Origin of the sequence: Saccharothrix sp. ST-888, assembly GCF_000955975.1 — a bacterium.
Taxonomy (GTDB): domain Bacteria; phylum Actinomycetota; class Actinomycetes; order Streptomycetales; family Streptomycetaceae; genus Kitasatospora.
On sequence record NZ_JYJF01000017.1, the window covers coordinates 1 to 57,671 of the forward strand.

45 protein-coding genes, 1 tRNA gene and 3 pseudogenes (1 of these 49 running past the window's edge) are annotated in these 57,671 nt (G+C 71.2%); 17 read left to right on the plus strand and 32 right to left on the minus strand.

Annotated elements, in window-relative coordinates:
• Positions 1 to 119: 119 nt before the first annotated feature.
• A pseudogene (locus UK12_RS39520) lies at positions 120 to 198 on the minus strand.
• A gap of 707 nt (positions 199 to 905) precedes the next feature.
• Here UK12_RS39520 and UK12_RS09015 point away from each other — a divergent pair.
• Entirely contained in the window at positions 906 to 1,946 is a 1,041-nt protein-coding gene (locus UK12_RS09015) for a tyrosine-type recombinase/integrase (RefSeq protein ID WP_052681730.1), read from the plus strand.
• Positions 1,947 to 2,073: 127 nt separating this feature from the next.
• Here UK12_RS09015 and UK12_RS09020 read toward each other — a convergent pair whose 3' ends face one another.
• From UK12_RS09020 to gcvH, 10 genes are all read right to left on the minus strand, one after another.
• Positions 2,074 to 2,661 carry a hypothetical protein gene (locus UK12_RS09020; RefSeq protein WP_045301570.1) on the minus strand — a complete coding sequence of 196 codons (588 nt, stop codon included), beginning with the start codon at positions 2,659 to 2,661 and terminating at the stop codon, positions 2,074 to 2,076.
• Between the two features lie 623 nt (positions 2,662 to 3,284).
• On the minus strand, positions 3,285 to 3,923 hold the full coding sequence (locus UK12_RS09025) for a hypothetical protein (protein WP_156178613.1): 639 nt from the start codon (positions 3,921 to 3,923) through the stop codon (positions 3,285 to 3,287).
• Between the two features lie 359 nt (positions 3,924 to 4,282).
• Positions 4,283 to 5,227, minus strand: a complete 945-nt coding sequence (locus UK12_RS37680) for an actin-binding ADF family protein (RefSeq protein WP_197084686.1) — start codon at positions 5,225 to 5,227, stop codon at positions 4,283 to 4,285.
• Between the two features lie 549 nt (positions 5,228 to 5,776).
• The gene (locus UK12_RS09035) at positions 5,777 to 6,370 is read right to left on the minus strand and encodes an isochorismatase family protein (protein WP_045301574.1); all 594 of its coding nucleotides are present in this window, start codon (positions 6,368 to 6,370) and stop codon (positions 5,777 to 5,779) included.
• A gap of 690 nt (positions 6,371 to 7,060) precedes the next feature.
• Positions 7,061 to 7,675 carry a TniQ family protein gene (locus UK12_RS39525; protein ID WP_197084687.1) on the minus strand — a complete coding sequence of 205 codons (615 nt, stop codon included), beginning with the start codon at positions 7,673 to 7,675 and terminating at the stop codon, positions 7,061 to 7,063.
• Positions 7,672 to 8,721: an ATP-binding protein gene (locus UK12_RS09040; protein ID WP_082119445.1), complete on the minus strand. Its 1,050-nt coding sequence runs from the start codon at positions 8,719 to 8,721 to the stop codon at positions 7,672 to 7,674. Before UK12_RS09040 ends, UK12_RS39525 begins: the two co-directional genes overlap by 4 nt.
• Complete coding sequence (locus tag UK12_RS41060) at positions 8,718 to 9,332, minus strand: Mu transposase C-terminal domain-containing protein (protein WP_197084688.1); 615 nt, start codon at positions 9,330 to 9,332, stop codon at positions 8,718 to 8,720. Before UK12_RS41060 ends, UK12_RS09040 begins: the two co-directional genes overlap by 4 nt.
• A gap of 58 nt (positions 9,333 to 9,390) precedes the next feature.
• A complete protein-coding gene (locus tag UK12_RS41065) occupies positions 9,391 to 10,611 on the minus strand; it encodes a DDE-type integrase/transposase/recombinase (RefSeq protein ID WP_197084689.1) in 1,221 nt (406 codons plus the stop codon).
• Entirely contained in the window at positions 10,608 to 11,342 is a 735-nt protein-coding gene (locus UK12_RS09050) for a TnsA-like heteromeric transposase endonuclease subunit (RefSeq protein ID WP_045301576.1), read from the minus strand. Before UK12_RS09050 ends, UK12_RS41065 begins: the two co-directional genes overlap by 4 nt.
• A 369-nt stretch (positions 11,343 to 11,711) precedes the next feature.
• Positions 11,712 to 12,089: a glycine cleavage system protein GcvH gene (gene gcvH / locus UK12_RS09055; protein ID WP_045301578.1), complete on the minus strand. Its 378-nt coding sequence runs from the start codon at positions 12,087 to 12,089 to the stop codon at positions 11,712 to 11,714.
• 85 nt (positions 12,090 to 12,174) lie between these two features.
• On the opposite strand from gcvH, the pseudogene UK12_RS37690 reads away from it, so the two are divergent.
• Positions 12,175 to 13,001: pseudogene (locus UK12_RS37690) on the plus strand (IS5 family transposase).
• Positions 13,002 to 13,014: 13 nt separating this feature from the next.
• On the opposite strand, the gene UK12_RS09075 reads toward UK12_RS37690, so the two are convergent.
• On the minus strand, positions 13,015 to 13,707 hold the full coding sequence (locus tag UK12_RS09075) for a transporter substrate-binding domain-containing protein (protein ID WP_045301583.1): 693 nt from the start codon (positions 13,705 to 13,707) through the stop codon (positions 13,015 to 13,017).
• 139 nt (positions 13,708 to 13,846) lie between these two features.
• Between UK12_RS09075 and UK12_RS37695 the strand changes: the two are divergent.
• The 6 genes and pseudogenes from UK12_RS37695 to UK12_RS44335 form a co-directional block, all read left to right on the plus strand.
• Positions 13,847 to 14,108: pseudogene (locus UK12_RS37695) on the plus strand (transposase); the annotation flags it as partial.
• Between the two features lie 882 nt (positions 14,109 to 14,990).
• A complete protein-coding gene (locus tag UK12_RS44735) occupies positions 14,991 to 16,970 on the plus strand; it encodes a DUF6603 domain-containing protein (RefSeq protein ID WP_331386643.1) in 1,980 nt (659 codons plus the stop codon).
• Positions 16,971 to 17,066: 96 nt separating this feature from the next.
• Complete coding sequence (locus tag UK12_RS09085) at positions 17,067 to 19,325, plus strand: hypothetical protein (RefSeq protein ID WP_197084690.1); 2,259 nt, start codon at positions 17,067 to 17,069, stop codon at positions 19,323 to 19,325.
• 54 nt (positions 19,326 to 19,379) lie between these two features.
• Positions 19,380 to 22,847, plus strand: coding sequence for a hypothetical protein (locus tag UK12_RS41070; RefSeq protein WP_197084691.1), 3,468 nt, complete (start codon positions 19,380 to 19,382; stop codon positions 22,845 to 22,847).
• Positions 22,848 to 22,928: 81 nt separating this feature from the next.
• A complete protein-coding gene (locus tag UK12_RS36420; protein ID WP_052681732.1) occupies positions 22,929 to 24,296 on the plus strand; it encodes a hypothetical protein in 1,368 nt (455 codons plus the stop codon).
• A gap of 85 nt (positions 24,297 to 24,381) precedes the next feature.
• Positions 24,382 to 24,507: a hypothetical protein gene (locus tag UK12_RS44335; RefSeq protein ID WP_269432002.1), complete on the plus strand. Its 126-nt coding sequence runs from the start codon at positions 24,382 to 24,384 to the stop codon at positions 24,505 to 24,507.
• 31 nt (positions 24,508 to 24,538) lie between these two features.
• Here UK12_RS44335 and UK12_RS09100 read toward each other — a convergent pair whose 3' ends face one another.
• Positions 24,539 to 25,066 (minus strand): transposase, encoded by a 528-nt coding sequence (locus tag UK12_RS09100; protein ID WP_231591107.1) that lies wholly within the window; start codon positions 25,064 to 25,066, stop codon positions 24,539 to 24,541.
• On the minus strand, positions 25,063 to 25,578 hold the full coding sequence (locus UK12_RS09105; protein ID WP_197084692.1) for a winged helix-turn-helix domain-containing protein: 516 nt from the start codon (positions 25,576 to 25,578) through the stop codon (positions 25,063 to 25,065). Before UK12_RS09105 ends, UK12_RS09100 begins: the two co-directional genes overlap by 4 nt.
• A 293-nt stretch (positions 25,579 to 25,871) precedes the next feature.
• Between UK12_RS09105 and UK12_RS43110 the strand changes: the two genes are divergently transcribed.
• Positions 25,872 to 26,534: a helix-turn-helix domain-containing protein gene (locus tag UK12_RS43110; RefSeq protein ID WP_231591108.1), complete on the plus strand. Its 663-nt coding sequence runs from the start codon at positions 25,872 to 25,874 to the stop codon at positions 26,532 to 26,534.
• A 368-nt stretch (positions 26,535 to 26,902) separates the two neighbouring features.
• Positions 26,903 to 28,153, plus strand: coding sequence for a tyrosine-type recombinase/integrase (locus UK12_RS09115; protein ID WP_197084693.1), 1,251 nt, complete (start codon positions 26,903 to 26,905; stop codon positions 28,151 to 28,153).
• 388 nt (positions 28,154 to 28,541) lie between these two features.
• Here UK12_RS09115 and UK12_RS09120 read toward each other — a convergent pair.
• From UK12_RS09120 to UK12_RS09140, 5 genes are all read right to left on the minus strand, one after another.
• Positions 28,542 to 28,618 (minus strand) — tRNA-Pro (locus UK12_RS09120).
• Between the two features lie 163 nt (positions 28,619 to 28,781).
• Entirely contained in the window at positions 28,782 to 30,227 is a 1,446-nt protein-coding gene (locus UK12_RS09125) for an MFS transporter (protein ID WP_197084694.1), read from the minus strand.
• A gap of 151 nt (positions 30,228 to 30,378) precedes the next feature.
• Complete coding sequence (locus UK12_RS09130; protein ID WP_045301591.1) at positions 30,379 to 31,158, minus strand: DUF1684 domain-containing protein; 780 nt, start codon at positions 31,156 to 31,158, stop codon at positions 30,379 to 30,381.
• 177 nt (positions 31,159 to 31,335) lie between these two features.
• Positions 31,336 to 32,202, minus strand: a complete 867-nt coding sequence (locus UK12_RS09135; RefSeq protein WP_045301593.1) for an acyl-CoA thioesterase — start codon at positions 32,200 to 32,202, stop codon at positions 31,336 to 31,338.
• A gap of 138 nt (positions 32,203 to 32,340) precedes the next feature.
• Positions 32,341 to 33,087 (minus strand): alpha-ketoglutarate-dependent dioxygenase AlkB family protein, encoded by a 747-nt coding sequence (locus tag UK12_RS09140; RefSeq protein ID WP_045301595.1) that lies wholly within the window; start codon positions 33,085 to 33,087, stop codon positions 32,341 to 32,343.
• Between the two features lie 292 nt (positions 33,088 to 33,379).
• On the opposite strand from UK12_RS09140, the gene UK12_RS09145 reads away from it, so the two are divergent.
• A complete protein-coding gene (locus UK12_RS09145; RefSeq protein WP_045301597.1) occupies positions 33,380 to 34,183 on the plus strand; it encodes an MBL fold metallo-hydrolase in 804 nt (267 codons plus the stop codon).
• Positions 34,184 to 34,301: 118 nt separating this feature from the next.
• On the opposite strand, the gene UK12_RS09150 is transcribed toward UK12_RS09145, so the two are convergent.
• Positions 34,302 to 35,045, minus strand: coding sequence for a transglycosylase family protein (locus UK12_RS09150; protein ID WP_052681734.1), 744 nt, complete (start codon positions 35,043 to 35,045; stop codon positions 34,302 to 34,304).
• 553 nt (positions 35,046 to 35,598) lie between these two features.
• On the opposite strand from UK12_RS09150, the gene UK12_RS09155 reads away from it, so the two are divergent.
• Both UK12_RS09155 and UK12_RS09160 read left to right on the plus strand, forming a co-directional pair.
• Positions 35,599 to 36,450 carry a hypothetical protein gene (locus UK12_RS09155; protein WP_045301599.1) on the plus strand — a complete coding sequence of 284 codons (852 nt, stop codon included), beginning with the start codon at positions 35,599 to 35,601 and terminating at the stop codon, positions 36,448 to 36,450.
• Positions 36,451 to 36,714: 264 nt separating this feature from the next.
• Complete coding sequence (locus UK12_RS09160; RefSeq protein ID WP_045301601.1) at positions 36,715 to 37,479, plus strand: hypothetical protein; 765 nt, start codon at positions 36,715 to 36,717, stop codon at positions 37,477 to 37,479.
• A gap of 117 nt (positions 37,480 to 37,596) precedes the next feature.
• Here UK12_RS09160 and der read toward each other — a convergent pair whose 3' ends face one another.
• The 3 genes from der to UK12_RS09175 all read right to left on the minus strand — a co-directional run bounded on the left by der (position 37,597) and on the right by UK12_RS09175 (position 41,274).
• Positions 37,597 to 39,054, minus strand: a complete 1,458-nt coding sequence (gene der / locus UK12_RS09165; protein ID WP_045301603.1) for a ribosome biogenesis GTPase Der — start codon at positions 39,052 to 39,054, stop codon at positions 37,597 to 37,599.
• Between the two features lie 265 nt (positions 39,055 to 39,319).
• Entirely contained in the window at positions 39,320 to 40,033 is a 714-nt protein-coding gene (gene cmk / locus UK12_RS09170; RefSeq protein ID WP_045301605.1) for a (d)CMP kinase, read from the minus strand.
• A 155-nt stretch (positions 40,034 to 40,188) separates the two neighbouring features.
• Entirely contained in the window at positions 40,189 to 41,274 is a 1,086-nt protein-coding gene (locus tag UK12_RS09175; RefSeq protein WP_045301607.1) for a prephenate dehydrogenase, read from the minus strand.
• 220 nt (positions 41,275 to 41,494) lie between these two features.
• On the opposite strand from UK12_RS09175, the gene UK12_RS09180 reads away from it, so the two are divergent.
• From UK12_RS09180 to UK12_RS09195, 4 genes are all read left to right on the plus strand, one after another.
• On the plus strand, positions 41,495 to 42,118 hold the full coding sequence (locus UK12_RS09180) for a class I SAM-dependent methyltransferase (RefSeq protein WP_045301609.1): 624 nt from the start codon (positions 41,495 to 41,497) through the stop codon (positions 42,116 to 42,118).
• Positions 42,119 to 42,321: 203 nt separating this feature from the next.
• Positions 42,322 to 44,601: a DUF4139 domain-containing protein gene (locus UK12_RS09185; protein ID WP_197084695.1), complete on the plus strand. Its 2,280-nt coding sequence runs from the start codon at positions 42,322 to 42,324 to the stop codon at positions 44,599 to 44,601.
• A gap of 3 nt (positions 44,602 to 44,604) precedes the next feature.
• Positions 44,605 to 46,188, plus strand: coding sequence for a mucoidy inhibitor MuiA family protein (locus UK12_RS09190; protein WP_045301611.1), 1,584 nt, complete (start codon positions 44,605 to 44,607; stop codon positions 46,186 to 46,188).
• 62 nt (positions 46,189 to 46,250) lie between these two features.
• A complete protein-coding gene (locus tag UK12_RS09195; protein WP_045301613.1) occupies positions 46,251 to 46,613 on the plus strand; it encodes a DUF952 domain-containing protein in 363 nt (120 codons plus the stop codon).
• Between the two features lie 67 nt (positions 46,614 to 46,680).
• On the opposite strand, the gene UK12_RS09200 is transcribed toward UK12_RS09195, so the two are convergent.
• The 9 genes from UK12_RS09200 to UK12_RS09240 all read right to left on the minus strand — a co-directional run.
• Complete coding sequence (locus UK12_RS09200) at positions 46,681 to 47,661, minus strand: MarR family transcriptional regulator (protein WP_045301615.1); 981 nt, start codon at positions 47,659 to 47,661, stop codon at positions 46,681 to 46,683.
• A 221-nt stretch (positions 47,662 to 47,882) separates the two neighbouring features.
• Positions 47,883 to 49,235, minus strand: coding sequence for a pseudouridine synthase (locus UK12_RS44740; RefSeq protein ID WP_045301617.1), 1,353 nt, complete (start codon positions 49,233 to 49,235; stop codon positions 47,883 to 47,885).
• A 74-nt stretch (positions 49,236 to 49,309) separates the two neighbouring features.
• Positions 49,310 to 50,125, minus strand: a complete 816-nt coding sequence (gene scpB, locus UK12_RS09210; RefSeq protein WP_052681735.1) for an SMC-Scp complex subunit ScpB — start codon at positions 50,123 to 50,125, stop codon at positions 49,310 to 49,312.
• Positions 50,122 to 51,033 carry a segregation and condensation protein A gene (locus tag UK12_RS09215; protein ID WP_197084696.1) on the minus strand — a complete coding sequence of 304 codons (912 nt, stop codon included), beginning with the start codon at positions 51,031 to 51,033 and terminating at the stop codon, positions 50,122 to 50,124. The genes scpB and UK12_RS09215 overlap by 4 nt, the downstream gene beginning before the upstream one ends.
• 204 nt (positions 51,034 to 51,237) lie before the next feature.
• Positions 51,238 to 51,768: a hypothetical protein gene (locus UK12_RS44990; protein WP_045301619.1), complete on the minus strand. Its 531-nt coding sequence runs from the start codon at positions 51,766 to 51,768 to the stop codon at positions 51,238 to 51,240.
• The gene (locus UK12_RS09225) at positions 51,765 to 52,640 is read right to left on the minus strand and encodes a ParA family protein (protein WP_331386644.1); all 876 of its coding nucleotides are present in this window, start codon (positions 52,638 to 52,640) and stop codon (positions 51,765 to 51,767) included. The genes UK12_RS44990 and UK12_RS09225 overlap by 4 nt, the downstream gene beginning before the upstream one ends.
• 700 nt (positions 52,641 to 53,340) lie before the next feature.
• The gene (ald, locus tag UK12_RS09230) at positions 53,341 to 54,456 is read right to left on the minus strand and encodes an alanine dehydrogenase (RefSeq protein ID WP_045301623.1); all 1,116 of its coding nucleotides are present in this window, start codon (positions 54,454 to 54,456) and stop codon (positions 53,341 to 53,343) included.
• Between the two features lie 241 nt (positions 54,457 to 54,697).
• A complete protein-coding gene (locus tag UK12_RS36425; RefSeq protein ID WP_156178616.1) occupies positions 54,698 to 57,070 on the minus strand; it encodes a tetratricopeptide repeat protein in 2,373 nt (790 codons plus the stop codon).
• Positions 57,071 to 57,304: 234 nt separating this feature from the next.
• On the minus strand, positions 57,305 to 57,671 hold the 3' portion of the coding sequence (locus UK12_RS09240) for an NUDIX domain-containing protein (RefSeq protein WP_045301625.1). 275 nt of this gene lie beyond the right edge of the window; only the last 367 of its 642 coding nucleotides appear in the window; the start codon falls outside the window, past its right edge — the gene reads right to left on this strand; its stop codon occupies positions 57,305 to 57,307.

The following is a 57,671-nucleotide window of genomic DNA, read 5'->3' on the forward strand; positions in this document are numbered from 1 at the left end:
ACCATCAGGTGCTTGGCCGATGTGGCCCGGAGACCACCATGCGACCACCAGCTGACCGGACATCAAAAAGGCCGCTCCCGCCAGAAGCGGAAACGGCCTACGACCTGCAATTTAGCAAGTCGGGACGACAGGATTTGAACCTGCGACCCCTAGTCAAGTGCTTCAAGTAGTGTCGCCAGCCAGGACCTCAAGGTCCTGGCTTCTTTGCTTCTCAACTACCTTGTAGGCGCTGGATGTTGGAGTCATCGGCCATGCTCGCCCGACTGCAGAGACTCGTCCGGAGTGAGACACCGTCAGTGTTCACTTCGTGCACAAGCGCCCGTTTTCGCCCATGGCCGCTCATTGGCGCTCATCGCGTGCGGTCCCAAAGTGGTCCCCAAGTGGTCCCCAGGGTTCTGGCCCGACTCCAGTCACGGCGAGTAACAGCAATCTGGCGGTCCTTCAGCAGGCACCATCTGCGGCGCACAGCAGCCGGCTGCGCATTGCCGCTGACCGTCCGGGTCGCTGCGTGCAGATCAAGGTCGACTACCCACTGGCTACGGATTGTGATCTTCCGGGCGGTGTGTCGTCTTGAGCGTGTCTTCGCCGATTGGTTCTGACGTGCCTCGCGCACCGCCCCACGCGCTCTGCCGACACGCCCGACGGGACGGCGAGCCTTGGACCCGGGATCACCCGAGGTCTAGAAGGAGAAACTCATGGGACAGCGTGCGCAGCGTGGCCGGGTCTACCGGCGGTGTGGGTGCCAGGATGGGAACAAGAAGCAGCTGGGGCCGTGGTGCCCGCGGCTGGCTGGGGACATCAAGCACGGAACGTGGACGTATGCGGTCGATCTCGCGCGGGAGGAGGGTCGGCGGCGGGTCCGTCGCCGGGGTGGGTTCGCGAGCCGTGCCGAGGCGGCCCGGGAGATGGCGGCCGTGCTGGACGGTGAGCTGCGCGGGGTCTACGAGAACCGCCGCACGACGGTTGCGAGCTACCTGCGTGAGTGGCTGGGCACGAGGAAGCCGCACCTCGCGCCGAACACGTACGCCGGCTACGCGGCGTGCGTCGAGCGCGACCTGATCCCGGCGTTCGGCCGCATTCGGCTGCTTGATCTGCGGCCGAAGCACATCGACGAGTGGGTCACCGCCCAGGTTGAGGCCAAGCGGGGCAGGGTCACCGTCTACCGGGCCGTGTCCACCCTGCGCAACGCGCTGAACGCGGCGGTGCGCTCGTGGCGGCTGCGCTACAACCCGGCCAAGCACTCTGTTCCGCCCAAGCCGCGCGCCGAGGAGCGCATCTGCTGGACCCCGGAGCAGGCCGCAACGTTCCTGCGCCACGGAGCTGAGCAGTATGCCGATCAGCTGACCGATCTGTTCGAGGTCATGCTCGGGACCGGCATGCGCCGGGGCGAGGTCCTCGCTCTCCACTGGTCGGATGTCCACCTTATGGATCGAAAGCTCTTCGTCCGCTGGACCCTGGCCGCCGTGGACAACGGAACGCTCCATCTCGGCCAGCCCAAGACCGAGGCCAGCCGGGCCTGGATCAGCCTCTCCCCCAGAGTGATGGCGGCCCTGCACCGCCAGGCCGCGATCCAGATGGCTGCCCACCCGGAAGGCCGGCTGGAGGGCCTCGTCTTCGCCCGCCCGGGCGGTACACCGCTGCGGCCCCAGTGGGTCCTCGACCAGCTCCGCAAGCGCACCACCGAAATCGGCCTGCCCAGGATCGGGCTGCACGACCTGCGACACACCGCCGCCAGCATCATGATTGCCGAAGGCGTCCCCCTCGCTATCGTCTCCAAGACGCTGCGGCACGCCACGCTCGCCACCACCATCAACCTTTACGGCCACCTCTTCAAGGACTCCGCCGACCAAGCCGTCCGAGCGCTCGCCCGAGCGCTCGATCGCGCCGAGTCCAGTCGGCCGCGTGTCCTCCGGGAGGGTGACGACGGCATGTCGGTGGCGGCGTAGAGGCGGTAATCGGTTCTCGGGCTCCGGCCTCACCGCCCGGAAGGGGCCTTTCGCCGCGCGATCCTCCCGCGAAGAGCCGTGAGGACGTGAGGTGTGACGCGGCGCAGTGTCGGGGGGAGGGTGACGGTTACCGGGAGCGCCAGGCCGCGCTGCCGTCGGGCTCTGGGGCGAGTCGCTCGCACAGGGCGTCGGCGATGGGTGTCGGGTGCCCGTTGTCGGTGAGGAGGCGGCCGGCCAGGAAGGCGGTCATGTAGAGAACGCTTTCCCAGATGGCGCTCGTCATGGCCGGTGGGCCGAGGTCCGGCGCGGTGCGGACGAAGTGCCCGTGGAGGAGGTACGACTCGTACACCGCGAACGATGGGTGAATTCCGCGGGCGGACAGGCCACGGTACAGGTGGTACATCGGCGTGAGGTCCTCGTTGCTGAATCCCTTCTCGGGCCCGAGGTTCGTCAGCGCGTCAACGGTCTCGACGACGGTGAGCGCCTGTGGGGTCAGTGCGCCGAACTCCGCGATGGTTGCGCTCAGGTCGAGCCCGCTCGGCGCCAGCCGGGGAACGTACGGCTCGGGGTGGAGCGGCAGCGGCGCCTTGCTCGGCTGCTCGGCGTTCCGTCGGGCGATTCCCCCGTTCGCGGCCCGGATCTTGGCAAGACGCTTCCGAGCTGCCCGTCGGTGCCTGGCGAGGCGCTGGTTGGAGTCCTGGATGTTCTCGTGCATCTTGACGTGTTGTCGCCACGCCTACGCCGCAGGCCTTCAACGTGGCCTCCCTACCGGAACAGGAACCCGGCTTCGGAGTTGAGCCGCCCGTCCGAAGACGGCCGAGTCACGCACTGCACACCGGCCCGTATCCACCAGGTTTGAGCCGGCTCACTGCCTACGGAGCTTCAACCACTGGTTCGCTCTCGCTACACCTTCTGACCTCGCTAGACGGACCCGCACCGTCCGGTAGTCCCGGCACGTCCCGCCGTTGTCGGGGCTGCTTGCCGCCCTCCCCGGCGTTCCCCGGATCAGGCTGCCCCCAGCTTCACCAGACCGCTGCGACGGTCCGGCGGAGAAGGCTTTTCACCTCCACTCGATCGTGTGGTACTTCGTGGCGCACTCCTGTCTCAACGAAGGTTGAGTGATCTCATCGACCGTTGGTGGCTGGCCAGTTCGTCCCGTCAAAGGCTCACCGAGCGGTTCGACGGTGTCCTGTCTTCATCGAGGCTGGCTGAGTCTCACCTTGTCCTGCTCGGCAGGTGCGCTGCCGAGCAGGAGAGCCGGAGTGGGGCGTCGGCGGAAAGGCGGGTGTGGCCTGAGCTGTTCGTGGGGTAGATCGGTGACTCGGCCCCCGAGAGCTGTTACAGGCCGCCGCGCTGGGCCGGGAACGTGAGCAGCGTCCCCGCGACCTTCTCCGGGTGATCGGCCTCGACCAGTTCGACCGGCCTCTCCAGCGAGTACACGGTGCCCGTCGGCGGGTACTGGGTCAGATCCGCGCGCAGGATCATCGGGTTCTTCGACACGAGGACGTCCTGGCCTTCGGGTCCGTTGATGACCACGGTGAAGGAGGAGATGACATCGCGCTCCTCGTAGTTGGGCGGGTCGTTGCGGGTGAGCGTGAGCGTGCTCTTCGGGTCGGTGTCGACATCGGTCGGCTCGATCGTGACCTCGCTCGTCTCGCCGTCGTCGCCCAGGAAGGTCTTCCCCGCGACCTTGAAACCGATGGTCTCCAGCAGCACGCTCCGGTCCGGGTTCCTCGGATTTTCCTCGACCTGCTGCTTGATGCTGCCCCTGAAGTCCACAGGCGCCAGATGGCCGTGGTACTGGAGCTCGGCGTTGGTGGCGAGGATCGGGGTGACCACGTTCGCCCCGATGGGCGGCAGTGCGCCGGCGCGATGGGTGGGCGCGGCCTGGGCTCCGGTGCCGGCCAGCACCGGGCAGGCCGCCAGGGCGAGGGCGGACACACAGATGGCGAGCCTCGGGCGCAGACGTGGCGACACGTGGAATCTCCTGGTTCTCGACGAGATGCGACCGGGAGCGGCGTGACCCGACGGCCGCTCGGCAAGCCCCTGCGCGGGCTGCGGGTCTGCCCCTCCCGTGCCGGGGAACGAGCGAACCAGGCAAGGGTTACGGCCACCGAGGCAAGACCACTCGGACAACACACGACCCGGCGGCCTCCTCACCGATCGAACCCCGACACGTCCAGTACGGGCGCAGCCCGGCGTTGACGGCCCGCCTCGGCAACCTTCCGATCACCGGGGGCGCGGCCCGCGGGTTCGTTCGAGCCCCGGTCTGGAGGCGCCGAGCTCTCCGGTGCCGCCCACCCGAAAACCCGCGGCGGGCGGCACCGGAGACCCGGTCACCGCGTCCGGGGGAGAGTCTTAGCCCTCTCCAGGAGGGCCTCGTACGACAGCTCGGCGCGATCGAAGGCTCGAAGCGCGGTATCGCGAAGGCTCAGGGCCCTCTCGAACGTGCCCAGGGAGGAGGCATAGATCATCTTGCTCTTGCTATTGGCGGTATCCGGGGTCCAGAGGATGGACAAGGCCCTGGTGCCGTTTGCTCCGTCCTGCGGCTTGTACGGGACGTCGTACACCGCGTACCGGCACTCGTTCTCCGGGAGGGCATCGAGGAACTTGTCGTAGTCGGTCTCCGTACTGCTCTCCAAGGGGACGACCTCGCTGGAGTCGCCGTTCACCCCGAAGATCAGATACCTGTACTTCCCGCGCTCCAGGAGCTCGCGGAAAACCCTGCCGCACTCGACATTGACAGCCAGTTGGTCAGGCACGCCTGCTGCTCCTTCGTTCGCGACGACGATGCGGATCCGGCGGGCGCCCCTGGCCTGAGCCGGCAGCCAGGTGACGGTCATCGGGCCGCCATCGGCCAGGGTCCGCCGTCCCCGCCAGCCTGCCCGATCACGCCGCCTCCAGCCAGACGCCACACCCAATGTCGGCCCGGCCCGTTGGCTCGGGCGCGGCCGATCAAGAGATCCCGGCATCGCCAGGTATTGAGCGTTGTTGATCTTGGCGCGCAGGGTCGACTGCGCCCGCTTGCCCACACCGGCGAAGTACCGGTCGACCTCCCGGGACGAGAGCTGCCACGGCACCGTGCCGTAGAACTCGCAGACCTCGATCACCGGCTTGATCAGCCCGTCCAGGGTCTTCGGTGCCAGGCCGGCTGCGTCCCGCGCCCACTGGTACTCGGACAAGGTGTCGAGGAAGAAGCTTTCCTCGTCCTGCTGCGAGATTCGGGCCTGGCGCCGTCGCTGGAGGGTGACGACGTCCGCGAGGCCGGACTCGACCGACACCGCCACCGGATACGACCCGACCGGCCTCGAGGCCGACGGCTACTACCACACCCTCTTCCACCAGTCCCGACCCGCCACGCACGACTGGCGGCCGTGACCGCGGCGTCTGTCGCCATGGCGTCGTGGGCCATCGCGACGACGTGGGCGTCGTTGAGTGCGCTCAGCGCGCCCGGGTGTCGGCGTGGCTCGGCGAGCAGCGCGCGGCGTCGGGCTGCTGCGACGATGTGCTCGGGGATCGTGGCGGTAAAACCCCTTACCTCTGGGTGGGGCCCTATGCGGCACCGCAGGGTTGATCGTTCCCGGGCACATCAAGATCACTTCCCGCTGTGCTGGTCAGCGCATGTCGCTCTGCCTGGCTGACCAGCCACCTTCCCGCTGTTGCGCGCAAGGTCAGCGCCGTCACGGCAGCTGCGGTGCGGTGCGGGGGTGTCCGAAAGCGCCTCCCAGCGTCGTAATCGCCACGCAGGACCGCTCGCCATACCGATCCGGGGTCGGCCAGTGCCATCCGGTGCGGGAGCGGCCCCGCCTGGCCGTAGCCCAAGAAGGGGATCAACCGAGGACGACGGGTTCGCCGGTCAGTGCGACGCCCGCCTGGCGCAGTTCGTCGATGGCGTCGTCGGTGGTGTCGGCGGCGACGCCGGCGGTGTAGTCGAGCAGGACGCGGACGGCGAAGCCGGCCTTCGCGCCGTCCAGCGCGGTGGCCTTCACACAGTGGTCGGTGGCGATGCCGACGACGTCGAGATCACTGACGCCGCGTGCGCGAAGCCAGTCGGCCAGGGACGTGCCGTCCTCGGCCGAGCCCTCGAAGCCACTCTTCGAAGCGGAGTAGGCACCCTTGTAGAAGACCTCGTCGACGGCCCCGGAGGTGGCGGTCGGCGCGAAGTCGGGGTGGAAGTCGCCGCCCTCGCCGCCGACCACGCAGTGCACCGGGAAGGAGTTCTGGAAGTCCGGATGCTCGGAGAAATGGCCGCCCGGATCGATGTGGTGGTCGCGAGTGGCGACGATGTGCGCGTAGCCGTCGCCGGCCGAGCGCCGAATCAGGTCGGCGATGGCGCGGGCCCGGTCGGCGCCGCCCTTCACCGGGATACTGCCGCCCTCGCAGAAGTCCTTCTGCACATCGACGACGATCAGTGCTCGGCGCACAGCGCAATCCTCTCCTCGCGGGAATCCGTGCCCGGATGCCTACCCCCTTCCGCTGAGGTCGGGTGCATCACTGCCGGGTCGTTCACCCGTCCGGCCAGATCCGCCACGCGTGCTCAGCGGGGTGGCTGGTGCGGACGCTGGTCAACCTTCTCCAGCTCCGCCGCGAGCATTCCATCGATCCCTGGAACGAGGAGGTCCGCAAGACCGCGGACGCAGCACCGGTCCGGCTGCTGCCAGCCGCCCGGCGGACCACGATCCGGCGCCCCGGGGGCCTGTGACCCGGGTCCGTGACCGCCCGCAAACCGAGCAACCCTCGGCCGCATGGTCACCGCCCTCTCCGCCGCGCTGCCCGGTCACGACCGGGCGGAGGTTCTTCAGGCTGTTAGCGCTCCCGCAGCCTGCCGGGTCAGCCGGTGCTCTTGATGCCCAGCCGCAGGCCCTTCGTTCCCAGTCCTGTCGGACCGTAGGGGTGGCTCTGTTCACCAGAACGGGTTCTGGCACAGGTTGTGTGGAGCCGCCTCGCAGTCCCGCAAGGCCACGGCTGGGTAGGGCCGTTGACCTGCCGCCTCGCTGAGCGCAGCGCCTTGGTTCCCGGCCGCCGGACCGGTCCACCACACATGTCCTTGGACAGCGAAGTTAGTCGGCTGCGAGCTGGTGACCTGGGCGGACTTGATTGGTTGTCACGGAGGATCACTGGCGTGGGCTGGATGCGCGGTCCTGGACGTAGCGTCTGATGACGCCGTAGGAGATCGAGGTCTCGTGCTCGTCCATGAGCTTCGCCCAGATCTCTGTGGGGCGGTGCCCCGCCTCGATCATGGAGTCGACGAGGTGCTGGACAGGATCGACGGCGGTTGGCCGACGAGGTAGCGGTTTGCGGGGGCGAGGTTCAGGTCCGTCCAGGGCGGCCCGGACGGTTCGCCAGGAGACGTTGTGGCGTCTTTCCAGAGCTCGCATCGAAAGGGCTTCCCGTTCAGCGTCGTGCCGGATGCGCCGGTAGAGCTCCTTCTTGTCGATCTTCTTGGACGGCACGGGGTTGGAGGCCGGCTTGCGCTGCCGACGGGGTGGTCGGGCATCTGCCAGGGTTCGTTCAAGGAGTTCGGAGGGGCGGCCGGCCAGCGCGGCAAGGCGTTCAAGGCGGGGCTGTCCGAACCAGTTCGGTGAGCCGGTGAGGAGGCCGTGTAGGTAGCTCGGCTTGAGGTGGTTGGCGTGGGCTAGTCGTCGAATATAGGAGTCCGTCGGTTCTCCGGGACGTGGCCGGACCTGGATCGGAAGCCGGTGCAGCAGCGGTTCCGGGGCCTGGGTCACCCGCCGACCGCCTTCCTCAGCGGAGAAGCCGCGGTCTCTGCGGCGTGATCCAGTGGGATTGCGTCGATTGCCTCCTTCGTCACGCGTTCGGTGCCGCAGAGGATGGCGTCGATCGCGGCTCCTCGGATGGCGTGGGACAGGGCTCCGATCATTCCGTCGGTCCGGTTGTGGAGATAGCGGTCGAGCTTGACCAGGCTGCCGGGCGGGTGATCGTGCAGCAGCAGGGTGTTCTCCAGGGTGGCCACCAGCCCCTTCCACTCGGCGCCGTAAGGGAACGGACGGGTGGGGACGAGCGTGAAGCGGCCCGCGATCTGGGCCCCGCGGGTGCCGGCCAGAAGTTCGCTGTCCTCGACGCCGATGCCTGCGTAGACGAATGTCGCGGGGATGCGCTCGGAGAAGTACTTCAAGGTGTCGGAGACTTCGGCGCCGGACCGGGTGGTCTGCGAGATGTTGTGGATCTCGTCGACCAGGACCAGGCCGGTGCGGGTGTCGGTGCAGACACCGACCACAGCCTCGATGATGTCGGTCATGTTCAGCCGGGACCGGATGGGCAGGCCCAGGAATCGGGCGAACTCTGCGGCGACCATGCGGGCGGTCGCTGCCGGCGGAACGGTGATGTAGAGCACCGGGATGCGGTCCGGGACATGGGGATGTCGGGCTCGGTCGAGGAGTTCGTGGGCTCTTCCGAGCTGGGTGATGGCGATGGTCTTGCCGGTGCCGGGCAGGCCGGAGACGATCAGGCCGCGGCGGGCGCTGATCGCGTGCCGGTTGAGCAGAACGAGACGACGGCCGCAGGTGACCGTCTTCTCGACGAAGGACGTGGCGACCACGAGCATCCGGGCGTGGTGGTCCATGCGGGCCTCGTCGTAGAGGTCCCGATCTGTCGCAGACAGCCGCTGCAACTCGTCGGGAGGCAGCAGGGCTGGGGGTTCGGGCGAGCCGTCGACGAATCTCCGCCATCCGTCCAGGGTGGTCAGCTGCCGGTTGGCCTCGACGTCGGCCTCCTGCGGCGCGATGTGCCGGACAACCGGCTCGGAGATGGTCACGGGCGCCTCCAGGGGTTGGCGAGCGGGTCGAACAGGCCCAGCGGGATGACCTCGGCGAGGTCGGTGTCCGCCTCGTCGTCGTGTGCCGGCTGGGCTGCAAGCGGGTCGGGGATCGGCCGGTCAATGTTGGTGGCCCGGGTGCGGGCGGCGACCCGGCGGTCCTGCCGTGACCGCTTGGACGGGCGGGCTTTCTCCTCGTCGGGGCCGTCGTAGGCGCGACTGAGCAGGGCCGCCGCCGCATCCGCGATCTGCTCCTCGGTTCCGCCGGGAACCTGCGCGCGGGCGTGGTCCCAGGCCATCTCGCCGAACGGGGCACCGACGCGGTGCAGGTGCTTCCAGAACACGGTGATCCACCCGTCTGCCCCGCCCCGCCGGTCGCGTACCCAGATCCGGGAGACGTCGTAGGGATCGTGGTGGATCTCCCACAAGCCCTTCTTCTCCGCGACCCCGGAGTGCTGACGGCGCAAAGGGTTCAACTCGTGGCTGTCGTAGGTGCGGTGCTTGATCCGGATGCCGTAGGCGTTGATCGCCTGCCAGCGTTCGGGCAGCAGCTCGACGTAGTCCTCGCCGTTCAGCGGGGCCGGGACGTAGCCGCACGACTCAAGCAGCATCGCGTACTTCTCGTTCGGCGAGAACGCCCGTTTCGGGGCATCCGGGTCCCGTAGCGCGTCATGAGGCCTGGTTTGCCAGACAGGTCCCGGTGATCCATTCGTCCAGGAGGTCCTGGAGTTCGGGCAGAGACCACAGCGGCCCGTTCTCCAGGCCCCGGCCGCGGCGTTCCCTCGAGCGTCCGGTGTAGCCCGCGACGTACTGCGCGAACAGCGTCGCCACCGAGCCCAGGGTCTTCTCGATCGTGCCCTTCTCGAAGGGCGAAGCCTTGTGTGTCGGCTGGAGCGTGATGCCCAGATAGCGGCAGGACGCACGGAAGTTGTTCGAGATGAAGACCTTTCCGTGGTCGCAGACGATCGTCTCCGGCACGATCACCGGCCTTGCTGCCGCGTGTGCCAGCCGCTCGTCCAGAGACAGCAACCGCCGGTGCGGCAGCACCGAACGGGACATCCGCAGAGCCTCCGACCAGCCCGGCCGCATCATCTCAGGCGTGATACTGCGAGCCAGGAGAGCGGAGGCATCAGCCGCCTTCGTCGAAGGCCGCAGCACCGCGGCGGTGATCGACCTGGTCGCGATATCGACCATCGCCGTCATCTCGACCTTCTCGGCGATCCCGTCGTCCAGCCGCACCAGGACATCCAGCGGGGTGGAGTCGATCTGCATCAACTCGCCCGGAGCACCGGCCGGCAACTCCCCGAACGGGCCGGACGGACGTGCATGGACCGACCGCCGTGTGGTCGCGGAACCAGTCGCGTGCGTCCCGGTGGCCAACTTGTCGAACAAGCGGTAGAGCGTGCGGTCGGACGGCACTTCGATCCGGTCCCCGTCCTCACGGGACACCAGAAGCTGCTTGGCCCGCCAGACGACGAAACCGATTGTCTTCGACGACGCGTCGGCTGTTTCGGTGATCGCCTGCTGCATCGCCTCGACCACCGCCGGGGCAACCCGGCCGAAGGCGGGCATCTGCTTGGCCGACCGGCCGTCCGCCAGCCCGACCAATCCGTCGCGCTGATATCGCTGGCGTCGCTGCTTGATGCCGCTGGCCGTCACCGTATGCCCGGCCGCCGTCAGCTCGGCCGCTTTGGCTCGCTCACGCTCCGCCAGTGAGTGTCGGCCCGGGTCGAACTCCGGTCGCGGCACCGACCCCCGGGGAGCATCCGGCGTCAGCCCGTGAAGCACCTCCAGAATGTGCTTCTCCCACCAAAGAGCCTGGTCAGCAGCACTCTTGGGAAACTCCGCGAGCCGCGACGTCGGTGGAACCCGCCGCCTGCCGTCCGTCATTCCGTACCTCCTCCGGGCAGGCCCACGACTGTGCGCGGCCCCAGAAGTTCCTCTTCCAGCCCTGCGGCGACCAGGTCCCGGCGCCAAAGCAGATGGAACAGCGAAGGAAGCGTCGCGAGCCGGTCTCCGGCGGCATCGGCCCCAGCCAGCAGCAGACCCGGCTCCGCGAAGACCTCCAGCAGCCGGTCCGCGGCAGGGCAGCGCAGGCAGCGAGGGTGCCGGTAACGCGAGAGCCACCGCACGTTCGCCAGCAACACGGGCTCCGGCACCCCCACCCGCTCGAACTCCCACCCAGCCTGGACGCAGGCCAGGCGCGTCACCGCGAACGCCTCAGCGTCCTGTGGCGCGATCCGGTCCTCGGCGCGGACGTCGACCACCACAGCCGAGCCGTCCGCACGGCGAACGAAGTAGTCCGGGGCGTGCCGCCGCTCACGCTCGCCGTCGTGCCAGTGCAGCCAAAACGGCTGAGAGCCGATCCCGACGACCGCCGGATCAAAGTCCATCAGCACGAGCCGGTCGCGCTCCAGCCACGACTCGAAGCCGACGTGCTGTCCGGTGGTCGCAGCCCAGTACCAGCCGGGAAAGTGACGCTCACCCCGCGACCAGCGGAACGGCCGCACAGGAGCGACATGCTCAAACCGAGACGTCACACAATCCAGCATCGGACGCCGCACCCGTCCGTGCACGGGGCTCATGTACGACAGCTCGACGTATGCCCCGCCGGACTCCACACCAGCCGGTATAGCCACCCAACACCCCCAGCACGTCTACCTCACACGACTAGGTTCGCTGGCAACGAGGCCCGAACGGCTGGATTCACTGTCAAACGCCTCGATTGGATGACAGCAGACAACACAACCTGTGCCAGAACCCCAGAACGGACAGCAAATGTTCACCACTTCGGGAGGCGCCTGAGCTGCCGCAGAAATCGAACTCCTTGCATGCTGGGGCGTAGCGGGGGGAGCCGCTCGAGCTCCTTTGTCTCAGCCCCGACAGCCGAGGGCCTTCGGGGCCTCGGCTGTCGGGGCTGCGATCCGATCAAGATCGTGACCAGACCGAGCCTGCGAGCGCGCTGCGACCGGCGCCTTACAGCAGGGTGATCACTGCCTGGCCAGGTATACGTCGGCGCTGATCAGGTGGTCGGTAGTGGCGCCCGCCGCCAGCTTGATCTTGAACAGCCAGGCGGCATACGCGTCGCTGTTTACTGACTCGGGAGAGCCGGCGGCGTCGGTGTTCGGCGCGATAATCTCGCCGGTACCCGGGCTGTAGAGGTCACAGGCGGCCTTGGTCGACTCCACGATGGCGATGGCCTCACCAGTCTTGACCTGCCTGCCCGCGTGGGGCAGTTCCAGGAACACGATGTCCCCGAGCTGCTCCTGGGCGAAGTCGGTGATGCCGACCGTCAGCGTTCCGTCGGCTTCGATACGGACCCACTCGTGCGTGTCGGTGTACTTGAGATCGGCAGGGGTGTTCGGCATGGCAGGGGGCTCCTCTAAAGCGTGTCTCTTTGATCGGCTCAGCAGTTGATCGGATGTGTCTGTCCGGTTGGTGATCAGTGATGCGATGTGGGACCGGATCGAGCCGTTGATGCCAGCCGATCCGGTCCGTGGGCGGCGGTGGGCGGACCACCGCCGCACCCTGGAGGCGATCGCATGGAAGTACGCACGTGCTCGCCGTGGCGGGACCTGCCGAACGAGCTGGGCCCGTTCCAGACCGCGCACAAGCGGCTGCTGCGCTGGGCGGTCGACGGCACATGGGAGAAGCTGTTCGCCGCCGTCCTGGCCGCGGCGGACACCGACGACGACATCGGCTGGACCGCCTCCGTCGACTCCACGGTCTGCCGGCCCCACCAGCACGCGGCCGGTGCCCGCAAAGGGTGACAGCCTCCGCGGCGAGCCCTCCGACCACGCGATCGGCAGGTCCCGTGGCGGGCTGAGCACCAAGATCCACCTGGCCAGTGACGCCCGCGCGCGGCCACTGGCGATCGTCCTGACGGCCGGGCAGGCCGGCGACGCGCCCGTCTTCGGCACGGTCATGGCCGCGATCCGCGTGCCCGCGCCGGGCCCGGGCGTCCACGCATCCGGCCCGACACGGTGATCGCGGATCGCGCGTACTCCGCCCGCGCGATCCGCTCCCACCTGCGGGAACGCCATATCCGTGCGGTCATCCCGCAGCCGGTGGACCAGATCCGCAACCGGCTGCGGCGCGGTTCACACGGCGGACGCCCACCCGGATTCGACCGTGAGGCGTACAAAGAGCGCAACACGGTCGAGCGGTGTATCAACCGGCTGAAGCAGTGGCGGGGCCTGGCCATGCGCACCGACAAACTCGCCATCGCCTACCAGGCCGCGCTGCACGTCGCAGCCATCCTCATCTGGCTCCGCAGATGACCAGGCGACAGACCTACAGCGGCGAGCTGAAGTACTTCTCGCCGATCTTGGCGAGCACGCCGTTGCTCTTGACCTTCTCCAGCGCCTCGTCGAGCTTCTGCCGTCGGTCATCACCCTTCCTGACCGCGATGGCCTTGGGGCCGAAGTAAGCGGCGTCGGTGATCGGTGAACCGGCGGCGAACCCCTTGCCCGCGTCGGTCCGGAGGAAGGCTTCCTCGATGACCCGGGGGTCAGCCAGGACTGCGTCCAGGCGCCCCGCCGTGAGGTCGAGCAGGATCGCGTCCACCGCCCCGTAGCGGAGGACAGTAGCCCCCTTGGGGGCGCACACTTGCATGGCGTACCGGTCGAACACCGATCCGCTCTGCACGCCGACCTTCTTGCCAGACAGGTTCTGCACTGTTGCCTCCGGCCCGTCACTACGCATGGCGAAGACGCCCGATGCGTCCGCAAGGTACGGCGCGGTGAAGTCGACCACCTTCTCCCGGTCTGCCGTTGCATCGAGGAACGCGATGATCGCGTCTACCTTGCGGAGCCTCAACGCGGGGAGCAGAGCATCGAACTCCTGCTCGATGATCGTGATCGGCTCGCCGAGTTCCTCGGCGAGCGCCTGCGCCACGTCGTAGTCGAAGCCGGCGACGTTGCCGTCGGGCTGCTTGAACGCAATCGGCGCAAGGGCCGCTTCGATCCCGAACTTGAAGCCAGCCATGCTTCCTCCTCTGTTGGATGGGCAAGACGGGCCGGGTGCGGCTTGGACGCTCGGCCCACTGCTGGCCCAGCCCACAGGGTCTCGCAACTCATCGTATCGCGCATGTCACTTCAGGTGATCGAGAGAGGGTTGGCGCTTCGAGAGGGAGGACGCCGCCGCGACCTGGAAGAGGATGTTCGGCCACCATCCGCTGTTTGCGTTCGTCGACCATGGCGCGAGCGGTGCCGGGGGAATCGGTGGCGGGCCTGCTTCGGCCCGGGAACGCGGGCGTCAACACCGCCGCCGACCACATCGAAGTCGCCGGGCCCGCGCTCGCCCAGCTGCCGCAGAAGCACCGGCGCGGGCGGCAGACCCTGATCCGCACCGATTCCGGTGGTGGCACTCACGAGTTCGTGGACTGGCTCGCCGCGTCCGGTTTTGGGGAGGCTCCCGAATTAGGCGCCGGGTGCGCGGGCGGGCGGCTGCGGGCGCCTTCTCGGTGTTGGCGGGCGCCTCGCTGCTGCGGCGGAAGGGGCGGATGGTGCCCTCTGAGCCGTTTGGCGGAAATTGGCTGGTCTGTCGGTCATGCCGGTCGTGCGCGGTTGTGCTGTGTGTCATATGCCGGTCACAGTGTGCGGGGTGCTTGCGCCGGGTTTGGGCAGTTCCTTCTACTAAGGCGAACATTCGATCGATTGCTCCCTTCTGTCGTGGTTCGGAGGCGGGTCTCTGTGTCAGTACGTGTGGGTGACATCCGGGAAGTCCTTGAGCGGGCGGCGCCGGGTGGAGTGGTCGAGATCCCGGTGTCCGTGCTGAACGGCCATGCGCCCGACGCGCGGCTGGTGTTCCGTGGTGGCCAGCTGCGGGTCGAGGGTGCGGTGTGCGATCTGAAGGAGTTGTGGATCACCGGGCAGGCCGCCACGACCGCTTCTGCGTCCCCGGTGCCGGTCCGCATCGCCTTCACGGGCGATGGTGAGCTGGTGACCGGGACGTTGGCCGCCGCCGATCTCGGCGAGGGCCGCGGGCTGGTCCTGATCGACGGTGCCGTGGACGGCGCCGAGCTACCCCCGGGGGCGTGGGCGGTGGTGGACGGCCGGGCTTTGCGGCTGACCGCGCGGGCCCCTGCGGCCCAGACCGATTCCGGGCGGCGGGACGGCCTGGGCCGGCCCCTGCCCCCGGTGCGCGTGCGGACGGCAGCCGAACGTGAACGGGACCGTAGGCCGCAGGCCCTGGTGACCGAGCAGGGCATCCTGGTGCCCCGGTCGCCGGTGTTCCGGCGGCGGGGGGCGCGGGTTCTTGAGTCGCCGATGGTGCGTGGGTGGTCGCCGATCGGTACACCGAGTGGTGACAACGGCATCAGCGTGAACTACGAGAATCCGCCGGTGCGGATCGCGGGGGCGCTGACGGCGCTGCCGATCTCCCGCGATGGCTACCACACGGTGGTCGGCGGGACGTTGCTGGTGGATACCGGCGCGTTCAACGGGACTCTGATGGGCGCGTACTACGAGGGAGACGATGTAGGCCCGTCGCTGTTCGCCTTTGGCTCGCTGGGCAGCGAGACCGGGTTCACGCCTCCTCCCTTGCAGGTGCGCGGCATCGCCGCCGGGTTCGGCTGGAACAGCCGGGTGCGGGTGCCGTCCGCGGAGACCCTGGGGGAGTTCCCGTTCCTGCGCGCGCTCGACGACCCGGGCGCGGGCAAGGACGAGGTCGATCCGCTGGAGGTGCTGAAAAATCTGATCGGCCCCGGCGGGTGGGTGAGTCCGCAGGAGGGTGATCTGTGGCTGGCCGCCGGTCTGGCGTTCGACTGCTTCGCGTCCTTCAAGGGCCGGATGATGGCCCTGGTCCAGACGGGTTCGGATCTGACGATCAGCCTGCTGGGGATCGGCGGGGCCGAGCTGCCCACGAAGGGCGACTGGAAGATCGCCCGGCTGGAGATCGGTATCGAGGCGACGCTGCGGCCGAAGGCCGGCGAGCTGAGCCTGAGCGCCGGGTTCACCGAGAAGACCTTCATCATCGACCCGAACTGCAAGCTGCACGGCGGCGTCGGGATGAAGTTCTGGTTCGGCAACCATCCCAAGGCCGGGGATTTCGCGCTGATCCTCGGCGCCATCCCGCCGGACCGCCAGGTGCCCGCCCACTACCCCAAGCAGCAGCCCGCCGGCCTGACCTGGGGCATCGGCTCCACGGTCAGTATCAAAGGCAGTGCCTATGCCGCGCTGACGCCCAAGTCGCTGATGGCCGGCGGCTCGCTGGAGGTCACCTTCCACGCCGGGATGCTGCGGGCCTGGCTGATCGCCAAGGTGGACGCCCTCGTTGAGTGGAACCCCTTCTACTTCGATGTGGGCATCGGCGTCCGGGTCGGTGTCTCGGCCACCATCAAGGTGTGGTTCGTGCGCATCACGATCTCCATCGAGATCGGGGTCGACGTGCGGGTGTGGGGGCCGTCGGTGGGTGGTGAGGCCACCGTCCACCTGTGGTTCATCTCCTTCACCATCGGGTTCGGCGCGGACCGCCGCGATGACGAACCCGCGTTGGGCTGGGGCGGTTTCCAGGGCATGCTGCCCCCGCCCACGGCCATGGTCCGTACCGTCCCGGTGTCCGGATACACCGGTGAGAGCACCCCCGAGGTCGGCGCCCGCAGTGCTACCAAGCCGTGGCTGGTCGACAGCGGCGGTTTCACCTTCACCGCGGACACCCAGGCGCCGGTCAGCAAGCTGTACCTGGACCGCGACAGCACCGAGCCGCAGGCGACCGCCCAGGCGGTGGACATCCTGCCCATGCGCGTCAGGGGCCGGGAGAGCGAACTTCGCGTCTGGCTCGACTACAACAACACCACCGAGAGCCTTGCGGACTGGGGCTGCACGCTGATCCGCGGCAGTGTCGTCAACGGCCTGTGGGGCACGAGTGCGGGCGGGGGCGGTGACGGGCTGCTGCCCGACCGGGTTCTCGGGGCCCGGCTGGTGTCGCCGCCGGTGAAGTACGGCGCCAACACCGGGTTCATCGACGAGAAGGGCATCTCCTTCGACCCGATGGCGCCGGACGGCAACCAGCCGCTGTCCGCGGACGAGGCACCCTCCGGCGCCCGGCCGCAACGTACCTGCGAGGTGATCGGGAAGATCCAGGACGGTATCGACGCGGCCGGCACCCGCGGCAACCGTTCCGCCCTCATCAGCGCGCTGGAGGGTCTGGGTGTCGAACTCGGCCCACTCGATGCCGACCTGAGCGGGTACGCCCGGGCCGCGGGCACCGCCTTCACCGCGCATCCGATGCTGGTGCCCGCCGCCTGATCCGGCCCGCCCGAGACCACCACCGGCCGGACCGCTCCAGCCGCCGGGCGGCTCGCTGCCCGTGTTCTCAGCCGCCCCTGTCGAAAGGCACTCTTTGTGACCGCCGCACCCGAATCAGGGCCCAGGCCCTTCACCGCGCCCACGGCCCGGCACCGCACCCGGTTCTTCGACCACCGCATCCCCTCGCTGTACGCCGGCCGCTACGTGATCAACAACCGGCAGGTCCTGAAGGACGTCGACGGCGAGGACCACGAAATCGAGGCCACGCCGCAGCCGTTCGACGTCATCGAGCCGCGGTTCAGCATCGACCCGGCAGGGATCAACGCCCGCTTCCCGGTACCCGATGCCAAGGGGGCCTACGGCCTGATCCTTCCGCACATCAACCTCGACGCCCCCGGCCTGCCCTGGAACCGCCCGCTGGGCGCCGGGCATGAGGAGGCGGTTCCCTGGATGGCGCTGCTGCTGTTCCGGGAGGGCGAACTGCCCGAGGACCCCGACGCCTGCGGCCTGGTCGTCCTGGGCTCCGTGCGTGAACTCCTCGCCTCCGACCGGCCGCTGGGCCCGGGAGAGCCGCCGGCCCTGCCGGAGGAGAGCCTGCGGGACGACGAGAACGAGGAGCGGTGCGCGACGGTCCTGGTCCCCGCAGCCCTGTTCGACCAGGTCAAACCCCTGCCCGTGGAGATGGGCTACCTCGCTCACGTCCGGGAGGGCGGCCCGCCCGACGCCACCATGGCCGCAGTCGAGCCGGCCCCGGACGAGGAACAGCTGAACGCCATCGTCGTCGCCAACCGGTTCCCCTCCGCCGTCGGCGGCCGGCACGTGGTGCACCTGGTCTCCCTCGAAGGCTTCGACCAGTACCTGAACGCCCCCGCGCCGGCCGCGGGGGTGCGTCTGGTCTCCCTGACCTCCTGGTCCTTCACCAGTGAGCCCGACTCCGGCATCGGCTTCGGGGACCTGGCCCAGTATCTGGCCACCACCGACGGCAAAACCCCCCGCGACGCGGAGGAGCTGCGGCTGCGCCTGCCGGTCAGCGCCCCGGCCAGCCCCTCCGATCATCAGCGCGAGGCCCTCGACCGGATGGCGGGCGGCGCCGTCGCCCTGCCGCAGCGTCTGGAGACGGGGGAGCGTACCGTCGCCTTCCACCGCGGGCCGCTCACCGCCCGCCCGGCCCGCGAACTTCCCAAGCCCGCCGCCACTCGGCTGGAGTCGTCCGGCGAGGCCCTGATCTACCTGGAGAAGTACGGCGTCTTCGACACCGCCTACGCCGCCGCCTTCACCGCGGGGCGCACGCTCGCCCTGGCCGACGCGGAATTCCGCAGCGCCTTGCTTGAGTTCCGCTCGACCGCACGCTCCGCCGTGCGCCGTCTGGCCTCCCACCCCGAGCTGGCAGGCCGTGCGGTGGCTGCCCGGCAGCTCACCGCACCGTTGTCCTTCGAAGCCTTCGACCGCCTCCTCCTCGACGGCGACGGCACCCGCTTCGCCCGCGCCGTGAACCAGGCCGGCCCACAGCTGCGGGCCGGCCTGCACCGCACCGCCACCGCCCGCCGGCCCCGCACCGTATCCGGGGTGCGGGCCCTGCTGTCCCAGCCGAGCGTCGCCACCTTGCTCACCCAGGCCGCCGGGGACGAGTTCCGGACCGTGACCGACTGGCTGGACCGTCTGCGCCGGCTGGAGATGCTCGGCTTCGAGCACCTGGTCCCCGACAGCCGCATGCTGCCGGCCGAGAGCATCCGCTTCGCCTACGTCGACCCCTGCTGGGTCCGCGCCGCCGTGGACGGGGCCTTGAGCATCGGCGTCGGCCACGCCCTGGACGCCGACCTCAACCAGCTGGCCACCACCGGCGGACCGGTACCGGCCTGCGCGGTGCTCATCCGCTCCGACCTGGTACCGAACTGGCCCCAGGCCATCGTCACCGCCTACGCCGACACCACCGTCATCGAGCCGCTGCGCAGCACCGTCTACGGCACCGATATCCGCCTGCTGCTCTACCCGCAGGTGATCGACCGGTTCGAACTGGCCGAGCCGCCACGCGGCATCTGCTTCGGCATCGGCGAGGTCGGCACGCTCCAACTCCGCCGGATCAGCGGTGACCGCATCGGCTACCCCGTGGAAGGGGCCGCCGGGGAGTTCCCGCCGGAAAACAGCTTCGACCGCTTCGACCGCTTCCGCCGCTTCCTGCGCCCCAATGACCCGGACAACCCCACCGACCCGGATGTCCTCAACGTGTACGGCCCCGGCGATCCCCTGGTCCCCGCCCTGTCCCAGGCCCACGACGTCCAGCAGCTCTCCTCCGCGCAGTTCGCGCTGCAGATGATCAACGCACCGCAGGCGCAGACCTTCTCCTACCGGCCCTGACCGCCATCCCGCCCCCGCCCTATGCCGTGACGTTTATGAAAGGACCGACGGGCCATGTCCGTGGACAACACCCTGGTCGTGCCGGTCGAGGTGGCCGCCCTCGCCGTCAACCGGCAGACCCGCGACACCGGAGACCACGTCTTCCAGCGCTGGAACACCAACTTCAAGGGCCTCGGGCGGGGCGAATCGCCCGAGCCGACGCCCTTCGACGGCCTTGAGGTATGGCCCGGTGACGAAAAGCGCCTCGGCGTCTATCTGCAATGGGAACTGCCCGCCGCTCTCACCCGCGGCCGGCACGACGAGGAGGAGGGCGTCGGCGACTTCCCCCTCGTCCCCAACCGGTGGCTGGTCGTCCGCCACGCGGAGGGCACCGGCACGCTCACCGCCTGGGTCGTCGAAAGCGACTACCTGGATCCGATGAACGGCACCGTCTCCTTCCAGGACCCGGACAGCGACACCCCCAAGGCGACCCTGATCGGCAAGTGCCACCAGCTCCACGGCCCCTGGCAGGAGCCCGCCGCCCCGCACACACCCTTCCTGACCGCGATCGGCCCCGGCCTGCTCACCTTCTCCGTCTTCCAGCCCTACAACCAGAACGTCTTCTCCATGCACGACACCCTGGACGGTGTAGCGGATCGGGACCGGCTGAGCTACTTCGTCGCCGGCTGGTACGCCGACCCCGGCAGCGACATCCTCGCCCACGGGGTACCGGTAGGCCTCGCGGAACGCCTGCGGCGCCTGGAGTGGACCCAGCCGGTCGGCTCCGGCAGCGGGATCCGCGCCTCCGTCTACACCGGCACCGTCCTCGGCCTGGACTGGGACCTGACCGGCCCGGTCCCCGACCCCCCGTGCCCGAGCAGCACCGACGTCACCGTGATGGTCGCCAACACCATGTCCGAGGCCGCGGCCGAACTCAGCTCGCAGGCCGGTGGCGCGGAAGCCTTCTCCACGGACGAGGCCGACCTCTTCCGCGCCTTCCTCCTCGGCGGCACCGAGGGCCTGGCGGAACGCGACCGCCCCGAAGCCGACATCCTCACCGACCGCCGCGCACACGACACCGCCTTCGGTCCCGTACCCGGCGGCTACCGCTGGTTCATCGGCGAACGCGGCGAGGACCCCGGCCGCATCCCCTCGCCCGCCACCGCAGCCGCCCAGCGCACCGCCCGTACGGCGGAGGCGGCCACCATCGCCGACCTCAACCGCAAGCAGGCCGAACACGACGCCCCCGAAGCTCAACTGGACGCCGCCCGCGAACGCCTCTACCAGCTGTGGTGGCTCAGCCAGCGGGAACGGCAGCCCCAGCAGTTCCGGCAACGCATCGCCGGCGAACTCGACGCCGCCAAAGCCCGGGTCACCGACCTGGCCCGCCAGCTGACCGAGCAGCGTCGTGCCCTGCCCTGGGGGAAGACCGAGGAGCAGCTGGCCACGAGCATCGACACCCTCTACCCCGCCTTCGGCGCACGCACCGCCCGGCGGCTCATCCGCGTCCCCACCCAGGACTACGAATACTGCGCGGACCCCGTCGTCGCTCTGCAAGGCGGCCGACTGCACGCCCCCCTCACCCGCGACACCCCGCTGCCCGGCCGCACCCCCGACCGCCTGGTCACCCGCGCCTCCGGCATCACCACCAGCGACGTCACCGACCTCGCACGCCAGGTCGACCTGACCAACCTGCCCGCCTGCTTCCACGCGCTGCTGACCGAATTCCTCATCCTCGACCGGGCCCTGGCCGCCGACGGCATCCACGACGTCGACGGCACGCTGCCCGAATACGGCACCAAGCCCTGGGAAATGCCCTGGCAACCGCTGTATCTGCTCTGGAAGGCCGAGTACTTCCCCCTGCCGTTCCGCGCCAGTGACACCGCACGCTGGGAGTTCGTCGAAGGCTCCCGCTACCAGTGGCAGGACCAGTGGCAGGAGACCGCAACCCCCCGCTTCACCCCCGACTACCAGGTCATCTCCGGACGTCAGATCCTCACCCCCGCCGCCGGGCACGCCGCCGACGGCGCCCTCGCAAGCTACGCCCGCACCCGCGACCACCTCCCCACCGACAGCCTGAAACGCCTGCGCGCCAGCATCCGCAACACCGACCTGCTCTCCCAGACCCTCGACGGCTTCGGCGCGGCCATCGCCCAGCGCCAGCCCCACGCCGGGCTCCAGCCCACCAGCGACATCGCCGACCTCATCGGCAACGGCAACTACCCCCCGCCCGACCCCGGCGGCTTCCCCACCGACGACTGGGACCCCTGGCCCGAATCCACCTTCCAGGAACTGCGGGCCGGGCAACTCGCCTTCTTGGAACTGTCCGTCGTCGACCGCTTCGGACGCGCCGTCAACCTCATCGGCGAGGACAGCCACTTCCGGCCCGAAATGTCTCCCACAATGCGCCCCGCCCACCCCGTCCAGAGCCACGACAGCGAACGCCTCGTCGAACTCGGCCCGCGTCTGCTGCAGCCGGCCCGGCTCACCTTCGCCTTCCTGTCCGCCACCGGCGACGACGACACCGACCTGGTCCCCGGCACCAACCCCGTCTGCGCCTGGCTGCTCCACAACCGCCTCGACCACTCCCTCGTCGTCTACACACCCGAGGGCGCGACGCTCGGCGAACTACGCGTCACCCTCAACCCCGACAGCCAGCACGAGGTCTCCTGGACGGCCCTGCCCGGCTCCGGCCTCGACGACTTCGAGCAGTTGCAGACGTTCTCCCCGCACGCCTACGACCTGCTGAGCGCCATCAAGACCCGTGGCCCGGATACCTTCGACGCCTTCCGCGCCACCATCGACAAGGCCCTGGAGGCCATCGATCCCGACGGCCCGGCCGACCCCGGCCTCGGGTTCCTCCTCGGCCGCCCACTCGCCCTGCTCCGCACCCGGCTGTCCCTAGACCTGCGCGGCCCCCTGCGCACCGACACCGGCTGGCAGCACCTGTTCGACCCGCCACAGCCACAACTGCCGAGCTACCCCTGGAAGATCCGCCTCGGCGAAGCCCAGCAAACCGACGACGGCCTGGTCGGCTACGTCCTCGACAACGACTACGACCACTTCGAAACCATCACCACCCCCGCCGCAGGCACCGACGGCTACCTGCGGCCGATCGGCGACAAACCCAGCCTGGAACTCAACTTCGGCGCCCACAACACCGCCGTCGCCACCGTCCTGTGCGACCCACGCGCCGCCGTCCACGCCACCACCGACATCCTCGCCACCAAACGCGTCCTCATCCCCCAGGAATTCACCGACCAAGCCCTCGCCCGCATGGCCGTCAACTTCCGCACCGGCCCCCTCCTCGCCGGCACCACCGAACTCAAAAACGACCAGGCACAGACCGTGGAAACCGCGGTGATGCCCGCACCGGCCGGCATCACCGGCACCTGGACCTGGACGGAGAAACGCGGCACCACCTGGGAGAAGCTCCCGATCCTCAGCCAGGACCAGTCCGACCTCCCGCTGGCCCAACCCGAGATCCGCTCCGGCTTCCTCACCCTCGACAACGCCACCGCACACACCCGCACCAACGGCTGACACCGCCCACTGGCCCCGCCCCCACCAGCACACCCGCAGGCCGGCGCGCCCGCCACGCCGGCCACCCCAAGGAGCATCGCCATGGCCCTGGTCTCCCCCACCCGCATCACAGACCCCACCGCCCAAGAACCGCTGCTGACCTACGACCTGGCCACCAGCCCCGACCCCCTCAAAGCATCCCCCGAAAACCCCGCCACACCCGAAGAAACCGGCGAGCTGATCATCACCGCCTCCCGGAACAGCGGCACCCCGGCCGACGTGGAATTGATCAAGGTAAAAGTACCGGCCGGAACAATGTCACCGGACCTGGCCACCAACCTGTCCAGCATCAACCCACGCATCACCCTCAACGGCTGGACAACCCAACGCCAAGAATCCTACGACGAAATCATCTTCACCCCCACAGCCAGCCACGAAACGATCGGACCCGACAACGGCTTCACCATCCAACTCTCGCAAATCCCCATCAACCGCAAAGTCGGCACCGCACAGATCGAAGTAACCGAACACTCCCGGGAAGGCGAAAATGGCACCTTCAAAGACAGGACCACCGTGTTCAACGTCGGCAAATTCCCCGCCGACTTCTACATGAAGGAATTCAAGGTCGAAGGCGACCTCGTCATCGACAACGGCGGCGAAGCCACCCTGACCTGGCAACGCTCCACCAACGCCACCTACGAACTCCTCTACGGAAACACCAACCTCAACGTCACCAACGAAACCACCCGCACCATCACCAACATCAAATCCGACACCACCTTCTACCTCCGCGGCACCACCAGCAACGACCCAACAAACCCTGTCACCCGCATCCTCACCGCCCACATCACCGTCCGACGACCAGACCTCGAAGTAGGAAACCTCACCGTCCACGGCGCGGTCACTGGCAACCTGACCCTCACCCGCGGCGCCCTGACCCTCCAAGAAGGAAGCCTCCACGTGAACGGTGCCGTCACCGCACGTGGCAATGTGACCGTTACCGAAGGAACCCTGACGGCCAGCGGCCCCACGAACCTGGCAGGTCCGACGCAGCAGCTCCAATCCAGCGAACTGACAAACGGAGCCTACGTTTGGGAGTTCCGGGCAGAGACATCAGGGCTCGTCCTCGTAGTGGTGCACGTCCAGGATTTTGATAGCTATGGCGGCGTCGGGATCTACGCTGAGGGCGAGGATGACGTGGTCTGGCGGCGTTGGCAGTACGACCAGAACAACCACACAGTTGTAGGCGTCGTGAGGAGTGGAGTAACGTTCCGAATCGGCTGCAGCAAGAGTGGTACAGGGCGGGTGATGCGACACGCCTATTTCATTCCGTTCGGTGACCATGGAATCACATCACCTGGGACAGTCGGCGAAGACCGTGCGGTGAAAGAAATCTCAGCGACCACGCTGCCTCAAGGGGATCTTCCGCTCACTCTGGAGGAGTTGCGAACGCGGGACGGTCACGCATAGGTGCAGCAGGTCGTCTGACGATCTGCACTGCCCTCCTGGATACAGGCGCCCGTACGCTGCGGACAATCGGACACGCTTGCCAGCCTTGACGAACGGGATACAAGTTCGCTGGTCAGGCGGCGGGGAAGCCACCAGCAAGAGTGCGCCGATCCTCAGCCAGGACCAGCACGACCTGCCACTGGCCGAACCCGAGATCCGCTCCGGCTACTGAAGTTGAATTCGTGATGTCGGTCTGATGGTGGTCAACCGTCCATGATCAGGCCGGTGGTGGCGAGGCATCCGTCGATGAGGTGAGGGCGGTACTGGATCTGCTTCAGGCTGCGTTTGACGGCTCGGGCGAGCTGGTCGAGGTTGGCGGCGGCGAGGTTGCCGATGGTGCGCTTGACCAGCGACCAGATGCCCTCTTGCGGATTGAGGTCCGGTGCGTACGAGGGGAGTTGGAAGACGGTCAGCCAGTCCTGGTTCGCCTGGATGAACGCCTGCATCGGCGGCATCAGGTGAGCGCGCAGGTTGTCCCACACGAGCACGATCGGGCCGCCGAGCCGGATGTGCGCGCGGATGAGCAGGTCGCGGTAGTCCTGCCAGGTCAGGCCCTTCTTCTCGCCCTTGCGGCCGCGGTAGACGTGGAAGCTGTAGAACATCCGGGACCTCTGACCGGGTTTGTAGCAGCTCAGCCCCGCCATGGAGACCCGGCCGGCTCCCCGGCCACGCACCCGCACGACTGGCGTGCAGCCGAGCCTGCCCCAGGTCCTGGCACGCGGCGGCCTCATCGACTGCCCGGCTTCGTCCTCAAAGACAAGCCAGGCCCCGCGGGCCGCCGCGGTGCTTTTACCCGCGGCCACGTCTCCTTCTTCCACAGCTCAACCGCCGCATCGTCGCGCTCGATCGCCCGGCGGGCCGGCTGCTGCCAGGACCAGCCGTGCCGCTTGAGCAGGACCCACGTGCCCTCCACGGTGTAGGAGACGTGGAACAGCCGACCGATCAACGTCTTCACCCGCGCGAGGGTCCACCGCTGGTCCTCCCAGCCGTGGGCCAGCGGCCCACGCTCCAACTCCCGTTCCAGCCGCGCGATCTGGGCATCGGACAGCTTCGGACGACCGGGCGAGCCCTTCGAGGCGACTCCCGTTGCCCCGCCCTCGCGCCACTGCCGGCGCCAGCGCTCCACCGAACGCACGCTCACCCGCATCGCGGCCGCGATGTCCCGGCTCTTCTCGCCGTCCTCGAAGCGTTCCACAGCCTGCCGCCGGATCCGCTCCCGCGCGGCCCTCTCCGCGTCGGTCAAACCGCCGCCCTGTGCATACCTCACAGCACACGACTACCGGGATCGCCCCTCCGCAGGCAGGCGAACGCTACTGCTTCACCCATCCGAGCGACATCACGGATTCAACTTCAGTACCTCACCCTCGACAACGCCACCGCACACACCCGCACCGACAACTGACACCACATCACCAACCCCGCCCTTGCCGATAACCTCATCCGCACTGATGAGAGCCGGTGAGCGGTGATCCACCGGATGCCGGCCGAGTCGGCACTCTGGCGAGACTGGCGATTACCCCAGCATGATGATCAGCCGTGCTGCTGCGACTGGCCTACCTGGGTGCGACGAACGCGTTCGCGATTCTGCGACTGCTGCCGACGAGCGACCACGACAAGGACATGGAGATCCCCGCACTGCGCCATCAGATCACCGTGCTGGAGCGGCAGCTGAGCGGACAGCGCGTACGGTTCGAGGCGAGCGACCGGGCCTTCCTGCCAGCCCTGCTGCACCGGATACCGACGCACGCGCTGCACCGAATGCGCTTGCTGGTACGGCCGGACACCATTCTGCGATCGCACCGCGACCTGATCGCCCGCCACCACGCCACTCGCTCCCGGCCCAAGCGCGGCGGCCGACCGCGCACCGTACGCTCCGTCCGTGCCCTGGTCCTGCGGCTGGCCGCCGAAAATCCGGCATGGGAGTACCGGCGCCTGCACGGGGAGCTTCTCGTCCTCGGCATAAAGGTGGCCGCCCCCACGATCTGGGAGATCCTCAAGGAGGCCGGTATCCCACCGTTACCCGAGCGCACCTCCACTACGTGGGCGGCCTTCCTGCGCTCCCAGGCCGACGCACTCCTGGCGTGCGACTTCTTCGAGACGATCACCCTGTCCGGAGCCCGCCGGCAGGACGCCGGCCGCGACCGGTTCGCCCAGCTCGTCCGCCACGCCGCAGCCGCCCAGCGCGACCGGCTCACCTGACCGCCTGCCGCGCCCACCCAGCCGCGGATTGGCCGGAGTCCCATCCCCCCGAGCTGGTCGACTCCCGCAGGGCGCCCCGAAGCTCCGTCAACTGTGAGCTCCCTGGCCGTCCGCCCGCGCGAGCCTCTGGCGCGCCCCGGATCGTTACGCACAGTAGCGAAGTTTGGGAGTCCGCAGCGTCCACGCCGACATCGCGACGACCGGCCGTACGTCGGTACACCCAGGTGCGGGTCCTCACCGCGAGCCGCAGGTCAGGGCCCCAATCCGGCGTTGGTGGTCGCATGGTGGTCGCAGACGACCATCGGGGCGGTACCCCGGTAGCCTCCGCGGGTCGCTCAAGGACTAACTGCCGCAGGAGGCTGGGGAATTTGCGCAAGTCAGGACGGCCGGGCCGGGTCTACCGCCGATGCGGGTGCCGTGATGCCACCCGGCGTCAGCTCGGCGCAGCCTGCCCGCGCCTGGCCGAGGAGGGACATGGCACGTGGACGTTCGCCGTCGACATTCCCTCCCTCAGCGGCCGCAGGCGCACCGTGCGCCGCGGCGGGTTCGAGGACGAGTGGCATGCCGAGACCGCGCTGCGACGCTTCCTCGAAGGCCGGCAGCTGGGCTTCGACGCCGACCCGCACGAGACGGTGGCCGCCTACCTCACCAAGTGGCTCAAGAGCATGGAGTTCCTCCTCAAACCCACCACCTACGCCCGCTACCGCACCTACGTGCTCTGCGAATTGATACCCGTCTTCGGCAAGCTGCACCTGGAGGAGCTCGCCCACGACCACATCTCCGCCTACGCCCACGAGCAGCTCGACGCCGGCCGCGGACGCCAGGCCGTCTACCACTGCCTCGCCACGCTCTCCAGCGCCCTGGGCACGGCCGTGCGCACCCACCGCCTTCCCTTCAACGCCGCCCAGCCCCTGCCCATGCGCAGGCCCCGCCCCGACGAACGCGTCCCGTGGACCGCGGAGCAGGCCGTCGCCTTCCTCTCCCACTGCCGAAACGTCGACCCCGCCTTCGCCGACCTGTTCGAGGTCATCATCGGCACCGGCCTGCGCAAGGGCGAGGCGCTCGGCCTCCAGCGCCCGTGCGTGCGGCTGGACGACCGCGTCATGTACATCCGCCACACCCTGTCCGCCATCGACAACCACGAACTCGTCCTGACCGCACCGAAGACCAGGAAGAGCCGCAACTGGGTGCCCCTGTCCGAGCGCGTCGCCGCCGCCCTCCAGCGCGCCATGGACCGGAGCACCGCCACCGTCAACGGCCACGTCTTCCAGGGCCCCGACGGCAAGCCCCTCCACCCGGCCGCCGTCCGCCGGCGCTTCCACGAGCTGCGCGAACAGGCCGCACTGCCCCACGTCACCATCCACGACCTGCGCCACCTCGCCGCCACCCTCGCCCTGGAGGGCAACGTCTCCATGGCCGTCATCTCCAAGACGCTGCGGCACTCCACGCTGTCGACCACCGCGAACATCTACAGCCACCTGACCTGGGACGTCGCCCGGGCCGCCGTGAACACCATCGAGGCAAGGCTCCACCTCGTCGAAGCCCGCACCCAGTCCGGCCCCGACGCCCCTGCCCACGAAGTCGGCTTGCCGAACCCGCTGTTCAGCCACGCGGCCTGACGGCCCCACCGCTGCAGGCGGCTCGGCGCTCCTGGCCGCTCCGGCCACCAGGGCCGACAAGCAACCGGGATTCCCGGCTCATAGCTGACACCCGATAAACGTGCGGCCTGTCGAAGCAGATGACGCCGCAGGTTCTGTCGGCATGCCTATTTCCCGCGAATCCTGGCCCATTTCAGCGCCGAAGAGGCGACCAGTCCGCGATCGACGGCACGCGGATTCCCGGATGAATGAACAAATGCCCCGTCACGACCAGGTCGGAGGGGCCAGGCCTGCGGAAACGCGCTCAGCGAGGCGATGTGAACGAGCGTTCACGACCACATTGCGACCACCAAAGGAAAAAGCCGTTCCTATCATTTCGATAGGAACGGCCTCCGACCTGCGGAAATGCTGGTCGGGACGACAGGATTTGAACCTGCGACCCCTTGACCCCCAGTCAAGTGCGCTACCAAGCTGCGCCACGTCCCGTGGTCCCGATGCTTCCGGCCAGTTGCCTTGCGGCTTCTGGTCTTCGGCTTCTTGACCTTGCCCCCGGTGTCCCGGCGACGTGGAAAACAATACAGCACAACGGGGGGTGCTCGCTGCCAGGTATCCATCGCCGGTGTGCTGGGGGTCGGTGGGGTGGTGCAGGTCAGGGTGTCGGGTGGTGGGAGTCGTAGCGGAGGAAGGCGGGGCGGCGGGCGGCGAGGAGGAGGACGGCGGCGAGGCAGGCGAGGCCGCCGGTGACCACGGAGACGGCGGGGGAGGTCAGGGAGGCGACGGTGCCGGACTCGAAGTCGCCGAGGCGCGGGCCGCCGGCGACGACCACGATGAAGATGCCCTGGAGGCGGCCGCGCATGTCGTCGGGGGCGGCGACCTGCATCATCGTGTTGCGGAAGATCATGCTGATGGTGTCGGCGCAGCCCGCGGCGGCCAGCAGCGCCAGACCGAGCCACAGCTCGCGGACCAGGCCGAAGGCGGTGATCGACAGCCCCCAGGCGGCCACCGAGGCCAGGGTGGCAGCGCCGTGCCGACGGACCCGGCCGACCCAGCCGGAGAACGCGGCTCCGAGCAGCGCGCCCACCGCGGGTGCCGCCACCAGCAGGCCGACGGTGCCCGGGCCGCCGCCGTAGAAGCCAACTGCGATGGCGGGGAAGAGTGCCCTGGGGAGGCCGAAGATCATGGCGGCGAGGTCGGCGAGGAAGCTGGTGCGCAGGTTGGGCTGCTCGCGGAGGAAGCGGAGGCCGTCCAGGACCGAGGCGCGCCGCTTGCGCTCGCCGTCGCCGCCGGGCCGCATCGAGGGCAGCCGCCACATCGCGTACAGCGTGGCGCTGAAGGCGACGGTGTCCACCAGGTACGCGGCCTGGGCTCCGTACGCGCCGATCAGGACGCCGCCGAGCATCGGGCCGACGGTCGAGCCGAGGTTCATGCTGACGGTGTTGAGGGCGTTGGCGGCGGGCAGCTGACGGCTCGGCACCAGACGGGGGATCATCGAGGAGCGAGCGGGTGAGCTGAGCGCGAAGAAGGCGGCCTGCACGGCCACCGCTGCGTACAGCACCGCGACCGCGTGCGACCCGAGCAGCGCCTGCGCCGCCAGGGCGGCCGAGACGAGCGCGAGCCCGCCCGAGCCGATCAGTCCGAGCAGTCGGCGGTCCACGGTGTCGGCGATCGCGCCGCCGTAGAGGCCGAAGGCGACCAGCGGCACCAGGGCGAAGAGCCCGACCAGGCCGGTCGCGAGGCTGGAGCCGGTGAGTTGGTAGACCTGGACGGAGACCGCCACGGCGGTCATCTGCTGCCCGATCGAGGAGACGGACTGTCCGAACCAGACCCGCCGGTAGTCCGGTATCTCCCGCAGCGGGGTGATGTCGGCGAACGCCCCCTTGGCCAGCCGCCGCAGCGGTCCGCGCGCCCGGTCCGGGCCGGGACGATCTACATCCGGATGGTCCGCCCCCGGATGGTCGTCGGCAGGACCGGACTCCCCAGCGGACGGCGAGGAGGGTGAGGAGGGTAAGGAGGGTGAGGAGGGTGAGGACGAGGACGGCGATGCAGAGGACCGCGACGAAGAGGACGGCGAAGGCGAGGGAGGATTAGTCGACACGGAGACTCATGGTCGGCCACACCCCGGCCCTCGTCGCCACCGCCCCTGCCGTCACCGCTCCTCCTCGCCCGAAAGCCCACCCGATGGCCCCGCCCGCAGCGCACCTCAGTAACCGTCGCAACCCAGCGCACAGCACCCACCGCAGCGGCGGCTACCGGCTCAGGACCTGCTTCTCCCCGGCCTCCACCGCGATCGTCAGCCGGTTGCCGGGCGGCGGGAACGGGCAGATGAAGTGGTCGGCGAAGGCGCATGGTGGCAGGTGGGCGCGGTTGAGGTCGAGCACGGTGCGCCCGTCCTCGTCGGGTGCGGGCAGGGTGATGAAGCGGAACCGGTACGTCTCACTCCCGCTGGTGGCGTCGCCGATCACACCGCTCAGCCGCTCGCCCGCACGGCTGACGGTGAGGGTGTACGGCTCGCCGGCCAGGCTGAAGGCGATCTGCCCGGTGACCGCCAGCAGGCGATCCCGCCCGTCGGCGTTGGGTACGGTCACCGACCGGTCCGCCTCGAACGGGGTGAAGACGGCCGGTACGGCCCACTCCGGCGCGTAGGGGTAGACGGTGATCCCGGCGAACGCGGCACGGGTGGGCGAGTCCGGGTCGAAGACCCGCAGCGCCAGCTCGCCCTCGCGCTCGATCGGGACCAGCAACCGGTCGTCCAGCGTGGCCAGGTCGGGTTTCTGCATGGTGTCGGGGCGCAGCGCGACCTCACCGTCGACCGCCTCCCCCGCGCCCTTGACCCGGATGTCGTCATCGGCCTTGGCGCGCAGCCGGACCCGGCCCTCGGAGGCCCACCAGAGACCGGGCAGGCCGGGGATCCCGGTGGGTTCGGGTTCCAGCCAGTAGGTACCGGTGAGGGCGAGCTGGCCGTGCGGTGCGGCCACCGAGGCGGTACGGGCCTCGGTCCATTGCTTCCATTCCTCTGCGGCTGTCACGGTTCAACCCTCCCGGGTAGTTCAGGACGACGATTCAGGACGACGATTCAGGACGGCGGTTCAGGAAGACGATTCAGGACGGCGGTTCAAGAAGGCGGTTCAGGAAAGCTATTCAGTGCAGTGACTCAGGCCAGCGGTTCAAGGCGTCGGCTCAGGAGATCGGTCGAGCCGAACACCTCAGCTGCGCCCGGCGAGGGGCCGAAACAGCCCCTCCTGCATGACGGAGACGACCAACTGCCCCTTCCGGTCGTAGATCTGGCCGCGCGCCAGGCCGCGCGCACCGTGCGCGATCGGCGACTCCTGCCGGTAGAGCAGCCAGTCGTCGGCGCGGAACGGCCGGTGGAACCACATCGCGTGGTCGAGCGAGGCCATGTCGAAGTTCCGTTCGCCCCAGAGCGGTTCGACGGGGGCGCGGACGGCGTCCAGCAGGGTCATGTCGCTGGCGTAGGTGAGGGCGCAGACGTGGATCAGCGGGTCGTCGGGGAGGTCGCCGTTGGTGCGCAGCCAGACGCCGCTGCGCGGTTCGACGCCGATCAGCTCGTCCTTGCTCCAGCGCAGGCGGTCCACGTAGCGGATGTCGAAGGGCTGGCGGCGGCTGATGAAGGGCGGCAGTTCGCCGAGCCTGGAGCCGACCTCGTCCAGCGCGCTGGGCAGGTCCTCGGGGGCGGGCACGTCGGGCATCGCGTCCTGGTGCTCGATGCCGCCCTGCTCGGGCTGGTGGAAGTCGGCGGTGAGGGCGAAGATGCTCCGGCCCTGCTGGATGCCCAGGACGCGCCGGGTGGTGAAGGAACGGCCGTCCCTGATCCGGTCGACCTGGTAGACGATCGGTACGCCGGGCACGCCGGGTCTCAGGAAGTAGGCGTGCAGCGAGTGCACCGGCCGTGCGTCCTCCACCGTGCGCCCCGCCGCGACCAGGGCCTGACCTGCGACCTGGCCGCCGAAGGTGCGCTGGAGGGCCTCCTCGGGACTCCGGCCACGGAAGATGTTGAACTCGATCTGTTCCAGGTCGAGCAGGTCGACTAGGTGATCGACGGGGGTCTCCATGGCTGCGCTTCCTCTCTGGACGGTCTCGCGAGGCACACTCCGCCCGACGGCCGCCTCCGCTTACCCAGAAGTCTGCTCGGCCCGCCGGAATTCCCGTCGGGCGGGGTACGCGTCCGGCGGTGTCCCCGTCCGAGTACGTCAGCTGCCCGCCGCCGTACGCCGGCCCCCCTGCGTCCCGGCCTGCCCGATCCCCGACTGCCGGACGGTGATGTTCAGCCGCCCGACCAGTCCGAGCGCCGGGTCGGCGGTGCCAGGGAGGGTCCGCAGCACCCCGTGGTAGGCGAACCTGGACGGTCCGCCGAAGACCACCAGGTCGCCGCTGCGCAGCTCCAGGTCGGTCCAGGGGCGGGTGCGGGTCTCGGTGTTGCCGAGGCGGAAGACGCAGCTGTCACCGAGCGACAGGGAGACCACCGGAGCGTCGATCCGTTCCTCGCGGTCGCGGTGCAGGCCCATCTTCGCGCCGTGCGGGTAGTGGTTCACCATCCCGATGTCGGGCCGGTAGCCGACGGCACCGGCGATCTCGGGCAGCTGCGGACCGTACGCCTCGGCGAGGGCGCGGACGGCCAGCTCGCCCAGTTCCGGCGGGAACGGCTTGACCGGTGCTCCGTCGCCGTCCACCACGGTGCGGGCGTAACCGTACGGGTACCAGTGCCAGCCGAGGCTGAGCATCCGCACCGACATGACGCCGCCGCCGGGCATCCGGACGGTACGCATCCCGGCCGGCGGGCGGGCCCAGGCGCGGCAGGCCGCGACCAGTTCGCGCTGCTCGGCCGCGTCGAGCCAGTCGGGCAGGTGGACGGCGCCCGGTGCCGGTTCGGCGCGTCGGCGCGGCTCTGCCGGGAACAGCGGCTCGGCAGGGAAAAGGGGGAACGTTTCGCCGTCCATGTCCCCATCCTCGCAGCAGCCGACCCCACCCAAGCCCCTGGAACCCGGCTCGAAGGCCCTCTGCACCCGCCCGACCCCTCCCCGGCCGCTCCCGGCCCTCTCCGGCCCCTCCCGGCCCCTCCCGGCCCTCTCCGGCCCCTCCCGGCCCCCACGAGTCGGGCCCCACCACCCCACCACCTCGCACGGCGGCTTCAGCCGTTCGGCGCACACCTGACCGGTTGCGGGTGCAGCGCGACGGGTCCAGGGCTGAGCTGGGAGTACGCCTGCCGAGGAGCCCGGCCGAGGAGCCCGCATGAAGACCCTGGATTTCAAGATCATCGACCTGCCCGAGGCCTCCCTCGACAAGACCGCCGTCCTGGTCACCGGGCCGCACGAGGCGCTCCTGGTGGATGCGGGCTTCACGCTCTCCGACGGACGCCGCCTGGTGGACGAGGTCAGGGCCTCCGGCAAGCGGCTGACCACGGTCTTCGTCAGCCACGGCGACCCGGACTTCTACTTCGGCGCCGAGGTGCTCCAGGACGCGTTTCCCGAGGCCAGGTTCCTCGCCGCGCCGGCGGTCGTGGAACACATCAAGGAGACGTACCCGGCCAAGCTGGAGACCTGGGCACGGCTCGGTCCCGAACTGTCGACCCGCCTGGTCCTGCCGGAGCCGCTGCCGGGCGGCGCCGTCGAGTTCGAGGGTCACCGGCTGGAAGTACGCGGCGCGGACTTCCACCTGCCGGACCGGCACTACCTGTGGGAGCACCGGCAGCGGGCCATCCTCGGTGGCGTACTGCTGTTCCAGGGGCTGCACGCCTGGACGGCCGACACCCCCACCCCGGCGCAACGCGGAGCCTGGATCGATCTGCTGGACGAGATGGAGGCGCTGAACCCGTCCTTCGTCGCGGCCGGACACCGCAGAGCCGGCGCGTCCGCCGACGTCTCCGCGATCGGGTACACCCGGGAGTACCTGCGGACCTTCGAGACCGAGATCGGTCAGGCCGAGAACGCGGAGGCAGCACGGGCCGCGCTGGAACGGCACTACCCGCAGGCCGGATTGAAGCTCGCCGTCGAGCTCGGCACCAAGGTCGCCATGGGCGAACTGCACTGGCAGTAGCGGTCGTTGCAGCCGCCACCAGAACGCGACCGGTCACCGCAGTCGCCGTCGACGCGGCGAGGCCGGCCGCCCCCGCCGGAGGGGGACGGCTGGCCTCGAACGCGGAGCGCGTCCGGGGTCAGACGGAGAGGACCTGGCCCGGGAAGATCAGGTTCGGGTCGCCGCCCACGACACCGGAGTTGTCGCTGTACAGGGTCTTCCAGTCGAGGCCCTTGGCAGCGGCGATGGAGCTCAGGGTGTCGCCGGACTTCACGGTGTAGGTGGCACCGTTGCCCTTCGCGGCGGGAGCCTGCGCGGCTTTGCCGCCCTTGCGGTCGGCGCGGTGCTCGGCGCGCTTGTGCTCGGCGCGCTGCTCGGCCTTCTTCTGCTCGACCGGCTGCTGCGCGGCCTTCGGAGCATCGGTGGCGCTCTTCGCAGCCGGGGCCTTGGAGGCGGCAGCGGGGGCGGTGGTGTCGACCTGGGCAGCGGCACCGCCCTTGGTGAGACCGGCCTTCACCGAGCAGACCGGCCAGGCGCCGGGGCCCTGCGAGGCGAGGACCTTCTCGGCGACGGCGATCTGCTGCGCCCTGGTCGCCCGGTTGGCCTGCGCGGCGTACTGGGTGCCACCGAAGGCGGCCCAGGTGCTGGCGGTGAACTGGAGGCCGCCGTAGAAGCCGTTGCCGGTGTTGATGCTCCAGTTGCCGGTGCTCTCGCACTGGGCGACCTTGTCCCAGGCGGCGACCGAGGCGGCCGAAGCCGTCGTGGCCGTGACGAGGCCGGCCACCGGAAGGACGGCGACCGCGCCGCCCAGGACGGCCACCCGGACGCGGTTGCGCTTGGTGGCGGTGGTCGTGGCAGCGGCGGTCTCGTTACGGAAAGCCATGAGAGTCCTCTCGACAGCCCCGGGCGGGCATGCGGAACCAGGCCCTGGGGGCCGATCCGCTCGCCGCGTCCGCAAGGCGGCCGTGCACGTGTCCGACGTGCCGCGCCGCCCCGGCCACCCTCCGCACCCGTGCCCGCCTTCCGGCGGTCGCACTGGTGGGCGCCTTCGCGCCGTGAGGGTGAACCCGGGTAGTGCTCGTTGCACTGGCCAAGAAACTACGAGTAACCATGACGGTCACCCAAACAGCGGGGAGCAGTCCCAGCTCAGCCCGGCGCTACCGACGGTAAAGATCATGCAAACTGGGCGAAATGTCCAATTTCATGATGCTTTCCAAGGTCAAACCCCCCATCAATATGATCCGGTCCACAATGTTCACTCCGTGAGCTCGGGCACATTGTCGACACATTGCAATCAGACGTTCACACGTCGCAGTCGGATTCGCGGCAATTCCCGTCGCTGCCGTGTCCACCCGTGACCCTTGACACAACGGCCCGTTGGTAATGGCGGTCGGGCGCGCCCGGCCACCATTACCTGACGAACCGAGGAGTCCCCCTTGCCGCGCATGCTCGCTGTCAGCGACGAGGTCCGAGCCGAGATCGGCGACGACGAGGCAGACCGCCTGCTCGCCGGTGCGCACGCACCCGACACTTACGACTGCACCTCGTGCCGCACCCCCGGCGACTCCTCCCAGGAGGCCACCAGCACCGTGCTGTTCGTCGGTGACGAGACAGCAGTACTCGCCTTCGCCCACGCCCGCTGCATCCCCTCACAGGTCGTACCGGTCTCCGAGGAACAGCTGCTCGGTGCCGTACGCAGCATCAGCCAGGCCCAGGGCAGCGCTCCGGCGGCCGCCGGCCTGCCCGGAGCCGGGGTCGGAGCCGACCCGGAGGCCGCGTCCCAGGCCGAACAGTCCGCTCCGCCCGCCGCCGGACAGCCCGCCGTCCTCGGGATCACCTGCGGGCTGGTGCTCTGCGGGGACACCGGGCACGCCGCGCTGGTGGTCGAGCCGACCGGACCGGTCGGCAGGCCCGGCAACATCACCGGGGAGGACGAGTTCCTCTCGCTGCTCACCGACCACCACTTCCAGGAGGTCATGAACGTCGACAAGGCCCCCGAGTCGCCGCTGCCCGGCTGGTCGGTGCTGATGGCCATGGGCAAGCTGCACGCGATCCTGCAGCCCTCCGCGACCGGCGGCAGCTCCGCCTGGTGGCAGGCGCACCAGCCGCTCCAGGTCACCGACGCCTGGCGGCTGGCCGCCGGTCGTCAGGCATCGGTGACGATGTACGCGGTCCCGGCCGGCACCATCGGCCGCCAGCCGCGCGAGGACCTGCTGCGTCTGGCGCTCGACCGCGCCGCCGCCAAGGGCCTGCTGGTCGGCGCCATCCTGCCGCTCGCCGGGACCTGACCGACGCCCGCAAGAACCCCGGCGCCGGACTCCCCCGCCGCTCCCCTGTTCCGGCCCTCCGGCACCACGTCGGCGGGCCGGACCGACCCGGCGGAACAGAGCATCGGAGCGGTTCGACGGGGGCGGCGGCGGAGCAGCGGCAGACAACGGTCAACCGGGTGACGCACGGGTGACCCGTCCGACCGCCCCGCCGGACCCCCGGAGCGGCGCAGGCCGCCCGGCCCGGCCCCGCATCCCCCGGCCGCCTCACTCGTTGGCCCCTATGTGTACAGCTACGACGTCGCCGCCGCCCACCGCCCGTCCGCCACCACCACGCGCTCCATCCCGGGCATGCGCCCGTCGTACGACGCGGAGCACCCCTCCTCGCCGACCCCGATCTACGACGCGCTGTACTCGGAGTACCGACGGCTGTTCCGGGCCCTTCCCGGTGACCGGACCGGCGAGGAGGACATGCGCTTCACCGGCTTCGCGGTCCGGGACGGATACTTCGGCCGGGACGCCCACCCGGTCCGCGAGGCGCTCCCGCCCGGTGACTCGTACGGGACCCGCAGCGAGCCGTACGGCGCCCGCGCCGAGCTGACCGCCTACCCGCCGCAGCACCAGACGTTCGACACCTACGCGGGGCACGCGCAGGGCACGCCGCAGTTCATGCCGAACCAGCAGAGCGGCGGCGGGCAGTACGGGACGGGATATCTCGCGACCGGACCGTTCACGCCGGGACAGGTGACGTCCGGTCAGTTCAGCGCCGGCCAGTTCATGACCGCGACCGGCCAGTTCGGGGCGGGGCAGCCCGGTGCCGGACACCACGCCACCGGCCAGCCCGGCACCGGACAGCCCTCGGGCAGCGGTCAGTACGCGGGGGCGGCCCAGGCGTCCGGCGGTCAGGGCTGGGTGGCCTCGGGCTACCTCTCCCCCGCCCAGCCCGTCACCCCCGGCGCCGGCACCGCCGCCGGAGAGGCCGGCGGAGTCAGCGGGCGCCACCGCAGCATGCTCTCGCTGCCCCCGGGCCGGGTCCCCGGACAGAGCTGACGCTCCACACCTCTCCACTGACTGCCCAACCGCCGAAGGCCGGGCCCCGACGGGGTACCCGGCCTTCGGCCTACGGCCTCGACGTCGGCCGGCCCACTGACGACCGACTACGACTGCCTACTTCTTGCGACGCTTCTCACGCACCCGGACGGAGATCGAGATCGGCGTACCGACGAAGCCGAACTCCTCGCGCAGACGGCGCTCGACGAACCGGCGGTAGCCCGCCTCCAGGAAGCCGGAGGCGAAGAGCACGAAGCGCGGCGGCCGGGTGCCGGCCTGGGTGCCGAACAGGATGCGCGGCTGCTTGCCGCCCCGGATCGGGTGCGGGTGGGCGGCCACCAGCTCGCCGAGGAAGGCGTTCAGCCGGGCGGTCGGGATACGGGTCTCCCAGCCCTCCAGCGCGGTCTCGATCGCCGGGACCAGCTTCTCCATGTGGCGGCCGGTCTTCGCCGAGACGTTGACCCGGGGTGCCCAGCGGACCTGGACGAGATCGCGCTCGATCTCGCGCTCCAGGTAGTAGCGGCGCTCCTCGTCGATCTGGTCCCACTTGTTGTAGGCGATGACGACGGCGCGCCCGGCCTCGACGGCCATCGAGATGATCCGGGTGTCCTGCTCGGCGAGGGTCTCGCTGGCGTCGACCAGGACGACCGCGACCTCGGCCTTCTCCAGGGCGGAGGCGGTGCGCAGCGAGGCGTAGAAGTCGGCACCGGCGGTGAGGTGGACCCGGCGGCGGATACCGGCGGTGTCCACGAACTTCCAGGTCTTGCCGCCGAGTTCGATCATCTCGTCGACCGGGTCACGGGTGGTCCCGGCCTGCTCGTTGACGACCACGCGGTCCTCGCCGGCGACCTTGTTGAGCAGGCTGGACTTGCCGACGTTGGGCCGGCCGATCAGGGCCACCCGGCGCGGGCCACCGACGAGTCCCTCGCCGAAGGTCTGCGGCGGGGCCTCGGGGAGAGCGGCCATCACGGCGTCGAGCAGGTCGCCGGAGCCACGGCCGTGCAGCGCCGAGACCGGGTAGGGCTCGCCGAGGCCGAGCGACCAGAGGTAGGCGGCCTCGGCCTCGGTGGAGGGGCCGTCGACCTTGTTGGCGCAGAGCACGACGGGCTTGCCGGCCTTGCGGATGATCTTGATCAGGGCCTCGTCGGTGTCGGTGGCCCCGACGGTGGCGTCCACGACGAAGAGCACCGCGTCGGCGGTCTCGATGCCGTACTCGGCCTGGGCGGCCACGGCGGCGTCGATGCCGAGGACGTCGACCTCCCAGCCACCGGTGTCGACCAGCTTGAAGCGGCGGCCGTTCCAGGCGGCCTCGTAGGTGACGCGGTCGCGGGTGACGCCCGGGCGGTCCTCGACCACGGCCTCGCGGCGGCCGATGATGCGGTTCACCAGAGTCGACTTGCCGACGTTGGGCCGGCCGACCACGGCCAGCACCGGCAGCGGGCCGTGGCCGGCGCCGTCGAGCTCCGCGTCGATCTCGTCGCTGTCGAAGCCCTCCTCGGCGGCCAGCGCCATGAACTCCGCGTACTCGGACGCGTCGAGCTCGCCGTGCGAGCCGTGAGCGGTCTCGTTGCTCATCTTCGTTTTCCGTTTCCCGGCACCGGCCCTTCCCAGGGACGTGCCGTGCGTACCTGCCCCTCGGAGGGGCAGCGCGGTGCGTGACGCCCTCGTGGCGGGCGTCCGCAGATTTCTTTTCTCAGGCCCTCGGGCGGGTTCACAGACCCTGGGAGAGAGGTTTCAGGTCCCGGTCAGGCTCAGCCGCCGGTCGGGTTCGAGTACTCGTCGGGCTCGGACACTGCTCGGCCCCGAGCGCTCCCCGGGCCAGGCCCCGGGCCGGTGTTCGTCAGGCCGCGACGCAGCCGGACCGTTCCTGGACCAGGCCGACGATCCGGTCGATCACCTGCTCCAGGGTGAGGTCGCTGGTGTCCACCAGGACGGCGTCCGGTGCCTGGGCCAGCGGGTCCGTCTCCCGGGAGGAGTCGGCGGCGTCCCGGCGGGCGAGGTCGGCGGCCATCGCGGTGATGGTCGCCTCGTCCACGCCCTTCGCCCGCAGCTCGGCGGCGCGGCGCTCGGCACGGGCGGTCTGCGAGGCGGTCAGGAAGACCTTGACGGTGGCGGCCGGGAACACCACGGTGCCCATGTCCCGGCCCTCGGCGACGATGCCGCGCTCGGCGACCTCGGCGCAGCCGCGCTGCAGCTCCACCAGCCTGGCCCGCACCTGCGGGACCGCGGCGACGGCGCTGACCTGCGAGGTCACCTCGGGGCCGCGGATCGGTCCGGAGACGTCCTGGCCGTCGACCGTGATGGTCGGGCCCGCCGCGTCCGTACCGGAGACGATCACCGGCTTGCCGCAGGCGACGGCCACCGCGTCGGCGTCCTCGACGTCGACGTCGTTGGTCAGCATCCACCAGGTCATCGCGCGGTACATCGCGCCGGTGTCCAGGAAGCTCAGGCCGAGCCGGGCGGCGACCGCCCGGGAGACGGTCGACTTGCCGGAGCCGGAGGGTCCGTCGATGGCGACGACGACCGGGGCGGACGCTCGGTCGGCAGTTTCCACGGGGCGAACCTCTCTCTGCAGCCTCGGGGTGACCTCACAAGGGTAGTCGAATCGCCGGGTTCACCCATCCGGGGCAGCCGACGGTCCCCAGCCCGGCGAATCGGCCCCGGCCCGGCCCTACCCGCTCAGCTCCGCCCCGCTCCGGCCGTACCCGCTCAGTCCCGTACGCTCCACCCCTGCTCGCGCAGCACGGTGATGAGTCGCTTCACCGCGGACGGGGCGACGGAGAGCTGTACGAAGCCGACCTGCTGGCCACTGGAATGTTCGATTATCACGTCCTCGATGTTGACCCCGAGCGTGCCGACCTCGCCGAACAGGCGGCCGAGCTCGCCGGGCTGGTCGCCGAGGACGACCGCGACCGTCTCGTACCGGGTGGGCGGGGCACCGTGCTTGCCGGGGATCCGGGACTGGCCGGTGTTGCCGCGCCGCATCACGGCCTCGATCCCGGCCGCGCCGCTCCGGCGCTCGCCCTCGTCGGCGGCCTCCAGGGCGCGCAGCGCGGTGACGGTCTCGCCGAGGTCCGCGGCGAGGTCCTCCAGGACGTCGGCGACCACTCCCGCGTTGGCGGACAGGATGTCCACCCAGAGCGCGGGGTTGGAGGCGGCGATCCGGGTCACGTCCCGGACGCCCTGACCGGAGAGGCGGACGGCGGTCTCGTCGGCGTGCTCCAGCCGGGCCGCGACCAGCGAGGAGAAGAGCTGAGGGGCGTGTGAGACCAGCGCGACGGCGCGGTCGTGCGCGGGCGCGTCCATCACGATCGGCATGGCACCGCAGAGCGCGACCAGTTCCAGGGCCGCGTTCAGGGTGTCCGTGTCGGTGTCCGGCGTGGGGGTGAGCACCCACGGCCGACCCTCGAACAGGTCCGCACGGGCTCCCAGCGGGCCGGAGACCTCCCGGCCGGCCATCGGGTGGCCGCCGATGTAGTGGGTGGTGTCGCAGCCGAGCGCGGTGACGGCGGCGCGCGGCCCCGACTTCACGCTCGCCACGTCCGTGTACCAGCGCGCCAGCCCGCGGCGCTGGCAGTCGGCGAGCACCGGGCCCACCAGGGCGGGCGGCACCGCGATGATCGCCAGGTCCACCGGGCCCTCCGGCACCTCGGTGGTGCCCGCGCCGAGCGAGGCCGCGGTGCGGGCGGCATCCGGATCGGCATCCTCCAGGTACACGCTGAAGCCGCGACAGGTGAGCGCGAGAGCGGCGGAGGTGCCGATCAGTCCGGTGCCGACGACGGCGGCAGTGCGCATGCGGTTCGTCTCCTGTCGGAATGCCGATCCTGGTGGTCACCAATCCTCTCCTACCGGCCGACCGGACACGGCCACGGGGGTCCTCCGCCACTCCCCCGGCACCGGACCCACCGGGACGGCCTCCGCCGCCACGGCACTCCGACCCCGGCCACCCGGTCCTGCCCACCCGCCCTACCCGTCCGGCCTTACCCGGTGCGGCCATCGGTGGCAGAGTCGCCGGATGCCTTTCGATCACAACGACCACTACCAGCCCCTGCTGCTCCGTCATCTCCCCCGCACCGCCCGTACCGCCCTGGACGTGGGCTGCGGCACCGGCGGATTCGCCCGCCGCCTGGCCGGACTCGGGCTGGAGGTCGACGCGGTGGACCCCTCGGCGGAGACGATCGCGGCAGCGCGGGCGGCCTCCGCCCGGGTCGGCAGCGTCTGGCGGCCGGACTGCCGGCAGGCGGACGTGACCCGGACCGAGCTGTCGCCGGGCCGCTACGACTACATCTCCTGCCTGGCCAGCCTGCACCACATGCCGTTCGAGACCGTGTCCGCCCTGCGCGACGCACTCGCCCCGGGCGGGGTGCTGGTGGTGCTCGGCTGCTACCCGGAGCGCTCCCGCACGGACTGGGCCTGGAGCCTGGCCGCCGTCCCGGCCAACGCCGCCGCCCGCCTCGCGGTCACCGTCCGCGAACGGGCCTCCGGTCGGCCCCGCACCCACCTCCGGGCACCGGTGCAGCCACCGCAGTTGACGTACGACGAGACCCGCCGCGAGGCCGCCCGCCTGCTGCCCGGATCCACCGTCCGACGCCTGCTCTTCTGGCGCTACCTGCTGACCTACCGCAGGCCCGCGACCTGACGCCTGGACCGAGCACCCCGAAGAACACCGGAACCCTCGCCCGCAGTCCGGTGCTCCCCGCTCTGCCCGGTGCTCCCCCTGGCGGCGGTGGCACAGCTCACACCCGGACCACCTCGGCGGCACGCGGGGGAAATCCCCTGACACCCGGGTACCCCCGGGGCAGACTGGGCGGCCGGGGACGGCTCGGACGAAGGGTGGGCGGGGTGGCAGCCGAGGTGGTTCAGAACGCCGGGCAGGGCGCGGCGCAGGGCTGGGGATCGGTACTCGAATCGGTGGTGGTCTACGCGTCGGGTGCGCTCTGCCTGCGCCGGGCCCGCGGCACCGTGCCGCCGGACGGCCGGGTACGGCTGACCGGACTGCCCCGGACCCTCGATGGCACCCTGCTGCGCGCCCGGGTCGTCGGCGGGAGCAGCTGGCGGGTCACCGAGGCCCGGCTGGAGGCCGCCGCCGAGCTGCGCGACCCGCAGGAGCTGCCCGAGCTGCGCCGACGGGTCGAGCAGGCCGAGGAGTCGCTGGAGGCCGCCCGCGAGCGCTACTCCGGGGTGCGCGCCCGCTTCGAGGAGATCGCCGCCCTGCGCGCGATTCCGCCCGCCACCGCACGCCGACCGGGGGAACCCCCGTACACCGGCGAGCAGCCGCACCGCCGTACACCCGCCGACGCCTGGCTCGAACTGGCGGACTTCGTCGACGAGCGGCTCACCGCCCTGGACGCCCGCGCCCGGGGTCTCGCCGACGAGGTCCGGCTGGCGGAGCACGCTCTCGCCGTCGCCCTGGAGGCGCTCGGACACGCCTCCACCGCCGAGCCCGCCCACCCGGTCGAGACCAGCGCCGTCGTCGCACTCGCCCTCACGGGCGGCGACGGCACCGGGCGGGACGCCGAGATCGAGGTGGAGTACGGCGTCCAGGCCGCGTTCTGGGTTCCGTCGTACCGGCTGAGCCACCGTCACGGCGACGGTGGCGGCGGATCCCTCGTGCTGCGGGCCTCCGTCCTCCAGCTGAGCGGCGAGGACTGGGCGGGCGTACGGCTGGCGCTGTCCACCGCCGACCTGACCCGCCGGACCGACCTGCCGCAGCTGCGCTCGGTACGGATCGGCCGCCGCCAGCCCGCCCCCGCCCCCTCGGGCTGGCGGGCGGCCCCGGCCGGGCTGTCCGACCTGTTCGCGGGGTACGACGCGGCGGGCCCCCGCCCGCAGGCCCGGCGCGACTGGACGTTCGGCTCAGCCGCCCCCGACCCGACCCGCAGCGCACCTGCACCGCGTGGCCCGCTGGCACCCGGCGCGGGCGGTCTGCTCGGCGTGCCGGACGAGGCGCCCGCCGCCGACCGGTTCCTCGGCCACGGCTACGGGGGCGCAGCCGTCCCCCAGGCTCCCGCGGAACCCGGCAGCACGCCAAGCGCACCCAGCACACCCGTCGCGCCCGGCGCACCGGCCCCGTACGGCGCCCCCGTCGCGTACGGGATCGCGCCGCCCCCACCGAACGGCCTCGCCGCCGGCGGCCCCACCGGCCCGGCCCCGGGGGGCCCACCCCCCGCGATGGCCCCACGCATGCGGATGGCCGCCCCGCCGCCAGCTCCAGCCCCAGCACCCACAGAACCCACAGAACCCACTGAACCCGCCCAGCCCACACCGCCCCGCCCCGCCCCCGAGTGGCTCGACTACGCCACGCTCGCCCTGCAGGGCCCGGAAGCCCCGCCCGCCACCCGCGGCCGGCTGCTCGCGGACCTCGCCCCGGACCTGGCCCCCGGTCGGCGTGCCGCCCAGGCGGCCGCCACGGCGGCGCTGCCCGAGCACGCGGTCCCGCCCCGCCGGTCGGCCGGGTCCTTCGCCTACCGCTACGACGCCGCCGCGCCCGTGGACATCCCGTCCACCGGCCGCTGGTGGCACACCGTCACGATCGCCGAGGTTCCGGTCGAGCTGCGGACCGAGTACGTCTGCGTGCCCTCGGTCGAGGAGACGGTCTACGCCACCCTGCTGCTGACCAATCCCACCGCCCGGCCCCTGCTGGCGGGCCCGGTCGAGGTGAGCGTGGACGGCGAGTTCCTGCTCACGGCGGCGCTGCCGACGCTGGCGCCCGGGGACACCCGCCGGGTCGGTCTGGGCGTGGCGGAGGGCATCCGGGTGGCCCGCCGCACGGAGCTGCGGGAGTCCACGGTGGGGCTGCTGAACAACGTCACCGTGCTCGACCACCGGGTCCACGTGGAGCTGGCCAACCGGCTCGGCCACCCGGTCACGGTGGAGGTGCGCGAACGCGTCCCGGTCACCGCCGACGCCGAGATCCGGATCGAGGAACGACCCGGCTGGACGGCACCCGGGGAGCAGCATCCCCAGCCGGCGGCCGGGGCCGAGCCCTCGGACAGCTACCCGCCGAGCACCCGCCTGTGGCGGGTGGAACTGCCCGTCGACGGCACTGCCGAGCTGGACGGCGGCTACGAGATCCGAATCCCGGCCGGCAAGGCCATCCTCGGCGGAAACCGGAGGAACTGACCCATGACCACCCCGCCCGCTACACCCTCCGCCCCGGTCCATCCGCTCCCGGTCACGGCCGTCACCTGTCTGGAGGACCGCGCCCTGGTCGAACGGACCACCACGCTCGACCTGCACCCGGGCATCCAGCGGCTGCGCCTCGGGCCGATCACCGCGCTGGCCGTCGACCGCTCACTGCGGGCCGACCTGACCGGCGACCGGCTCGGCGCGGGCCGGGTCCTGGACGCCCGGATCGTCCGCTCCTGGACGCCGCGCGCCCCGCTCCCGCCAACCGAGGCCGACTCCAAGCTGCGCCGCCGGCTCCACCTGCTGGAACAGGAGCAGCTCGCCGAGGAGGCCCGCCGCCGCCGGCTGGAGGCCCGGCTGGCCCTGCTCGCCCAGCTCGCCGCCGACCTGCTGCGCGAGATCGGCGAGGGCGCCGGCCACGGCGAGATCGAACGGGCCCGCTGGGGGCGCGAGTTGGACCGGGTGGACGCCGAGCGCGAGTCGTACGGGGAGCAGCTGCGGGCGGTGCGGTGCCGACTGCGGGCCGTCGAGGAGGAGGTGCGGCAGGCCCAGCTGGCGCTGGACGACGCCGAGGAGGAGCCCGTCGAGCTGCTCGGGTACGTGGAGCTGACCCTCGAGGCGGCCGAGCCGGGCCCGCACCGGCTGACGCTCTCCCACCTCGCGCCGTGCGCCCTGTGGCGGCCCGCCTATCGGGCGACGCTCGGCGACGGCGCTCTGCTGCTGGAGACGGAGGCGGTCGTCTGGCAGCGCACCGGCGAGGACTGGTCGCAGGTCCGGCTGACCCTGTCCACCGCCCGCTCCGCCCTGGCGGGCGAGCCGCCGCGGCTGGTCGAGGACGTGCTGGCGCTGCGCGACAGGTCGGCGGAGGAGCGCCGCACGGTGGACGTCGAGCTGCGCGAGGAGGAGATCGGCAGTACCGGACCGGCCGCGGTGGACGGTCTCCCGGGGGTGGACGACGGCGGCGAGGTGCGCACCCTGCGCGCTCCCGAGCCCGCCTCGGTGCCCGGCGACGGCCGTCCGCACCGGGTGCCGCTCACCGTCTTCAGCACCTCCGTGAGCAGCGAGTACGCCTGCGCACCCGAGCTGTCCCCGCTGGTCACCGAGGCGGTCAGGTTCCGCAACGGCTCCGGGCACGCGCTGCTGGCTGGCCCGGTGGACCTGGTCAGGAACGGCGGTTTCACCGGCCGCGCGGAGTTGGGCTTCACCGCCGCCGGCGCGACCGCCGAGCTGCCCTTCGGCAGCTCGGACGGCTACCGGGTGGTCCGGGAGACCGAGGAGAGCAGGGGCAGTACCGCGCTGGCCCAGCGCACGGTGCTGACCCGTACGGTCCGGCTGCACCTGTCCCGCTTCTCCGCGCCCCGGGAGCGGGAGGAGCAGGTGGTCGCGGTGCGCGAGCGGATCCCGGTCTCGGAGGTCGCGGCGGTGGAGGTGCGGCTGCGCAAGGAGGCGTGCTCCCCGGCGCCGGACGAGCTGGACGCCGAGGGCATCGTCCGCTGGGACGTGCCGCTGCCACCGGGTGGCCGACGGACCGTCACCCTGGTGTACGAGGTGTCGGCGGCGGCCAGGGTGGCCGGGATCTGACCGGTCCCGACCGGCACCGCACAGAACCGTCAACTCCGGTACAAATACGGTAAAAAAGACACATGATCTACCACCTCGCACCCCTGGACGACTGGCTCCGCGACCCTGGGCGGCCGTATGCCACCACCTCCCTGCTGACCGACGGTTTCATCCACTGCTCGGCCGACGAGCAGACCACGCTGGCCGTCGCCAACGCCTTCTACCAGGAGGCACCGGAGCCGCTGATGGCCCTGCTGATCGAGGAGAGCCTGGTGGAGCCGATGGTGAAGTGGGAGGCTCCGCACGGCGCACCACCGCCGGGTGCGACCCCGGGCGTGCTGTTCCCGCACATCTACGGGCGCCTCAACCGGACCGCGGTGATCGGGCTGGAGAAGGTCGAGCGCGGCCCGGACGGCCGCTGGAACGCCCTCCAGCCCTGGAGCTGAGCTCCTCCGCCGTGCGGCGGCCCCGCGCAGACGCGCCGGGCTCCGCCCCGAGGAGCCCCGACCGGGCCTACAGCCAGCCGCGTTCCCGGGCCGCCATCCCGGCCTGGAACCTGGTGGTCGCGCCGAGCTGCCGCATCAGCGTCTGCAACCGCCGCTGGGTGGTCCTGGCACTCCAGCCGAGCGACCGGGCGATCGACTCGTCGGTGAGCCCGGCCGCGAGCAGGCCGAGCAGCTTGCGGTGGTCCTCCTCGGGGCCCGAGCCCTCGCTCCCGGTGCCGATCGCCGCCTGGAGCGGGACCGCCCGTTCCCACTCCGCCTCGAAGAGCGCGTCCAGGCCCTGGAGCAGGGCGGACGGATGGACCACGTACGCGGCGTCCAGGACGGCGTCGCCGACACTGATCGGGATGATCGCCATCCGGTCGTCGGCCATCATCATCTTCATCGGCAGCACCGGCCGGACCCTGCACTCCTCGCCGTCCGCGACACCGGGCAGGATGTCCTTCTCCAGCCGCCCGGGCCAGGCGACGGCCTCCTTGTCGTAGATCGCGCGGAACTTCAGCCCGGCCTTGAGCCGCTGGCGCTGCCGGGGCAGGGCGGCCACCGGGTCCTGGATGTAGGGCGGGCAGTCGAAGCCGCGCACCTGGTACTGGGCGGTCCCGACCAGGTGCTCCAGCCGCTGGGCGATGGCCTCACCGCCGGTCAGCACCTCGACCGAGTGAGCGGGGTCGGTGAAGCGGCTGGCCTCCCGGAAGGCGTCCATCAGCCGGTGCATCTCGGCGCGAGCGCCGCGCAGCTGGGCCTCGCGGTGGCCGATCAGAGTGCCGATGGCGACGTCGGGGGCGACGGCCAGGTAACGCTCGCGGTCGACCGGGCCGCGGGTCACCATGCCCTGCTCGGCCAACCGGTCCAGGGCCGCCCGGCCCTGTTGCAGCGTCAGTCCGCACTGGTCGGCGAGCTCCTCGGCGGTGGACTGGGGCGCGGCCACCAGCGCCGCGTACAGCTGTCCGTCCGGCCGACCAAGACCGAGCACTCCGAATGCGTCGAGCACGACGTTCCTTCCCCCACGAGCTCCCCGGGTGGCGCACTCCCGCCATCCGGCCGGGCGCCAGTTGCTGGCAATCGTGCGCCACGGATCGAGCGGCTGACAAGCCGGGGGGAACCCGGTGCGGCCAGGCTCACACCCCGTCCCCGCAGGACAGCAGAGGGCCTCCCCGCCGAACGGCGGGGAGGCCCTCATCACCAGGTCCTACGGACCGGTAACACCGGGCCTTACAGACCGACCTCGCGCATCAGCTGGCCGACCTCCGGGTTGGTCAGACGGCGCAGCCAGCCCGACTTCTGGTCGCCCAGGGCGATCGGGCCGAAGTGGGTCCGGACCAGCTTCTCCACCGGGAAGCCCGCCTCGGCCAGCATCCGGCGCACGATGTGCTTGCGGCCCTCGTGCAGGGTGACCTCGACCAGGTAGTTCTTGCCGACGTTCGAGACCACCTTGAAGCTGTCGGCGCGGGCGAAGCCGTCCTCCAGCTCGATGCCCTGCGCGAGCTGCTTGCCCAGGTCGCGCGGGATCGGGCCCTGGATGGCCGCCAGGTAGGTCTTGGTGACGCCGTAGCGGGGGTGGGTCAGGCGGTGGGCCAGCTCACCGTGGTTGGTGAGCAGGATGATGCCCTCGGTCTCGGTGTCCAGGCGGCCGACGTGGAACAGCCGGGTCTCCCGGTTGGTCACGTAGTCGCCCAGGCACTGGCGGCCGTCCGGGTCCTCCATGGTGGAGACCACGCCGGCCGGCTTGTTGAGCGCGAAGAACAGGTACGACTGGGTGGCGACGGTCAGGCCGTCCACCTTGATCTCGTCCTTCTCCGGGTCCACCCGCTTGCCCTGCTCGGTGACCAGGAGGCCGTTGACCTCGACCCGGCCCTGCTCGATCAGCTCCTCGCAGGCGCGACGGCTGCCGATACCGGCCCGCGCCAGCACCTTCTGCAGCCGCTCGCCCTCGGGCTCGCCGAAGGTCTTGGGCAGCTTCACGGCCGGCTTGTCGTGCCGGGCCAGCACCGCGTCCTCGATCCGGGCCTGCAGCTCACGCGAGCGCTGCGGCTGACGGCGCGGGTCGCCCGGGGCGCCCTGGCCCTCACGGCGCGGCCGCGGGGCCGGCGAGGGCTTCCGGGCACCGAAGCTGCTGCGGCCCGGCGTGGCGTTGGGGCCGCCACCGTACTCGGGCCGGTCGTAACGGCGCTCCTCCGGACGCGGCTGGCCCTTCCCCGACCCCGAGCCCTGCCGCCGGTCGTCACGCCCGTACGAGCCACCGCCGCGCGAGGAGGACGAACCGCCACCGTACGAACCACCGTCACGCCCGTACGAACCGCCGCCACGCGAAGACGACGAACCGCCACCGTACGAACCACCATCACGCCCGTACGAACCGCCACCACGCGAAGACGACGAACCGCCCCGCCCGCCGGCCTGGCCGCCCTGGCCGCCACGGCCACCGCCGCTGCCGCCACTGCCGCCGCCGTAGGACGAGCCGCCCCGGGAGCCGCCGTACGAGCCGCCCCGGCCCCCGCCCTGTCCACCACGGCTCTGGCCGCCGCCACCGCCGCCGCTGTTCCTGCCGTTGCCACTGCTACGCATCAAAATGTCCGTACGTCGTATCCGTCTGGGGAGTGTGCAAGTCGTTTCGGCCGACCTCACCGCCCCCTGCCCGATCAGACACGAGCCCGACCGGCCTCGTCTCCGCCGCCCACCGCACGTGCGGCGGCGACCGCCTCCGCGATCATCGTGCCTTCGAGGGACTCCGCTTCCACGTCGTCGACCTCGGGCAGGAAGGGTGCGAGCTCCGGCAGCTCGTCCAGGCCGCGAAGCCCCATCCGTTCCAGGAAGTAGTTCGTCGTCCGATACAGGATCGCACCTGTTTCGGGCTCGGACCCGGTCTCTTCCACCAGTCCTCGCTGTACCAGGGTACGCATCACGCCGTCACAGTTCACACCGCGTACCGCGGAGACCCGGCCGCGCGACACCGGTTGCCGGTATGCGATCACCGCCAGCGTCTCCAACGCGGCCTGGGTCAGCCTCGACTGCCGGCCGTCCAGGACATAGCGGTCCACGGCGGGTGAGCACTCGCTCCGGGTGTAGAACCGCCAGCCCCCGGCCACCTGCCGCAGGTCGAAGCCGCGGCCCTGGGCGGTGTACTCGGCGGACAGCTCGCGCAGCACGGCGGCCACCTCGGCGCGCGGACGCTCCAGCACCTCGGCCAGGTGCGCCTCGGTGGCGGGCTCGTCCACCACCAGCAGGATCGCCTCCAGCGCGGCCCGCACCGGCACGCCGTCGCCGGTCACCGGCGGCCCTGCGGCCACACCGGCAGGCTGCTCCCCCGGGGCGGCGGACTGCTCCCCGAGGTCGCAGGCGGGCTCCAGCGGACCGTAGGCGGAGTCCTGCCACTCCTGCGCCCTGGGCTGCCCCGGGACGCCCAGGGCCCGCCTGGACGGCCTCGGCCGCCCGGCTCCGTCCGGCTGCTCCGTCACGATGCCGCACCCTCCTCGGCCGTCTCCCGGGCCGTCTCCCGGTCCTCCGCCCCCGGCGGGCGGTCGAACTCGTCCGTGACCTCGACCGGCCGGTCCGGCTCGGCGACCCAGCGCACCAGCAGCTCGCCCAGCGCCTGGGGCTGCTCGAAGTCCAGCGCCCGCTCCCGGTACAGCTCCAGCAGCGCCAGGAAGCGGGCGACCACCACCAGGGTGGACTCGGCGTCCGCCACCAGTTGCTCGAACGTCGCGGAACCGAGCGCGCTGAGCCGGTCCACCACCCGGGCGGCCTGCTCGCGCACGCTGACCGGCGGGGTGTGGATGTGGTCCACGTAGACCACCGGCGCCGGCCTGGGCGCCATCGCCTTCGCCGCCAGCTGTGCGAAGCGCTCGGCGCCGATGCCGAGCACCACCTCGGGCAGCAGCCCGGCGTGGTGCGGTTCCAGGCCCACGCTGCGGGCCCGCCGGTGCAGCTCGCTCTCCCAGCGGTCGCCGAGCACCGCCGCCACCTGCTTGTACGCGCGGTACTGGAGCAGCCGGGCGAAGAGCAGGTCGCGGGCCTCCAGCAGGGCGAGGTCCTCCTCGTCGTCGACCTCGGCGGCGGGCAGCAGCCTGGCCGCCTTGAGGTCCAGCAGGGTGGCCGCGACCACCAGGAACTCGGTCGCCGCGTCCAGGTCCCAGTCGGGGCCCATCGCCCGGATGTGCGCGACGAACTCGTCGGTGACCCTGGAGAGCGCCACCTCGGTGACGTCCATCCGGTGCTTGGCGATCAGGCTGAGCAGCAGGTCGAACGGGCCCTCGAAGTTGTCCAGCCGCACCAGGAACCCGGCCCGTGCCCCGCCGGCCGCGCCGGCCTCACCGGCCTCGACGGCGGGCCGGACGGCCCCTGCGGGTTCAACGGTGCTCGACATGACGGTCCATCTTCACCCACCCCGGCTCCCCGACGCCGCAGGCACGTGGTGAACCCCCCGGGGGGCTCGGGACTCCATCCGGTCGACTGCGTGCGCGGCAGACCCCGCGCCTTCGCGGCGGCCGGGCGGGCGGTCCCTCGCGCCCAGGGGCGCACGGCTCGCCGAGTGGTACCGGGCCGGCTCCGCAGAACCTCGATCCGGGCTTCAGCGGCCGCGCAGCCGCCGCACCAGGATGCTCGCCTCACCGCGCTGCTCCAGGTCGGCCAGGACGACCGAGATGGCCTCCCGGACCACCCGGCCGCGGTCCACCGCCAGCCCGTGCTCACCGCGCAGGACCAGCCGGGCGTGCTCCAGGTCCATGAGCTCCTCGGCGGACACGTACACGGTGATCTTCTCGTCGTGCCGCTCGCGCCCGGTGGGCCGCCGGGCGGCCCGGCTCCGGGAGCGGGCCCGCCGGGCGGCCTCCCCCGTCTGCTCCTCGCCCGAGGCCGGCCCCTGCGGCTGCCGCCCGGGGGCCTGCTGCGGGACGCCCGCGGCGTTCTCGGCGGCCGGCCGCGGCTGCTCAAGGCGGCCGCCGGGCGACTGATTCGGGGCGTCCGCCGACCCCGGCCCGGTGCCGGGCTCGGCCGCGCGGGCGGTCTCCGCTCTGGGCGCCTCGGCCGGCCGGGCGAGGGAGGGCGACAGCGCCATCCCGCCCGTGGTCCGGAACAGCTCGTCGGCCCCCGGGAGACTCACTCGGCGGGGCGGCACCGGTCGAGCACCTCCCTGGCGAGCTGGCGGTAGGCGGCGGCACCGACCGAGTTGGTCGCGTACGTGGTGATCGGCTCGCCGGCCACCGTGGTCTCCGGGAAGCGGACGGTCCGGCCGATCACGGTGTGGAAGACGTGCTCGCCGAACGCCTCGACCACCCGGGCCAGCACCTCGCGGCTGTGCACGGTGCGCGAGTCGTACATGGTGGCCAGGATGCCGTCCAGGCGCAGCTCGGGGTTGAGCCGCTCGCAGACCTTCTCGATGGTCTCGGTCAGCAGCGCGACACCGCGCAGCGCGAAGAACTCGCACTCCAGCGGGACGATCACGCTGTGAGCGGCCGTCAGGGCATTGACCGTCAGCAGGCCCAGCGAGGGCTGGCAGTCGATGATGACGAAGTCGTAGTCGGGCAGCAGCGGCTTCAACGCCCGTGCCAGCGCGGACTCCCGGGCCACCTCGCTGACCAGCTGCACCTCGGCGGCGCTGAGGTCGATGTTGGAGGGCAGCAGGTCCATGCCGGGGATGGCGGTCTTCAGCAGCACCTCATCGGCCGTCAGACCCCGCTCCATGAGCAGGTTGTAGACCGTGACGTCGAGCTCCATCGGGTTGACGCCCAGTCCGACGGAGAGCGCGCCCTGCGGGTCGAAGTCGACCAACAGCACCCGGCGGCCGTACTCGGCGAGCGCGGCACCCAGGTTGATGGTCGACGTGGTCTTGCCGACGCCGCCCTTCTGGTTGCACATCGCGATGATCTGCGCGGGGCCGTGCTCGGCCAGCGGCGCGGGGATCGGGAAGTAGGGCTGCGGGCGGCCGGTGGGGCCGATCCGCTCACGGCGTTGGCGTGCTGCGTCAGGGGCCAAGGTGGCGGCGTACTCCGGATCGGGTTCGTACTCGGCATCCGGGTCGTCGTACGAGCCGTAGGCGAAGTCGCCGTAGATCAGGCCGTGGGCGGCCAGGTCGGCGTCGTAGTCGGTGACGGTGGCGGTGACGCCGGAGGTCTGGCGTGCCTCGAAGGTGCGGACCGCGACCGAGCCGACCTCCACCGAACCCACCGTGGCCTGCCGGGCCGTGAGCTCCTCGTTCGGCTGTCCGGCGGCGTGCTCCGCCAGTCCTGGCTGACCACCCCCGGGAGCAAATGTCGACTCATTCACAAGTCGTCTTACCTCCTTGGGCATCCAGGACTCTATGTCGATTCGTCAGCGTGGCAGCATGCCGACGGTTTGCGACTCTAGGCCGTCTGCGGCGTTCGCAGCAACACAATCCACGGTAGTGGGCCGGATGTGTCGGCCGTCGGACCGCTCGCTGTCAAGGGCCGAGCGAGTCCATGACCCTGACGTTTCTGCGGAGGTCACCGCCGCCCGGCGGGCGGGTCACCCTCCCTGCCGCAGCGGGCGGGTGACGTGTTGCACATAAATTGACATCACAAGATCGCTCGGCCCCCGCCACCGGCTCCGGGCATGCTGAAGCCCCCGGCCCTCCCCCTGCCAGCTGGCGGGCAGGGAAGGAGGGTCGGGGGCGTGGCACCGCCCTACCGGGGCGAGCCGTTCAGCTGATGCGCAATCAGGCGAGCACGCTGTCCAGGGAGATGGACTCCAGGCCGAAGGCCTCGGCGACAGCGGCGTAGGTGATCTGGCCCTCGTGGACGTTCAGACCCTTGGCCAGCGCGGCGTCGCGGCGCAGCGCCTCCTTCCAACCGCGGTTGGCCAGCTCGACGACGTACGGCAGCGTCGCGTTGGTCAGCGCGTAGGTGGAGGTGTTCGGGACGGCGCCCGGCATGTTGGCCACGCAGTAGAAGACCGAGTTGTGGACCTGGAAGGTCGGCTCGGCGTGCGTGGTGGGACGCGAGTCCTCGAAGCAGCCGCCCTGGTCGATCGCGATGTCGACGAGCACGGAGCCCGGCTTCATCCGGGAGACCAGCTCGTTGGTGACCAGCTTCGGGGCCTTGGCACCCGGGATCAGCACGGCGCCGATGACCAGGTCGGCCTCCAGGACCGCGTTCTCCAGCTCGTAGGCGTTGGAGGCGATGGCCTTGATCTTCGTGCCGAAGATGCGGTCGGCCTCACGCAGCTTGTTGATGTCGCGGTCGAGCAGGGTCACGTCGTAGCCCATGCCGATGGCGATGGTGGCGGCGTGCCAGCCGGAGACGCCACCGCCGATGACGACGGCCTTCGCCGGGTGGGTGCCGGGCACACCACCGGGGAGGGTGCCACGGCCGCCGGCCGGACGCATCAGGTGGTACGAGCCGACCTGCGGGGCCAGGCGACCGGCCACCTCGGACATCGGGGCGAGCAGCGGCAGGGCACCGTTGGCGAGCTGCACGGTCTCGTACGCGATCGCGGTGGTGCCGGACGCGACCAGCGCGTCGGTGCCGGCGCGGTCGGCGGCCAGGTGCAGGTAGGTGAAGAGGGTCTGGCCCTTGCGCAGGCGGTGGTACTCCTGCGCGATGGGCTCCTTGACCTTCAGCAGCAGGTCAGCAGCGGCCCACACCTCGTCGGCGGTGGGGAGGATGGTGGCACCGGCGGCCACGTACTCCTCGTTGGTGATCGAGGAGCCGACACCGGCGTTGTCCTCGATGACGACCTCGTGTCCGTTGCGGACCAGCTCATGCACGCCGGCGGGCGTGATGGCCACGCGGTACTCGTGGTTCTTGACCTCGCGGGGGATGCCGACCTTCACGGCTAAACACGTCCTCTTGCCATGGGGGTCCCTACCGGAGAAGACCGGCGGGCGACGCGCACGGGAGAAGCCATCGGAAGACACCGAGACACACTTCGCTGCGCGACTGCTGTCGAGTGTAATGAAGCCCAGCGAATCCGCCAGCCTTCCAAACTGAATAAATCAGCTCGTTACATTGGCACTTTCGTAGGCTTGTGACGGGATCACGCCGCCAATAGCGACCAACCACACATCTAAGACATTACTCTCGGGAGGGTCGATCCGACCCCTCCCCGGCCTGCTGCCGCAAGGCTTCCAGGGCCCCCGCCAGCACCGTCCGGCCGCGCTCGTCGCCGAGGCGCCGCAGCAGTGCCAGGGCGGTGCGGTACTCGCGGTCGGCCTCCTCGAAACGGCGCTGCCCGGCATGGGCCTCGGCCGTCCTGGCGAGCAGCCGGGCCTCCGCCGGGCGGTCGCCCCGGGCCTGGCGCAGCGCGAGGGCGCGCCCGTACCAGTCGGCCGCCCTGACCGGGTCGCCCAGCGCCCGGTGGCACTCGCCGACTCCCTCCAGCGCACGGGCGCAGACCGGATCGTCGGCGGCGGACCTGGCGTGGTCCAGGGCGGCGCGGTAGCGGGCGGCGGCCTGCTCCCAGCGTCCGGCGGCGGCCTGCAGGTCCCCCAGGTTGAGCAGGGCGGCGGCGGCCCGCCGGGTGGCTCCGCTGCGCTCGGCCACCTTCAGCACCAGGCCGTGCAGCTGGTAGAGGTCGGCCGGGGCGGCGGCGCCGGTCAGCGGCAGGGCCCGCAGCAGCGCGGTGACCAGCCGCCCCGCCGATCCGTCCAGATCCGCCTGGCCGATCGCCTCCCCCACCGCGCCGAACAGCGACTCGCGCTCGCCGAGCAGCCAGTCGGCGGCCTGCGCGGCGCTGCGCAGCCGGATCGGGCCCGGGAGCGGGTCCGTCACCGGGCCGGCGGCCGGGTCCAGCAGCTGGCGGGCCGAGTCCACCAGCCGCACCAGCCGCTCCAGCATCCTGGCCCGGGCCAGCTGCACCTCGGCCGGGCGGTCGGCACCCTCGCGCAGCCGTACCAGCCGCAGGTAGAGCCGGCCGGGCACCCGGTAGCGCGGTGTGCCGTCGGCGGCGGGCGGCTCCACGTCCAGCAGCTCCCGCTCGGCCAGCTGCCGCATGGTCGTCTCGGCCTCCGGCGCCGGGCAGCCGACCAGGGCGGAGGCGATCCGCAGATCGGCGAGCTGGGCGGGGGCGAGGGTGAGCATCCGCAGCATCCGCGCCTGCGCGGCGGTCAGCGAGCGGTAGGTGAGATCGAACGCCGCGCTGAGCGGGTCGGTGTCCGGTACCGGCACCGGCCCCTGGGCCGCCACCTCGGCCTCCTGGCCGCCGCGCTGCCGCCCGGGCGTCCCCGCCCGCCCCTGGTCGCCCGGTCCCGTCGGGCCTGCGCCGGTGTTCGGCCGGCTGTGCCCGTTGGCGCGCTCGTGGCCCTCCCCCTGCCGCCCCCGGCCCGCCTCACCGGCGCCGGGGCCGTCGGCCCGGACCGCTTCGGTGCCGCCGGGAGCCGTCCGGGCTCCCCCGCCGTCGCCCGGCCGGCCGTTCGCGCGCTCGGGCCCGCGCCCGGCGCCGTCGCCGTCCCCCGCGGCCGCCCGCGCCGCGGGGCCGCCCGTTCCACGCCGCACCGCGGGCCCGATCAGGCGCGCCACGGCGCCGGGGGCGGCCGGGTCGCCGGCCGGAGCGCCCGCCGGGACGGCGACCAGCGCTTCGTCCCGCGGTCCGGCCTGGCTCCGCAGCGTCCGGTTCTTCACCAGGGCGACCCGGCTGCCGGCCCCGCCCTGGGCCACCACGGTGGCGGTGGTCTTCGCGGCGGGCGCCGGCCCGGCCTGCGACAGCGCACGCGCGGCCTCGGTCACGGCGGCCTTCGGGTTGCTGCGCAGCCAGCCGGCCATCAGACGCAGCGCGGCGGGGCCGGCACCGCACGCCTCGGCCAGGTCGGCCGCGCCGACCGGGTCGCAGCCGATCCTGGTGCCGCCGACCAGGCCGCTGAGCAGGTCACCGGCCGAGGGCTGGTCCAGACCGCCGAGGATGACCGGATCGATGTCCTCGATCCCGGTGAGCGGCCCCGCGGTGGTGGCGACCAGCAGGCAGCCGGGTTCGTCGGCGAGCAGCGGCCACAGCTGCCCGGCGTCGCGTACGTCGTCCAGCAGGAAGAGCAGGCGCCGGCCCGCCTGTGCCCTGCGCAGCGCGGCGCAGGCCGGTCCGTCGGCGCCGTCCCCGCCGCCGGGTACCAGGACCGCGTCCGGGACGGGGCCGAGCTGTTCGAGCAGCAGCCGGGCGACCTGGCCCGGCGGGAGCCGGCTGCCGTCCGGCGCGGAGAGGCGGGTGAACAGGACTCCGTCGGGGTACGCCCGCGCCACCGAGCGGACGAACCGCACGGCGAGCGTGGTGCGCCCCGAACCGGGCCGCCCGGCCAGCACCACGACCGGGGAGCGGCCCCGGACCGGGCGGGCGGCGGCTGCGGCGAGGGCCGCGAGCTCGGTCCGCCGGCCGCTGAAGAGCGCCGGGACGGCGGGGAGCCGGTCCCTCGCGTCGTGCTCGGTGGGCCGTGCGTCCATCGTCGCCGTCTTCCTCGTCACCTGCGTCACTCCTGACCAGCCGACCAGCCCCTGCCGAACCCCGGCCCGGCCCGCCCCTGCACGCACGCCCCGAGCCCGGACGGACCCGCCGTAGGTCCGTCCGCGAAGCGTAGTTCGACCGTACGACGGACCCGGGGTGACACCGGTAGTACCAACCGGCAAATCACCCCGCCGGATCAACCGGCCGTCAGCGGCCGTGCCACCGTCGGAAGTACGGGGAACGGCGACCGCCCGTCAGTTCCCCGGGAACGGCCGGGCCGGCCAGGGGCTGTCGCCGGGCCGCAGCGCGGGCAGGCCGGAGCCGGTGAGGGCCGCGTGCAGTGCCAGCGTCCCGGTGACCAGCGTCGGGTTGTGGAGCTCGCCCGCGAGGACCAGCCGGACCAGGTCGTCCAGCGGCACCCGGGCGGTCTCGATCTCCAGTTCCTCGCCGTGCGCCTGGTAGCGCTCGCCCTCGGCCTCGGCGAGGTCGGTGGCGAGGAAGAGCCGCAGCGCCTCGTCGGTCCCGCCGGGCGAGGTGTAGAAGTCGACCAGCACCCGCCACTCCCCCGCCTTGCAGTGCGCCTCCTCGTAGAGCTCGCGCTGGGCGGCGTGCAGCGGGTTC

Bases quoted from the DNA above. Each gene is read 5' to 3' on its own strand.
- UK12_RS09015 (WP_052681730.1), top strand. From the start codon at position 906: ATGGCGGCCGTGCTGGACGGTGAGCTGCGCGGGGTCTACGAGAACCGC.
- UK12_RS09020 (WP_045301570.1), bottom strand. From the start codon at position 2,661: ATGCACGAGAACATCCAGGACTCCAACCAGCGCCTCGCCAGGCACCGA.
- UK12_RS41060 (WP_197084688.1), bottom strand. From the start codon at position 9,332: ATGCTGCTTGAGTCGTGCGGCTACGTCCCGGCCCCGCTGAACGGCGAG.
- UK12_RS41065 (WP_197084689.1), bottom strand. From the start codon at position 10,611: ATGACGGACGGCAGGCGGCGGGTTCCACCGACGTCGCGGCTCGCGGAG.
- gcvH (WP_045301578.1), bottom strand. From the start codon at position 12,089: ATGCCGAACACCCCTGCCGATCTCAAGTACACCGACACGCACGAGTGG.
- UK12_RS09075 (WP_045301583.1), bottom strand. From the start codon at position 13,707: ATGGCTGGCTTCAAGTTCGGGATCGAAGCGGCCCTTGCGCCGATTGCG.
- UK12_RS44735 (WP_331386643.1), top strand. From the start codon at position 14,991: ATGGTGCGTGGGTGGTCGCCGATCGGTACACCGAGTGGTGACAACGGC.
- UK12_RS41070 (WP_197084691.1), top strand. From the start codon at position 19,380: ATGTCCGTGGACAACACCCTGGTCGTGCCGGTCGAGGTGGCCGCCCTC.
- UK12_RS36420 (WP_052681732.1), top strand. From the start codon at position 22,929: ATGGCCCTGGTCTCCCCCACCCGCATCACAGACCCCACCGCCCAAGAA.
- UK12_RS09100 (WP_231591107.1), bottom strand. From the start codon at position 25,066: ATGAGGCCGCCGCGTGCCAGGACCTGGGGCAGGCTCGGCTGCACGCCA.
- UK12_RS09135 (WP_045301593.1), bottom strand. From the start codon at position 32,202: ATGGAGACCCCCGTCGATCACCTAGTCGACCTGCTCGACCTGGAACAG.
- UK12_RS09140 (WP_045301595.1), bottom strand. From the start codon at position 33,087: ATGGACGGCGAAACGTTCCCCCTTTTCCCTGCCGAGCCGCTGTTCCCG.
- UK12_RS09145 (WP_045301597.1), top strand. From the start codon at position 33,380: ATGAAGACCCTGGATTTCAAGATCATCGACCTGCCCGAGGCCTCCCTC.
- UK12_RS09150 (WP_052681734.1), bottom strand. From the start codon at position 35,045: ATGGCTTTCCGTAACGAGACCGCCGCTGCCACGACCACCGCCACCAAG.
- der (WP_045301603.1), bottom strand. From the start codon at position 39,054: ATGAGCAACGAGACCGCTCACGGCTCGCACGGCGAGCTCGACGCGTCC.
- UK12_RS09175 (WP_045301607.1), bottom strand. From the start codon at position 41,274: ATGCGCACTGCCGCCGTCGTCGGCACCGGACTGATCGGCACCTCCGCC.
- UK12_RS09180 (WP_045301609.1), top strand. From the start codon at position 41,495: ATGCCTTTCGATCACAACGACCACTACCAGCCCCTGCTGCTCCGTCAT.
- UK12_RS09190 (WP_045301611.1), top strand. From the start codon at position 44,605: ATGACCACCCCGCCCGCTACACCCTCCGCCCCGGTCCATCCGCTCCCG.
- UK12_RS09195 (WP_045301613.1), top strand. From the start codon at position 46,251: ATGATCTACCACCTCGCACCCCTGGACGACTGGCTCCGCGACCCTGGG.
- UK12_RS44740 (WP_045301617.1), bottom strand. From the start codon at position 49,235: ATGCGTAGCAGTGGCAACGGCAGGAACAGCGGCGGCGGTGGCGGCGGC.
- UK12_RS09215 (WP_197084696.1), bottom strand. From the start codon at position 51,033: ATGTCGAGCACCGTTGAACCCGCAGGGGCCGTCCGGCCCGCCGTCGAG.